General features: G+C 47.6%; 48 protein-coding genes, 3 tRNA genes and 1 pseudogene (2 of these 52 only partly in view). 19 read left to right on the top strand and 33 right to left on the bottom strand.

The window, feature by feature from the left end:
• Both KCG54_RS03355 and pgmB read left to right on the top strand, forming a co-directional pair.
• Positions 1–656: the 3' portion of a glycoside hydrolase family 65 protein gene (locus KCG54_RS03355; RefSeq protein ID WP_254324651.1), read on the top strand. Its footprint begins 1,603 nt before the window's first position; the window shows 656 of its 2,259 coding nt (coding positions 1,604–2,259); its start codon lies off the left edge, out of view; its stop codon occupies positions 654–656.
• Positions 657–668: 12 nt separating this feature from the next.
• Positions 669–1,334: a beta-phosphoglucomutase gene (gene pgmB, locus KCG54_RS03350; protein WP_254324650.1), complete on the top strand. Its 666-nt coding sequence runs from the start codon at positions 669–671 to the stop codon at positions 1,332–1,334.
• A gap of 249 nt (positions 1,335–1,583) precedes the next feature.
• On the opposite strand, the gene KCG54_RS03345 is transcribed toward pgmB, so the two are convergent.
• The 4 genes from KCG54_RS03345 to KCG54_RS03330 all read right to left on the bottom strand — a co-directional run bounded on the left by KCG54_RS03345 (position 1,584) and on the right by KCG54_RS03330 (position 5,888).
• Positions 1,584–2,591 (bottom strand): IS5 family transposase, encoded by a 1,008-nt coding sequence (locus KCG54_RS03345; protein WP_254324649.1) that lies wholly within the window; start codon positions 2,589–2,591, stop codon positions 1,584–1,586.
• 96 nt (positions 2,592–2,687) lie between these two features.
• A complete protein-coding gene (locus KCG54_RS03340; RefSeq protein WP_254324648.1) occupies positions 2,688–3,818 on the bottom strand; it encodes a hypothetical protein in 1,131 nt (376 codons plus the stop codon).
• On the bottom strand, positions 3,815–4,747 hold the full coding sequence (locus tag KCG54_RS03335) for an ABC transporter ATP-binding protein (protein WP_254324647.1): 933 nt from the start codon (positions 4,745–4,747) through the stop codon (positions 3,815–3,817). Before KCG54_RS03335 ends, KCG54_RS03340 begins: the two co-directional genes overlap by 4 nt.
• Before the next feature lie 293 nt (positions 4,748–5,040).
• A protein-coding gene (locus KCG54_RS03330) for an IS630 family transposase (protein ID WP_254324646.1) occupies positions 5,041–5,888 on the bottom strand; the annotation gives its coding sequence in 2 pieces (ribosomal slippage) (positions 5,041–5,573 and positions 5,573–5,888; 849 coding nt in all).
• 384 nt (positions 5,889–6,272) lie between these two features.
• On the opposite strand from KCG54_RS03330, the pseudogene KCG54_RS12050 reads away from it, so the two are divergent.
• Positions 6,273–6,388: pseudogene (locus KCG54_RS12050) on the top strand (IS481 family transposase); the annotation flags it as partial.
• Between the two features lie 53 nt (positions 6,389–6,441).
• Here KCG54_RS12050 and KCG54_RS03325 read toward each other — a convergent pair.
• From KCG54_RS03325 to KCG54_RS03295, 7 genes are all read right to left on the bottom strand, one after another.
• Complete coding sequence (locus tag KCG54_RS03325; RefSeq protein ID WP_254324645.1) at positions 6,442–7,020, bottom strand: hypothetical protein; 579 nt, start codon at positions 7,018–7,020, stop codon at positions 6,442–6,444.
• 690 nt (positions 7,021–7,710) lie between these two features.
• Positions 7,711–8,274 carry a type IV secretion protein Rhs gene (locus tag KCG54_RS03320; protein WP_254324644.1) on the bottom strand — a complete coding sequence of 188 codons (564 nt, stop codon included), beginning with the start codon at positions 8,272–8,274 and terminating at the stop codon, positions 7,711–7,713.
• Entirely contained in the window at positions 8,231–10,390 is a 2,160-nt protein-coding gene (locus tag KCG54_RS03315) for a type VI secretion system Vgr family protein (RefSeq protein WP_254324643.1), read from the bottom strand. The genes KCG54_RS03320 and KCG54_RS03315 overlap by 44 nt, the downstream gene beginning before the upstream one ends.
• Positions 10,391–10,611: 221 nt before the next feature.
• The gene (locus KCG54_RS03310; protein WP_254324642.1) at positions 10,612–11,148 is read right to left on the bottom strand and encodes a hypothetical protein; all 537 of its coding nucleotides are present in this window, start codon (positions 11,146–11,148) and stop codon (positions 10,612–10,614) included.
• Between the two features lie 173 nt (positions 11,149–11,321).
• Positions 11,322–11,600 (bottom strand): hypothetical protein, encoded by a 279-nt coding sequence (locus tag KCG54_RS03305; protein WP_254324641.1) that lies wholly within the window; start codon positions 11,598–11,600, stop codon positions 11,322–11,324.
• 17 nt (positions 11,601–11,617) lie between these two features.
• The gene (locus tag KCG54_RS03300; RefSeq protein WP_254324640.1) at positions 11,618–12,346 is read right to left on the bottom strand and encodes an N-acetylmuramoyl-L-alanine amidase; all 729 of its coding nucleotides are present in this window, start codon (positions 12,344–12,346) and stop codon (positions 11,618–11,620) included.
• Between the two features lies 1 nt (position 12,347).
• Positions 12,348–14,849 (bottom strand): type VI secretion system Vgr family protein, encoded by a 2,502-nt coding sequence (locus tag KCG54_RS03295; RefSeq protein ID WP_254324639.1) that lies wholly within the window; start codon positions 14,847–14,849, stop codon positions 12,348–12,350.
• 300 nt (positions 14,850–15,149) lie between these two features.
• Here KCG54_RS03295 and KCG54_RS03290 point away from each other — a divergent pair, with 300 nt between their 5' ends.
• On the top strand, positions 15,150–15,827 hold the full coding sequence (locus KCG54_RS03290; RefSeq protein ID WP_254324638.1) for a TIGR02117 family protein: 678 nt from the start codon (positions 15,150–15,152) through the stop codon (positions 15,825–15,827).
• Between the two features lie 278 nt (positions 15,828–16,105).
• On the top strand, positions 16,106–17,149 hold the full coding sequence (gene aroG, locus KCG54_RS03285) for a 3-deoxy-7-phosphoheptulonate synthase AroG (protein WP_254324637.1): 1,044 nt from the start codon (positions 16,106–16,108) through the stop codon (positions 17,147–17,149).
• A 152-nt stretch (positions 17,150–17,301) separates the two neighbouring features.
• Here aroG and KCG54_RS03280 read toward each other — a convergent pair whose 3' ends face one another.
• From KCG54_RS03280 to wrbA, 8 genes are all read right to left on the bottom strand, one after another.
• A complete protein-coding gene (locus tag KCG54_RS03280; protein ID WP_250579994.1) occupies positions 17,302–17,919 on the bottom strand; it encodes an NAD(P)H-binding protein in 618 nt (205 codons plus the stop codon).
• 92 nt (positions 17,920–18,011) lie between these two features.
• The gene (gene hutW, locus KCG54_RS03275; protein WP_250579993.1) at positions 18,012–19,832 is read right to left on the bottom strand and encodes a heme anaerobic degradation radical SAM methyltransferase ChuW/HutW; all 1,821 of its coding nucleotides are present in this window, start codon (positions 19,830–19,832) and stop codon (positions 18,012–18,014) included.
• Positions 19,833–20,106: 274 nt separating this feature from the next.
• Positions 20,107–20,832 carry an ABC transporter ATP-binding protein gene (locus KCG54_RS03270; RefSeq protein WP_250579990.1) on the bottom strand — a complete coding sequence of 242 codons (726 nt, stop codon included), beginning with the start codon at positions 20,830–20,832 and terminating at the stop codon, positions 20,107–20,109.
• 46 nt (positions 20,833–20,878) lie between these two features.
• Positions 20,879–21,820 carry a FecCD family ABC transporter permease gene (locus KCG54_RS03265; protein WP_254324636.1) on the bottom strand — a complete coding sequence of 314 codons (942 nt, stop codon included), beginning with the start codon at positions 21,818–21,820 and terminating at the stop codon, positions 20,879–20,881.
• A 143-nt stretch (positions 21,821–21,963) separates the two neighbouring features.
• The gene (locus KCG54_RS03260; protein ID WP_254324635.1) at positions 21,964–22,755 is read right to left on the bottom strand and encodes a heme/hemin ABC transporter substrate-binding protein; all 792 of its coding nucleotides are present in this window, start codon (positions 22,753–22,755) and stop codon (positions 21,964–21,966) included.
• 73 nt (positions 22,756–22,828) lie between these two features.
• Positions 22,829–25,027: a TonB-dependent hemoglobin/transferrin/lactoferrin family receptor gene (locus KCG54_RS03255; protein ID WP_254324634.1), complete on the bottom strand. Its 2,199-nt coding sequence runs from the start codon at positions 25,025–25,027 to the stop codon at positions 22,829–22,831.
• A 144-nt stretch (positions 25,028–25,171) separates the two neighbouring features.
• On the bottom strand, positions 25,172–27,349 hold the full coding sequence (locus KCG54_RS03250; RefSeq protein WP_254324633.1) for a TonB-dependent siderophore receptor: 2,178 nt from the start codon (positions 27,347–27,349) through the stop codon (positions 25,172–25,174).
• A gap of 209 nt (positions 27,350–27,558) precedes the next feature.
• Entirely contained in the window at positions 27,559–28,164 is a 606-nt protein-coding gene (gene wrbA, locus KCG54_RS03245; RefSeq protein ID WP_004520937.1) for an NAD(P)H:quinone oxidoreductase, read from the bottom strand.
• 98 nt (positions 28,165–28,262) lie between these two features.
• On the opposite strand from wrbA, the gene KCG54_RS03240 reads away from it, so the two are divergent.
• From KCG54_RS03240 to KCG54_RS03220, 5 genes are all read left to right on the top strand, one after another.
• Entirely contained in the window at positions 28,263–29,465 is a 1,203-nt protein-coding gene (locus tag KCG54_RS03240) for a YihY family inner membrane protein (RefSeq protein ID WP_254324632.1), read from the top strand.
• 99 nt (positions 29,466–29,564) lie between these two features.
• A complete protein-coding gene (locus KCG54_RS03235; protein WP_049350828.1) occupies positions 29,565–31,346 on the top strand; it encodes an extracellular solute-binding protein in 1,782 nt (593 codons plus the stop codon).
• Positions 31,347–31,760: 414 nt separating this feature from the next.
• Entirely contained in the window at positions 31,761–32,039 is a 279-nt protein-coding gene (locus KCG54_RS03230) for an ArsR/SmtB family transcription factor (protein WP_070584561.1), read from the top strand.
• Positions 32,040–32,206: 167 nt separating this feature from the next.
• Positions 32,207–32,977: an exodeoxyribonuclease III gene (gene xth, locus KCG54_RS03225; protein ID WP_254324631.1), complete on the top strand. Its 771-nt coding sequence runs from the start codon at positions 32,207–32,209 to the stop codon at positions 32,975–32,977.
• Between the two features lie 147 nt (positions 32,978–33,124).
• Positions 33,125–33,664 (top strand): hypothetical protein, encoded by a 540-nt coding sequence (locus KCG54_RS03220; protein WP_254324630.1) that lies wholly within the window; start codon positions 33,125–33,127, stop codon positions 33,662–33,664.
• Positions 33,665–33,735: 71 nt separating this feature from the next.
• Here the strand turns inward: KCG54_RS03220 and murI are convergent, their stop codons facing one another.
• Together murI and KCG54_RS03210 are read right to left on the bottom strand one after the other, a co-directional pair.
• On the bottom strand, positions 33,736–34,545 hold the full coding sequence (gene murI / locus KCG54_RS03215; RefSeq protein ID WP_049331752.1) for a glutamate racemase: 810 nt from the start codon (positions 34,543–34,545) through the stop codon (positions 33,736–33,738).
• Between the two features lie 61 nt (positions 34,546–34,606).
• Positions 34,607–35,836, bottom strand: a complete 1,230-nt coding sequence (locus KCG54_RS03210) for a multidrug effflux MFS transporter (RefSeq protein ID WP_254324629.1) — start codon at positions 35,834–35,836, stop codon at positions 34,607–34,609.
• A 241-nt stretch (positions 35,837–36,077) separates the two neighbouring features.
• On the opposite strand from KCG54_RS03210, the gene KCG54_RS03205 reads away from it, so the two are divergent.
• The gene (locus KCG54_RS03205) at positions 36,078–37,607 is read left to right on the top strand and encodes a helicase HerA-like domain-containing protein (protein ID WP_254324628.1); all 1,530 of its coding nucleotides are present in this window, start codon (positions 36,078–36,080) and stop codon (positions 37,605–37,607) included.
• Between the two features lie 67 nt (positions 37,608–37,674).
• Here KCG54_RS03205 and KCG54_RS03200 read toward each other — a convergent pair whose 3' ends face one another.
• The 3 genes from KCG54_RS03200 to KCG54_RS03190 all read right to left on the bottom strand — a co-directional run bounded on the left by KCG54_RS03200 (position 37,675) and on the right by KCG54_RS03190 (position 40,565).
• Positions 37,675–39,030: a PFL family protein gene (locus KCG54_RS03200; RefSeq protein ID WP_254324627.1), complete on the bottom strand. Its 1,356-nt coding sequence runs from the start codon at positions 39,028–39,030 to the stop codon at positions 37,675–37,677.
• Positions 39,031–39,045: 15 nt separating this feature from the next.
• On the bottom strand, positions 39,046–39,318 hold the full coding sequence (locus KCG54_RS03195) for an ACT domain-containing protein (protein WP_003680574.1): 273 nt from the start codon (positions 39,316–39,318) through the stop codon (positions 39,046–39,048).
• A gap of 101 nt (positions 39,319–39,419) precedes the next feature.
• Positions 39,420–40,565: a polyamine ABC transporter substrate-binding protein gene (locus tag KCG54_RS03190; protein WP_254324626.1), complete on the bottom strand. Its 1,146-nt coding sequence runs from the start codon at positions 40,563–40,565 to the stop codon at positions 39,420–39,422.
• Positions 40,566–40,893: 328 nt separating this feature from the next.
• On the opposite strand from KCG54_RS03190, the gene KCG54_RS03185 reads away from it, so the two are divergent.
• The 4 genes from KCG54_RS03185 to parE all read left to right on the top strand — a co-directional run bounded on the left by KCG54_RS03185 (position 40,894) and on the right by parE (position 45,867).
• Positions 40,894–41,430 (top strand): RNA pyrophosphohydrolase, encoded by a 537-nt coding sequence (locus tag KCG54_RS03185; RefSeq protein WP_004520487.1) that lies wholly within the window; start codon positions 40,894–40,896, stop codon positions 41,428–41,430.
• A 142-nt stretch (positions 41,431–41,572) separates the two neighbouring features.
• Positions 41,573–43,159, top strand: a complete 1,587-nt coding sequence (locus tag KCG54_RS03180; protein WP_254324625.1) for an AAA family ATPase — start codon at positions 41,573–41,575, stop codon at positions 43,157–43,159.
• Complete coding sequence (locus KCG54_RS03175) at positions 43,137–43,757, top strand: retron system putative HNH endonuclease (RefSeq protein ID WP_254324624.1); 621 nt, start codon at positions 43,137–43,139, stop codon at positions 43,755–43,757. Before KCG54_RS03180 ends, KCG54_RS03175 begins: the two co-directional genes overlap by 23 nt.
• A 124-nt stretch (positions 43,758–43,881) precedes the next feature.
• A complete protein-coding gene (gene parE / locus KCG54_RS03170) occupies positions 43,882–45,867 on the top strand; it encodes a DNA topoisomerase IV subunit B (RefSeq protein ID WP_254324623.1) in 1,986 nt (661 codons plus the stop codon).
• Positions 45,868–46,056: 189 nt separating this feature from the next.
• On the opposite strand, the gene KCG54_RS03165 is transcribed toward parE, so the two are convergent.
• The 4 genes from KCG54_RS03165 to KCG54_RS03150 all read right to left on the bottom strand — a co-directional run bounded on the left by KCG54_RS03165 (position 46,057) and on the right by KCG54_RS03150 (position 47,618).
• Positions 46,057–46,133 (bottom strand) — tRNA-Asp (locus KCG54_RS03165).
• A gap of 32 nt (positions 46,134–46,165) precedes the next feature.
• Positions 46,166–46,241: transfer RNA gene (locus KCG54_RS03160), tRNA-Val, on the bottom strand.
• Between the two features lie 125 nt (positions 46,242–46,366).
• The gene (gene ribA, locus KCG54_RS03155; RefSeq protein WP_254324622.1) at positions 46,367–46,960 is read right to left on the bottom strand and encodes a GTP cyclohydrolase II; all 594 of its coding nucleotides are present in this window, start codon (positions 46,958–46,960) and stop codon (positions 46,367–46,369) included.
• Positions 46,953–47,618: a hypothetical protein gene (locus KCG54_RS03150; protein ID WP_254324621.1), complete on the bottom strand. Its 666-nt coding sequence runs from the start codon at positions 47,616–47,618 to the stop codon at positions 46,953–46,955. The genes ribA and KCG54_RS03150 overlap by 8 nt, the downstream gene beginning before the upstream one ends.
• Positions 47,619–47,779: 161 nt before the next feature.
• On the opposite strand from KCG54_RS03150, the gene KCG54_RS03145 reads away from it, so the two are divergent.
• Both KCG54_RS03145 and KCG54_RS03140 read left to right on the top strand, forming a co-directional pair.
• Positions 47,780–47,864, top strand: a tRNA-Leu gene (locus tag KCG54_RS03145).
• Between the two features lie 162 nt (positions 47,865–48,026).
• A complete protein-coding gene (locus KCG54_RS03140; protein WP_254324620.1) occupies positions 48,027–49,367 on the top strand; it encodes a DUF2868 domain-containing protein in 1,341 nt (446 codons plus the stop codon).
• A 73-nt stretch (positions 49,368–49,440) separates the two neighbouring features.
• Here the strand turns inward: KCG54_RS03140 and KCG54_RS03135 are convergent, their stop codons facing one another.
• The 3 genes from KCG54_RS03135 to grpE form a co-directional block, all read right to left on the bottom strand.
• Positions 49,441–49,659 (bottom strand): hypothetical protein, encoded by a 219-nt coding sequence (locus tag KCG54_RS03135; RefSeq protein ID WP_254324619.1) that lies wholly within the window; start codon positions 49,657–49,659, stop codon positions 49,441–49,443.
• A gap of 267 nt (positions 49,660–49,926) precedes the next feature.
• Complete coding sequence (dnaK, locus tag KCG54_RS03130) at positions 49,927–51,855, bottom strand: molecular chaperone DnaK (RefSeq protein ID WP_254324618.1); 1,929 nt, start codon at positions 51,853–51,855, stop codon at positions 49,927–49,929.
• A gap of 304 nt (positions 51,856–52,159) precedes the next feature.
• A complete protein-coding gene (grpE, locus tag KCG54_RS03125) occupies positions 52,160–52,720 on the bottom strand; it encodes a nucleotide exchange factor GrpE (protein ID WP_254324617.1) in 561 nt (186 codons plus the stop codon).
• A 150-nt stretch (positions 52,721–52,870) separates the two neighbouring features.
• Between grpE and cysE the strand changes: the two genes are divergently transcribed.
• The gene (gene cysE, locus KCG54_RS03120) at positions 52,871–53,683 is read left to right on the top strand and encodes a serine O-acetyltransferase (protein ID WP_254324616.1); all 813 of its coding nucleotides are present in this window, start codon (positions 52,871–52,873) and stop codon (positions 53,681–53,683) included.
• Positions 53,684–53,757: 74 nt separating this feature from the next.
• Here the strand turns inward: cysE and KCG54_RS03115 are convergent, their stop codons facing one another.
• Complete coding sequence (locus KCG54_RS03115) at positions 53,758–54,348, bottom strand: tyrosine-protein phosphatase (protein WP_254324615.1); 591 nt, start codon at positions 54,346–54,348, stop codon at positions 53,758–53,760.
• A 124-nt stretch (positions 54,349–54,472) separates the two neighbouring features.
• Here KCG54_RS03115 and mnmC point away from each other — a divergent pair, with 124 nt between their 5' ends.
• On the top strand, positions 54,473–56,098 hold the full coding sequence (gene mnmC, locus KCG54_RS03110) for an FAD-dependent 5-carboxymethylaminomethyl-2-thiouridine(34) oxidoreductase MnmC (RefSeq protein WP_254324614.1): 1,626 nt from the start codon (positions 54,473–54,475) through the stop codon (positions 56,096–56,098).
• Between the two features lie 63 nt (positions 56,099–56,161).
• Here mnmC and KCG54_RS03105 read toward each other — a convergent pair whose 3' ends face one another.
• A protein-coding gene (locus KCG54_RS03105) for a TonB-dependent hemoglobin/transferrin/lactoferrin family receptor (RefSeq protein WP_254324613.1) crosses the window boundary here: on the bottom strand, positions 56,162–57,671 show its 3' portion. It continues 863 nt past the right edge of the window; the window shows 1,510 of its 2,373 coding nt (coding positions 864–2,373); its start codon lies beyond the right edge, outside the window; it ends in the stop codon at positions 56,162–56,164.

Raw genomic sequence — 57,671 nt, 5'->3', positions numbered from 1 at the left:
GTCCGCATGACGAAGAACTCGGCGTATTCGTGCAGCACGATGGCTTCCTCGACAAAGACATCCGCCCCGTGTCCGCGCTTTCGCCGGACGATTTGCCGCTCAACCAGAAATGGTCGTGGGACAAAATCCTGCGTTCGCCATTCATCAAACAGGCGGACGTATTGCAAGGCATCTACTTCTTCGGCGACCGTTTCAGCATGGACGAAAAACGCCGTAACTTCGACTTCTACGAGCCGATGACCGTGCACGAAAGCTCGTTGTCTCCATGTATCCACTCTATTCTCGCCGCCGAATTGGGTAAAGAAGAAAAAGCGGTAGAAATGTACCAGCGCACCGCCCGCCTGGACTTGGACAACTACAACAACGACACCGAAGACGGCCTGCACATCACCTCCATGACCGGCTCGTGGCTCGCCATCGTCCAAGGTTTCGCCCAAATGAAAACTTGGGGCGGCAAACTCAGCTTCGCACCGTTCCTGCCGAGTGCGTGGACAGGCTATGCCTTCCACATCAACTACCGCGGCCGTCTGATTAAAGTCGCCGTCGGCAAAGAAAACGTCGTCTTCACCCTGCTCAAAGGCGAACCGCTCGATTTGCAGGTGTACGGCAAAGACATCACGCTCAACGGCAGCCACACCGTCGCGTTGGAAAAATAAGGAGGGCGCAAAATGACTTTTACCGCAGTCCTGTTTGACCTCGACGGCGTCATCACCGACACCGCCGAATACCACTACCGCGCATGGAAAAAGCTTGCCGAAGAACTGGGCATCAGCATCGACCGCAAGTTTAACGAGCAGCTCAAAGGCGTGTCGCGCGACGATTCGCTCAAATGCATCCTTGCGCACGGCGGCAAAACCGTCAGCGAAGCCGAGTTCGCCGAACTGACTCGCCGCAAAAACGACAACTACGTCGAAATGATTCAGGCAGTCAAACCCGAAGACGTGTACCCTGGCATTTTGCCGCTACTGGAAGCATTGAGGGCAAACGGCAAAAAAATCGCCCTCGCGTCCGCCAGTAAAAACGGCCCATTCCTGCTGGAGCGCATGGGGCTGACTCACTTCTTCGACGCCGTCGCCGACCCTGCCGCCGTCGCGCATTCCAAACCCGCCCCCGACATCTTCCTCGCCGCCGCCGAGGGCGTGGGCGTGGACATCCGCCAATGCATCGGCATTGAAGACGCCGCCGCTGGCGTCACCGCCATCAAAGCCGCCGGCGCCCTGCCCATCGGCGTGGGCAAAGCCGAAGACTTGGGCAGCGACATCGCGCTGGTGTCCGACACCGCCGAGCTGACCTACGCCTACTTGCAAAACGTGTGGGAACAGTCGGGCAGATAAAATATTAGGGAAGTAAAAAGGCCGTCTGAAAACCAAATTTTAGGTTTTCAGATGGCCTAAGATCTTTCTAAAATCCCCTAAACTTCTACCAAGATACTTAGAGAGACCTTTGCAAAATTCCTTTCTTTCCGACAGCCGAAATCCAAACACAGGTTTTCGGCTGTTTTTGTTTCAAATATCCACTGATTCTACTCAAATACCCTCTTAATCCTCCTTGGATACCTGATTAATCAGGCATCCGGCCGCCTTTTAGGCGGCAACAGGCGCACTTAGCCTGTTGGCGGCTTTCAAAAGGTTCAGACACATCGCCTTCAGATGGCTTTGTGCATTCACTTTAATCAAACCAAAATAGGCTGCCCGCGCATAGCGGAATTTACGGTGCAGCGTACCAAAGCTTTGTTCGACCACATAACGGGTCTTCGATAAATATCGGTTACGTTTGGTTTGCGTTTCCGACAGCGGATGGTTACGGTGGGCTTTGCGCATAATGCCGTCCTGCAGCCGATGCTCTTCCAGATGTTGCCGGTTTTCCTCACTGTCATAGCCTTTATCGGCATAGACGGTCGTACCTTTGGGCAGTCCTTCCAACAAAGGCAACAGGTGTTTGCACTCATGGGCATTGGCGGGGGTAATGTGCAGTTTCTCGATATAGCCTTCCTCATCGGTGCGGGTATGTTGTTTGTAACCGATTCTGTATAAACCGTTTTTCTTTGTCCAGTGGGCATCGCTGTCTTTACTCGGTGTGGTTTGTCCGCTGACTTGTCCTTCTTCATCGACTTCTATGGCCTGACGCTGTTTGCTGCCGACGGTCTGAATAATGGTGGCGTCAATGACGGCGGCGGATGCTTTCTCTACTTTTAAGCCTTTTTCGGTCAGTTGGCGGTTAATTAGTTCCAGCAATTCGGACAGGGTGTCGTCTTGCGCCAGCCAGTTACGGTAGCGGCATAAGGTGCTGTAATCGGGGATGCTCAGTTCGTCAAAACGGCAAAACAGGTTGAAATCGATGCGGGTGATGAGGCTGTGTTCGAGTTCGGGATCGGAAAGGCTGTGCCATTGGCCGAGCAGGACGGCTTTGAACATGGACAACAGGGGATAGGCGGGACGGCCGCGGTGGTCTCGAAGGTAACGGGTTTTTTGACGATTCAGGTATTGTTCGATCGGTTGCCAATCAATCACCTGATCCAACTTCAATAGTGGGAAACGGTCGATGTGTTTGGCAATCATGGCTTGGGCGGTTTGCTGGAAGAAGGTGCTCATGGAAAATCCCCTAAATGTCTTAGTGGGAATTTAGGGGATTTTGGGGAATTTTGCAAAGGTCTCTTAGAGAATTTTGCAAAGCTCTTGTCGGTATTTCTAAAATGCAAGTGCCCACAGCGAACGGGCCAACAAATACACAGATAACCCCAGTGTAATACTATTAAAGCGAGTTGCTCTCATATTGCAGCAAATTAATAGTATACAAACCAAACAACCGATTTGTATAAACGGTATCAACAGTACACCACCAGCCAACATAAACGAGGATATGATCGCCAAGGGCAACAATACCCACCAGGCAGGGATATCGTACCATCGTACTTTCTTGCTTAGCGATTGAAACCGAAAATCCTGTACAACCAAAGAAACTAAAGCCAAACCTGAATAATTGACGGATGCCATCCACCAAAATACATTTTTATCTGCTAAAGCCCACCAATATAAAATAGGTGATAAGACTGTCAAAATCAGGAATACACGCCTTGAAGATTGCAAGTAAAGTTTCAATGCCATAGCGGCATATACTGCTATCCCTGAAAAAACTGCACCCATACCCGCTGAAATTAAAAGTTCCAAAGGCATGTTTGTAATATCATAATTCATAAGGACACTGTGAAATTCACCACTATTCTCCTCAGAGTAAAATGCCTCTGATGCTGCGCTTGAAAAATCAGCGAAGAAAACCATGCATACGATATACAGTAGGATTAGCTGCAATATTGAGCCTGTATATTGCCGTGGACCGCGCCCAAACTGTAACGCGTTGACAACGATCAAACAGGCAACCGTCCATGCAGTAAATGGGATAGTTGCAAAGGAATACAGTAATTGAGGAGTTTCTCCATTATCAAGTAGCACTCCCAAACCCAATACCAACCAGCCTATAACAAACCCCACCCATGCCAAAACGGGCGCAGCCAAAACTCGTGAATAAGCCATCTGCCACGCCGATAAAGAAGACATTCGTAACTGGTCAAATGCATTGGAAGATATATCTTGTTTAAAACTCCTTTCTATCAAAATATAACCGGCCAAAGCTGACAGAGCCAAACCAAACCCACCTACCATAATCAAATGGTCTGACCATTCAGAACCTGCCCGTTTAGTGATAGCAAACAGCCCATACAAAATAAATATACCGGCAACCATACCCCAGTTTAAATTCAACCATAGCAATCGCTGAAACTCCGCGTTTACCATAATTTTTGGCGACTTGATACGATTCATGCAGCTTCTCCCTGTTTTTTGACCTGCAAACTGTTTTGATAACTTTGCAGCAAAGTAGTTTTCACAATATCTGCCCCACTCAACGCCAAATCCCTAAACACAACATCACGGATAAGCCGTACACGTGCCTCATCGCCTGAATCAATTAATACCAACAATGCAGAATCATCTACTTTTATATCATAAACGTAATCCAATCCTTGCAATACATCTGCCGCAACACTGATTTCCTCAGTTGCAAAACACAGGCGCACAGTTTGACGATCAGTATTTTCATCCTGCAGTGCCTGGAACGCCTGAATTCTGCCTTGCTTAATAACAAGCATATGGCTGCAATATTCGTCCAATTCAGACAAAATGTGACTGGATACCAATATCGTCATACCTTCCTTCTGCAATTTAAGCAGCAACAACGACAACTCATGCCGTGCTTCAGGATCCAGGCCGCTAGCAGGTTCATCCAACAATAAAAATTTTGGCTTGTGAATAATGACCTGGCCAATACCTACGCGTTGCTTTTGACCTCGCGAAAGCTCACTGATAAAACTACCAAGCTTATCCTCCAAACCCAAAAGTTGAACAGTTTCACTCAGAATTTCAGGCAAATTTTTCTCTGGAACCCCGCGCGAACTGGCAGCATAAGTCAAACATTCCAAAACAGTAAGATTCTGCGGCAATCCAAAAATATCAGGCAAATAGCCTAATTTGGCATAACTCTCTCGAGGATTTTCTAAAACAGGCTGTCCATCTAAAAGAACCTTCCCACTACTCGGATTCTCCAAACCAGCCATACATCGCATCAGTGTCGATTTACCAGCACCATTCGGCCCAATCAGCCCTGTAATGCTTCCTTGAGGAAGCTGTACCGAAATATCATGCAGTACTTGCCGTTCATCGTAATGAAAATGCAGATTTTCAATTTTTATCATCAGTTGTCCTTATATTTCAGACGGCCTTATAGCCGCTGACATATTCAATAATGCATCATCATAACATTGAATGCTACCAAAAATATTTTCTAGATAGCATCAAAATTATAAAAAGGCCGTCTGAAAAACATGGTATTTTTCAGATGATCCCATTAGGTTTATTTATCGATATTGCGGTCGTTGGCAATTTATGCAGTTTTGTTCAGGCTTTTGACCAAAGAGGGTGCGTGTTCAATCTACGCTATGGAACCATCCATATCCAGCACTTTACTGTTGGCATCCTAGTTTTATAGTTAATTAAAATCAAAATAGGATAATAGTGCATCGTCAAATCGAGCGTAATCAGACAAAACGGTTCTCAGATACCGCTTAATATTCGCCCACACCTTCTCAATCGGGTTGAGCTCAGGTGAATAAGGTGCAAGAGGCAATACCTTATGTCCCAATTTTTCCGCCATTTCCCGTAAGACACCCATACGGTGAAATCGTGCATTATCTAAAATAATCACCGATTTTTGAGTCAATGTGGGCTGTAGGCATTGCTGAAACCACGCTTCAAAAAAGACTCCGGTCATCGTATTTTGATAAACCATCGGAGCAATCAGCCGGTTGCCGACTTGTGCGGACACCAGAGATAAGCGTCGGTATCTTTTTCCACTTATCTGCGCTTTCACTATTTGCCCTTTTAGGCTGCGGGCATAGGGACGGAACAGGTAGCGGTCAAATCCTGTTTCATCCAAATAAACACGTTGGTAGTCGGAAAATTCGGCCAGCTGTGTCAAATAATGCGTTACTTTGGCCGGGTCTTGTTCTTTGTAAGTGGTGGTCTTTTTTTGCGCGTCATCCCCATCTGTTTGAGTGCATAGCAAACGGCGGCTGGCGTACAATCAAAATGTTTAGCGATTTCATGCAGATAGGCATCCTGGTGTTGCTCAACATATTGAGCCAGTTTTTGCCTATCCAATTTGACGGCATTTAGACCGGTAACTTGATGTTTTAGGCTGCCTGTTTGTTTTTTAAGGCGAATCCATAAGTAAAGCGTGTTTCTTGACAAGTTAAACGTTGCTGCGGTTTGGCTGATGTTTTTGCATTGTTCGTAATAGTTTAAAGCTTTGTTTCTTAAGTCCGTAGAATATGCCATGGTTAGACCTTCAAAGTTGAGTATTGTACTATTTTGTTTTTAATTGACTATATACGCTGACAAGAATACCTTTGCTAGCCTGTACCACCCCAACCATTGGTTCTAAGTTTGAATCCTTCATCATTTTCTCCGCGTTTTTCTCAATTTAAGTGACACCATAAATTCAGTTATTCCCGGGTGGTCTGTAAAGTGAGTACTTAAAATTATCTGAAAACGATGTATTCAAACCTAAAAAGTAATCCTGATACCCGTTATGGGAAGATAAAGTGGAGTTTGGAAAAAATAAAATGGGATTTGAAACAGAAACAGCCGAAATCCTGTGTTTCGGTTTTGGCTGTCGAGTAGAAAATTTTTTACATAAAGTCTTGGATTACCTGTCCGTAAACCAACTGCAAGGCAGCGTGGATTATTCATACTCTGATGAAATGTGACATGAGAAACAGTCGTTTGATAGTCCAGAGTATCAAAAAAAGGAACTGTACCACTTTGTTAATTTCTATAAATGGTTATATTCTACAATATAAAAGTCCTTTGTATTGGAGCTTTATACGCTTTATGTATTCCATAGTATCTTTTTTATCCATTGAATAAACCACTCAAACCAGCTCATCTTCTCTTCTTTTAAAGAATTTTCATTTATAGATTGTTCGTCCTGTTTAATTTTAATAGACGCTCTATCGACACATTTTCCTCTAGTATAATCTTGTATTATAAATTGATTATTATCATCTTTTTTGAGGCAAATAGTATCACCAAAACCTATAAAGTTTGGCACGATGTTAAATTGTAAATTTTTATTTGGATCAGGGCGCAGACTAATTGCATAAATCTGTCTATCTTTTAATTTTAGGTTTGGGAAGTTTGAAGAATTCAACATAATACATTTTTCTTTAGTTGGATAATTTTCTTCAAATGTATTTTCATAGAATATGCTATACATATTATCTGCATTACCTTGTGATATATCTATAAAATACGCACCAATCAAGTCAACTCTTTCAATATAAAGACACGGAGTATTATTAATAATCCTAAAACTGACTACACCATCTGCATCAGGAGCATTGGAAAAAGCATTACAATTAAATGAAAATAACAAAATTGATAGTGCATAAAATAACTTTATATACATAGAAATTCTCTAGATTAAATTGGTACACAATTAAACATTAATGACCATCATCTCCACATAAACCGTATAGATACAGCTGCTTATACTACAAAAGCACCACTAACCATTTCAGATAGAAAAATATATGACAAACCGTTTGATAAAAGCTCAAAAGTTATCATTATGAAAAATAAAAATACAGCTAAAATACAACAATAAATTTTAATTTTGGGAAATGATGCATTCTGATGCTAAATTAGTATCTTTATTATAAAACCAATTTTAGGGCTTACACGTATACGCAGATATTTTGTCTAGTTGAACAGTAGTTAATGTGGCTAAATGACTACGGATCAGTGACCACATTTCCTTTTTCAGCCAGATCTTTCCAATTCCATTTGAATTTAACCTATTGAGTTTAAAAGAAATTATATTTATACTAATTAAATTACATTTCAAGCAGTAAACTTCCTAGGATATAGCTCGATGGATATAGCTCGATCAGTTTGCTCTTATTGTTATTGCATTTAACAATTTTCTTATAAAGATAATTTATACTGTACTATGGATACCTTTGGTTATTTAAGATACCCATAATATTAAATTTCATCAAATCTTCTATCGATAATTTTTCCCCCAGTGTATAGATTTGAGAATTTTATTTTTAGGATTTATCAAAAAATTCCTCAAAATATACTTTCGATTTTGTTGTTACCTAATTAGAAAATACGACAAATAGCTTTTTGCTGTTGTTGGATAATGTTTTACCCAAAAATAGTGAGCAATTATTTGTGCTTGCTGCTCAATATTAAAATCTTTAAACTCCTTTTTTGCATCTGATCCAAATAAATCATATACATAAGCCTTTGCATCAGAATCATATCCTCCTTTTACTTGAAGAGCAATCCCTCTGCAAGCCACACTTAAATCCATAGCATAATATTGCCAGACATGTGCCATTTCATGTATAAACCATCGTATATTATCTGATTTTGTATTTATCGTGAAGTCTGAAATATTGTCATAATGTTGGTTAGGAAGATAAATATTTCCAAATGGAGTCATCGCATTGTTTGAGATATTCGGCATCTCCAAAAGACCTCCTTGGATTATCCATACCTTGTCGTAAGGAATGGAATCTTGATACACTAACTTTGCTAGATTGACTTCATTCTTCGTCAGTTTTCTTTTTGTCTCAACTGTCAAATCTACTGGAAAAACCGTATTGCCATTAAACATGTATGTCTGACTCGTTTGCTCTTTCACAACACCCATAATTTTCTTCCTTAGCTATAATGCAAATTCTAATATTTTCTGAATTTTCAGTTCCAACAAAGGCAGTTAGCCCTTCATTATCTATTTTCCCTTTAATGAGTAACTCCTCACCTTTATATATTTCATATTTTACCTTAGGTAAAATTTTACCTTGTTCATCTTTCAATAAAAATTGTTGTACGTAACGATGAACAGGAAGAAACACTTTATTTAATATGCTGTTTGGCCCACCCACCACCAACGGTGCCCTCACCCGCACCACCTTCGGACTTCCGATTTCCACTTCCCCGTTGCTCAGTTTGATATACGCCCCCTTGCAGGTAATCAGTATCTCTTCCTTCGCTGCAATGGTAACTTTCCCTGCGCTGCTGGTTAACGTCGCATCCTTCAGTGCATTCAGCTGCAGCTCGTCATTCTGTGCCTGTACTTCCACTTTGCCCTGATTGGCCTGTACCTTGATGCCGCTGCTTTGCGCAAACAGGTTCAGACTCTCTGCCGCATGGGCGGTCAGGCTTTGTCCGGCAGTAATGTCGGTATGGTTGCCGCTGACCAGGTGGATGTTTTCATTGGCGGTATGCAGTTGGCTTTGTTGGGTTGCGGTAGCAATGCCGGCCGGGGCGGTTTGGATCAAACCGGCTTCTTTCAGGTCTTTGAGGGCGTCTTTCAGACGGCCTCTTTGGGTTTCTTCATCGGTGTTATGGTTGTTTGCGGTTTGGGCGGCTTTGTTCAGGCTTTTGGCCAGGGAGAGAGCCTGTTCGATCTGTGCGATGGCATCGTCCATATCCAGTACTTTGCCATTGGCATCCTGGTTTTGTGCGCTGACGAGTATGCCCTTACCTGCCCGTACCGCGCCCCAGCCGTCGGTTCTCAATTCGAAGCCTTCGCCGTTCTCTCCGCGTTTCTCCCTGCTACTGTCGACGATATGGCCGAGGTTGAGTTGGGATTTCTGATAGTCGGTGGCAAGTTTGATGTGTTCCTGACCCTGCAGGTCTTCCATCCTGAGTTTGTTGTTCGCCCAGGTACGGATAACGTTTCTTGTGTTCCAATCGGCAGGGATATGGTCGGTATGGGCACTGTCGTGCATGACACCGGAGATATACGGACGGTCGGGATTACCTTGTACGAAGGACAGCATCACTTCGGTGCCTTCGTGTAAGGGGAAGTGAATGCCGTATTCGGGACCGGCATAGGGTTTAGCCAGTCGGACGGGACGGCTTTCCCCGCCGGGACTCCATTCGTCCAGGTCAAACGGGAGTTTGACGCGGTAGCGGCCCATATCGTCGATATAGGCATAGGTGCAGTTTTCTGCCGCAGTGACCCGTGCCGGTAAGGTACCGTCGATATGCGGACGCGGGGTGATGCGTTCGGGACGGTAGGCGAGTTGGGCGGAGATGGCGGTAAAGGTGTGGCTGTAGGCGGTATCGCAGCTGCCGCTGTGTTCCATGGAAAGTACCAGCCAGCCGTCGGGGGCTTCGGGGAAGGAGACATCGGTTTGGAACACCTTCATCGGTGTCATGGAGACGACGTTGCCGCTGCCGGCTGCAACGGTTTGGCGGCAGAGGTTGGCTTCATTCAACAGGGTCGTCTGAACTTGGGCTTCGTCGGTTGTTTTAGGATGAAGGCCCCAGTGCTGCTGTTTGCCCAATAAGACGGTATTGTCGGCAGATTCTTCGGACTGTTTGTTGTCGGTTTCGGCAAAGAGGTTGGTATCGGCACTGCGATAGTTGTAGTCGGCCGTACGTATGCCTTCGACGATGGGGTTGTGGCGGATGCTTAAGTTAAAGAGTGCTTCGGTACCGACACTCTCCAATCCGGCATGGGGTCGGTAGGAAACGGGTAGGCCTTGGCTGCGCAAATAGTGTTCGGGACTGTCGCCGAAGACGACTACGTCACCATGTTGTTCATGCTGTTCGAAGGCATACCAGATACCCTCTTCTTCACACAGACGGTTGATAAAGTCGAAGTCGCTTTCGAGATATTGGGTGACATACTCGCGTACAGCGTAGTTGCGGCTCTTTTGAAAACGGTAGTCGACGCCGGAGAAACCGTGGTGTTTGAAGACGGCGGCAACGATGTCGGGGACGGTTTGGTTTTGAAACAGGCGGGAATTGCCCAAGGTCTCTTCCTATTGATGATAACCAAACTGCACAATCCAAAGATCCAAGCCTCATGCCCAAGAGTAAAATGCAGATTCAGATTATCGGCATAGTAATACAGGATTCTTCTTTGGCTTTCTGAAACAGTAGGTCATTCGGGTTTAATAGGATGGACTGTATCTATGCTTGTTCGCCTTGTGACGAAATTATCTGTTTCTGCAAAATCAGTCCATTTTTTTCATCATTTCCATAAATTTTTAAACCATTTAATTAATGAATCAAACCAACTTTCTTGTATTCCTATCATTGTATTATTTTCAAGGAAATCAGTTCTATTTCTACATTTTCTAGAGGATGAGTCAATAGAACCTACTTTAACCTTTCCATCTTCCTCTATTATGCAATAATAATTTTTCATACCAATGAAATCAGCATATCCATACGTATTTGGCTGAAGCGTGATATCATAGACTTCATTACTTTTTAATACTATACCATCAAAATTATTATTATCTGTAACAATACAATTTTCTTTATTTGGATAGTTTTTATCAAATGAATTTTCATAATACCAAGATCTATATTCTCCTAAGTCTGAATCAAAAAAACCCACACCTAGCAAATAATTACCTAAAAGATTTTTCTTATCAGTATAAATACACAACATATTGTTTTTTATTATTATATTTATATCATTATTAGAATATGGGGATGGTGAAATTCCATATACCTTAATACTTATCATTAAGATAACAAAATAAAATATGCCTCTACTCATATCTTTATCCTCTTAAAACAATTAAGAAAACTTAAAATGAATAAAAATCTCTTCCTTTCCGATAAAAGCCCTTAGCTATTGCCCTTCTTGAAATATTAAAGAGAAATCTGAATAGGCATCTGAATAGGCAAATGAAAGATACTTTTCTACCAAATGATTTTGGATCTCTAAAATTAGTGTTCACTCAAATATTTTTTAACTTCCTCTTTTGTCTCTACAGTACATGGAAATTGATCAAAAATATTAGCATCACAATATAATAGGAATTGTTTCAATTGCCCTTTAGGTACATCTTGTATATCACGCTCCCCAATAGAATCATAGTATAAGCTCTGAAATGACCACGGTTTTTTTAAAAATAATATATAATTATTATCAAATTCTCCTATCCTATAAACAATACCGATAAACAAATACAATGAAATAAAAATAAAAAATAGCATTTTATTCATAAAATTTCCTTATCTGTTTATTTAACTTTAGTTGGTTTATTTAATCTAAATTCTTTTCTTAACTCAACTATTTTCTCCATAGCAACACTACCTGGACATGTCCGAGTATCGTTAGATAAAGCAAATTCTTTATGCCCTCCTAACTCACTGATTTCGAAAAAATTATTCAGGCATTTGATTAAAACTTTTAGAGCAGCTAATTGTGCATCAGGTATCTTTCTCATATAATCAGAATCAAATTGATCAGTCCATGTACTAAAATCTTTAAAAGAAAGTTTAGCTTCTCCTGGTTTTGAAAAATCTCCTAATAAGAGAATACCTATTTTTTTAGCATTATTTTTATTAACATGAGAACCTTTGAATCTTATATCTCTGCCTTCTGCAATAACTCCTGTACAATCTACTGCGTAGTGATAACCGATATCTGAAAAATCTTTTTTATCCATGTGGTTATTTTGTACTTCACGTAAAGCACCATACGTTGCAGAACATATATGTTGTGGTGAATTCCCTTGGTGGTGGATGACTATTGATGTGTAATCCCACTCATCTTCTAAACCATTATTAGCCGCTCGTGCTCCCCATTCCGAACGCTCCAAAAATTTATTTTTAGAAATTACTGGTAAAAATTTTTCTAAATAATTAATAATAGCTTTCCTTGTGGCAGCCCGATCATTCACAGTTATTTCACTTGTTTTGACATCACGATCATTAGATAAAATTAATTTCGTATTTTTTTCAGCCATTTTATACCTCATTTGGTTTTAAAATTCTTTTGGGAGCTTCAAATAATACATGTACTGAAACTACATCGGATTGTAATGATTTTAAATACAAAAAACCATTATTATCTGTAGATAATATTTTTTTATCACCGGATAAGAATTTGACAATACATTTACGTTGCTTTATGGGCTCTCCTGTTTCGCTATTTTTCACAAGCAATTTTGCTTTGTATAAAGGAAAATCTTTGATAGAGAAGAAATCAAAATCTCGTTTTGCCGATTCACCCACCACCAACGGCGCCCTCACCCGCACCACCTTCGGACTCCCGATCTCAACTTCCCCGTTGCTCAGCTTGATATACGCCCCTTTGCAGGTAATCAGAATCTCTTCCTTCGCTGCAATGGTAACTTTCCCTGCGCTGCTGGTTAACGTCGCATCCTTCAGTGCATTCAGCTGCAGCTCGTCATTCTGTGCCTGTACTTCCACTTTGCCCTGATTGGCCTGTACCTTGATGCCGCTGCTTTGCGCAAACAGGTTCAGACTCTCTGCCGCATGGGCGGTCAGGCTTTGTCCGGCAGTAATGTCGGTATGGTTGCCGCTGACCAGGTGGATGTTTTCATTGGCGGTATGCAGTTGGCTTTGTTGGGTTGCGGTAGCAATGCCGGCCGGGGCGGTTTGGATCAAACCGGCTTCTTTCAGGTCTTTGAGGGCGTCTTTCAGACGGCCTCTTTGGGTTTCTTCATCGGTGTTATGGTTGTTTGCGGTTTGGGCGGCTTTGTTCAGGCTTTTGGCCAGGGAGAGAGCCTGTTCGATCTGTGCGATGGCATCGTCCATATCCAGTACTTTGCCATTGGCATCCTGGTTTTGTGCGCTGACGAGTATGCCCTTACCTGCCCGTACCGCGCCCCAGCCGTCGGTTCTCAATTCGAAGCCTTCGCCGTTCTCTCCGCGTTTCTCCCTGCTACTGTCGACGATATGGCCGAGGTTGAGTTGGGATTTCTGATAGTCGGTGGCAAGTTTGATGTGTTCCTGACCCTGCAGGTCTTCCATCCTGAGTTTGTTGTTCGCCCAGGTACGGATAACGTTTCTTGTGTTCCAATCGGCAGGGATATGGTCGGTATGGGCACTGTCGTGCATGACACCGGAGATATACGGACGGTCGGGATTACCTTGTACGAAGGACAGCATCACTTCGGTGCCTTCGTGTAAGGGGAAGTGAATGCCGTATTCGGGACCGGCATAGGGTTTAGCCAGTCGGACGGGACGGCTTTCCCCGCCGGGACTCCATTCGTCCAGGTCAAACGGGAGTTTGACGCGGTAGCGGCCCATATCGTCGATATAGGCATAGGTGCAGTTTTCTGCCGCAGTGACCCGTGCCGGTAAGGTACCGTCGATATGCGGACGCGGGGTGATGCGTTCAGGACGGTAGGCGAGTTGGGCGGGGATGGCGGTAAAGGTATGGCTGTAGGCGGTATCGCGGCTGCCGCTGTGCTCCATGGAAAGTACCAGCCAGCCGTCGGGGGCTTCGGGGAAGGAGACATCGGTTTGGAACACCTTCATCGGCGTCATGGAGACGACGTTGCCGCTGCCGGCTGCAACGGTTTGGCGGCAGAGGTTGGCTTCGTTCAACAGGGTCGTCTGAACTTGGGCTTCGTCGGTTGTTTTGGGATGAAGGCCCCAATGCTGTTGTTTGCCCAATAAAACGGTATTGTCGGCTGATTCTTCCGACTGTTTGTTGTCGGTTTCGGCAAATAGGTCGGTATCGGCACTGCGGTAGTTGTAGTCGGCCGTGCGTATGCCTTCGACAATGGGGTTGTGGCGGATGCTTAAGTTAAAGAGTGCTTCGGTACCGACACTCTCCAATCCGGCATGGGGTCGGTAGGAAACGGGTAGGCCTTGGCTGCGCAAATAGTGTTCGGGACTGTCGCCGAAGACGACTACGTCACCATGTTGTTCATGCTGTTCGAAGGCATACCAGATACCCTCTTCTTCACACAGACGGTTGATAAAGTCGAAGTCGCTTTCGAGATATTGGGTGACATACTCGCGTACAGCGTAGTTGCGGCTCTTTTGAAAACGGTAGTCGACGCCGGAGAAACCGTGGTGTTTGAAGACGGCGGCAACGATGTCGGGGACGGTTTGGTGTTGGAACAGCCGGGAAGTTTGGAAATGTTTTAAAGCCGCGAAGCGCGGCTCTAAAACAAAGCGGTAAACGGTTTCATCCTTGGAAACCGACAACTTCTCGCATGAGGTGATAATGCCCTGCCATTGCTTTGCCGGGGGATCGTCTGAAGCAGACCCGAATACTTCGGCCACTTCCGACAGTAAACCTTCTTGCGGACGAATCTCAAACGCTGCGCGCTGGTTGAGGTAGGAAGACAGCGGCAGCGAGGAATCGGTCGAGGTAGCGGTGATTTCAACACGGTAAGCGGTATTGACCGCTTCGGATGCGCTGGAGGAGCGGACTGAAAGTGAGGGGGAGAAACGGGCGAAGGTGAGGTGGTAGGATTGGCGGGCGGTCATGACAGAAAAATTTTAAAATGACAATGAATTTGATATATTAACTGGGATTATGCTGATGGTAAAGCGAATGGGATAAATGGAAAAAGGCCGTCTGAAAGGTAATAAATCCAGTTGATTTTAATCCCCTTATCAACAAACTTTAAAACTCTCTCCAATTAAATTTTTAAGAAATTTGCGTGAATCAACTTCTAAATCTAACTATTTTTTTAATAACTATATCGCCCACTCATTTCTAATGAAAAAAGTACAAATTTAATGGAAAATACACACCTTCAAACTTAATTGCCTTTAAAAAAACGAATGCGCTCCTTCCTTCACATCCTTAAGAAAATCGGCAAAATAGCGCTGATTATCCCTATTTTTGCCCTATTGTATTTTTTATCTGCTTGGATGATGGCTTCATTGCCGCTTAATGAAGAGCAACCCAAGGGGGAAATTACTTTATTTTTAGTCAGTAACGGCGTACATACTGATGTAGTCATGCCGCTAAAGAATGATATTTTTGATTGGTCGGATATCGTCAATCCAAAAGACACGCTCACTGCTGATCCTCAGATAACGCATATCGGTTTAGGCTGGGGGGAGCGCAATTTTTATTTATACACGCCTGAGTGGAAAGATTTGACGTTCTCCAATGCCTTAGGTGCATTAAGCGGGCTGAACCGTACGCTGATTCATGTTACTTATTATTCTTTTGAACCACGAGAAAATAGCCACGTCGTCAAATTTTTGGTCACGCCTGAGCAATACAGGAATTTAACAAAATCGCTCTTGGCCGGTTTTCAACAAAAAAATGGGCACCCCATCTTGCTAAAAGGAATCCATCATCAATCTAACGATGCTTTTTACGAAGCCAAAGGGCGCTATCATTTATTCAATACTTGTAACACTTGGTTGAATGACAAATTGGTGGAAAGCGGCCTGAAAGGAGTTTATTGGACTCCTTTTTCTTCACCCTTGCTGGAACAATACCGATAGCCTTCACGCTTCTCAATTTTTGGTCTATGTAAGACTTCAGGCCGTCTGAACATTTTCAGACGGCCTGTATTTTGATAAAAACCCAAAGCCCTTTATTATATAAATGAAATTTCTAAATAGCATTAAATATTAATTCTAACAGATAAACTGATTTTAAATTCCATAAAATAATTAAAATAAAGAAATTTTAGAATAAAATTGCTAAAATAAAAAATCAAGCCTTGTTTAATTCTGCTAAAACCTGTAACCTGTATCAAAAATAAACAAGAGAGTCCATCATGTCCCAACACTACCCTACTGACGATATTAAGATCAAAGAAGTCAAAGAGTTACTCCCTCCAATCGCACATTTGTATGAGCTGCCTGTTACGCCTCAGGTTGCCAATTTGGTTTATAAAACACGTCATGAGATTTCGGATTTGGTTCACGGCCGCGACAACCGTTTGCTGGTCATCATCGGCCCATGTTCGATTCACGATACTAAGGCGGCGGTTGAATATGCGCAAAAATTGCTGCCCTTGCGCAAAAAATATGAGAAAGAGCTGCTGATTGTAATGCGCGTGTATTTTGAAAAACCGCGTACAACCGTTGGCTGGAAAGGTCTGATTAACGATCCGCACTTGGACGGTACGTTTGACATCAATTACGGCCTGCGCCAAGCGCGTCAGTTGTTGCTTACTTTGAACGAAATGGGCATGCCTGCTTCGACTGAATTCTTGGACATGATTACGCCGCAATACTACGCCGACCTGATTTCTTGGGGCGCGATTGGGGCGCGTACGACTGAAAGCCAGGTACACCGCGAATTGGCCAGCGGCCTTTCCTGCCCTGTCGGTTTTAAAAACGGTACGGACGGCAATCTGAAAATCGCCATCGACGCCATCGGCGCCGCCAATCATCCGCACCACTTCCTGTCTGTAACCAAAGCCGGTCATTCTGCGATTGTCCACACCAGCGGCAACCCTGACTGCCATACGATTTTGCGTGGCGGTAAAGAGCCTAATTACAGCGCGGAACACGTTAAAGACGCGGTTGCGCAGCTTCAAAAAGCCGGCGTGAGCAGCAAACTGATGGTGGACTGCAGCCATGCCAACAGCCGTAAAGACTTCCGCAAACAAATGGATGTAGCGCACGATGTTGCGGCGCAACTGAAAGCTGGTGAAGAAAACATTATGGGCGTGATGGTGGAAAGCCACTTGGTTGAAGGCCGTCAGGACAAGCCAGAAGTTTACGGTCAAAGTATTACGGATGCCTGCATCGGTTGGGATACGACTGAAGAATTGCTGGCCCTGCTTGCCGAAGCGAAAGGTTACCAAGCGTAAGTGCGAAATCATTAAAAAGACCGGATATGTTCCGGTCTTTTTTGTGTCTGTTATTTTAATTTCTTTGATTCATAATAAAAACAGTATGTTAATAAAAAATCAGGCCGTCTGAAACAATTAAAAGACAGTTTCAGACGGCCTACTCAATCCGTTTATGCCGCACCAACGCTATACGTTTCGCCCTTGCTGTCCGCTTGGCCGACAATGGCAGCAACGGCAGCGGCCAAGCCGTTGCGCGTCATGTATTTTTGCGGAATTTCTTGGGCATTTTGTGTCAAGGTATAGGCATTATCTTCGCCATCGGCAAGGCCGCAGGGGCGCAAGATGGTCCAATTCAAACCGCTTTGTTTGAGATAGATTTCGGCTTCTGTTTTGGCACGGACGGCTTCGCCGAGTGCCTGTTTGAACGGCTCGCTCATCATGTCCCATTGTTCACCGCAACCCATGCTGGTAATCAGTACAAAGCGGGCTTGCGGATTGGCGGCTTTCGTAGCGGCAATGATGTTGATATTGCCCAGCGCATCGCTGCGGATGCCCTCTTCGTTTTTGCCGCCGACAAAACTGATCACGGTATCAGGACGATATTGTGCCAACGCTTTATCGAGCGCGTCGGCATCAAGCGCATCGGCGACGACGGTTTGAATATTGTGTTCGGCAAAAAAGCTGTCTTCAGACGGCCTTCTCAATACGGCGACGGTATCGGCTGAGTCAGTCAATGTGCGTATATAGGCGCGGCCGGACGGGCCGTTGGCTCCGAAGATGAGTTGCATGTTTGGGGTTCCTTTGTATGGTAAATGTTTGTTGTTAGAAAATCCGCTCCTCTATGCAACAAGGAACGGATTATCAGGCCGTCTGAAACCGTTTAAGCGGCATCAAACAATTTGCGCATGGCTTCGATTTGGTGTTGTTTCAACTCGCCTGCCTCATCGCGGCCGACGAAAATTTTAAACATGGCGCCGCCGTTGCGGTTGATAAAGTTGAGCGAGCAAGTGGCTTTACCCATAAACGGGCGTTCCAAAAGGTAGATGGAGGCGCAGTTTTCATAGTAGATGTGGCCGTGTACACCGCCCTCGGTTTCGGGATGGTCAAAGTTGTAGAAACCGCGGCCGACTTTGCCGTTAGGCAGTTTGCCGCTGACTTCGACGATGGCATCGGGGGTGTGGGCGATGAAGGTAACGGATTCATCCCATGCGGCAACGGCTTGGAGGATTTCGACTATGCGGCTGCCTTCGGTTTGGCGCACGTTCTCTTCAGGCAGGCAGCGGATAACGTCTTCAAAACTGCATTGGTTTTGCGCTGCCAGCATTTCCAGTACTTGGCCGGGATTTTTTTCTAATGATTGGCGCAACATGGTTTGTTGTTCGGCTGAAAGTTTTTGCATGGTTTGATCCTTTTCTTGAGTCGGAAGAGTGAGCATGAGTTTGCGGATAAGGGTGGGCGACCAATAACGGCCGCTGGTATTCAAACGGATAATGCCGTCTGAATCAGGTTCTTTAAAAAGCTGCATTTCCTGCCATTGGGCAATCAGCTTTTGCGCTGCTTTGTTGCCGTCAAACAATAATGGATTCAGACGGCCTGTTTCAATATCGTGCTGGACTTTGCTGAGCAGTGCTTTATTTGGACTATGGCCGCTCATAAATGCGATGTTTTTCTCGCCTTTCGGCGTGGCGAGATAACTCTCCAAATCGCCCTGCACCTGATAGCTGAAACCTCCAAAGTTACCGCCTGCTCCGGAGCCGAATGCTAAACAGGAAATATCGGATTTGATCAGGGTATTGTAGCGGTTGCGCTCTCCGCGGCCGGGATAGGCAAAGTGGCTGTTGCTGACCTGTTCCCAGCCTTTTTCCAGCAGTGTTTCAACCGTGTAGGCATATTGGTCTGCCTGAATATCAAAGCCCGGCGGTGTCGGAAATGCGCCTTTTTCAATCATGCGGTTGATGGGCAGCATGGGATAAAGGTTGAACGCGTACGTATCCAGACCGGACAGAGGCAGCTCGGCGGCGCGGGCGATATCGTTTTGCCAAACTTCATCGGTTTGATTGGGCAGGCCGAACATCAAATCGGCCACAATCACGGTATCGAGTTCGCACAATTTTGCCAAATATTCAAACGCCTCGTCTCCGCTGTGTTTGCGGCCGAGACGGCGGCGGATGGCGGTATTGAAAGTTTGTACGCCGATGGAAATTCGGTTGGCCCCTGCTTCGATGCAGGCCTGTGCTTTTTCCAAATCGAAATGGCTCATGCGCCCTTCGATGGTGAACTCGCAATCTTCGGCAAGCGGCAGATATTGGTAGCAGGCACGAATCAGGCGGACGAGGTCTTCCGTAAGCAACGCGGTCGGCGTACCGCCCCCGAAATAAACGGCTCGGATTTTGCCCTTGCCTGTACGGACTTCGGCTTCAGCGGCCATTTCTTCGATAATTTTGTCGGTGTACACGCTGCTTTGGCTATCCTTCCACGCATTACGGTAGAAGCCGCAAAAAACGCAATGGTTGGCGCAAAATGGAATATGCAGATAAGCAAGCGCGTCCACATCAGTTGCATGGGGAAGCTTTTTCTTCCAAATGTTCTGCCACTGGGGACGCGGCATTGGAATACCGCCCCAAACGGGCATTAATGCCTGACGTTCGGGAAATGCCTTGGGCGCGGATTGTTTCGGAGTCCAAACAAGCTGCTGTACCATGATAATGATTAATAAAAATTATTAATAAGATTTATATATTAAATAACCATCATCATTTTCTTGTCAATATTTTTGTGTAATTAAAAATCAGTATTATTTTAAAATATTGTATTCTATAAATAATAAAATATATTTCTATTTGATGGAAATCGGCATTTTACTTGTGAAATGCGCAAAATTTGGTTCTTCAAGTCGGGAACATTCTCCCATCTCGTTTTATTTTTGAACGATAAAATAAATTTTCTTTATCATTTTTCAGACGGCCTGTTGGCGCTCAGCTTCTGAAATAAAACCCTGCCTCATCTTCGCAACGGCGTATCTGCCAACCGTAAACCGATTCAAGCAAATCAGGGCGCATCACTTCGCCCACCTTGCCTGATGCAACGACTTTTCCCTTATTCATCAAAATAATATGTTCCGCATAACGCGCGGCGAGGTTTAAATCGTGCAATACCATCATTGATGAAGCACGGTTTGAATGCCCGACCAAATACTGCATCAGGCGGTGTTGGTGGCGGATATCGAGATGGTTGCACGGTTCGTCCAAAAGCAAGACCGGCGCGTTTTGCAACAGGGCGCGGATGATGTTGGCGCGTTGTTGCTCGCCACCTGAAAGCTTACCGATGCGCTTATCCGCCAATGCCGTCAAATCAAAATAATCGAGCAACTCGTCCGCCCATTCATGGTTCAGACGGCCTTTTTGTACGAATGACGCCAACGCAATGTATTCGCGTACGGTCATTGGCATATTGTAACGGCCATGCTGCCCGACCCATGCCACCCTGCCCGCGCGGATTTGCGGCGCAACGGCCTCACCGAAAAGCGTGATTCCTCCCTGCCCTGTTTGCCCGATTAAGGCCCGCAGCAAAGTAGATTTGCCTGCGCCATTCGGGCCGATAATGACGGTCATGCCCGAAGGTATATCCAGTTGATCGATTTCAAGCAGGGTTTTGTCTTGGACGCGGACGGAAAGATTACAGATTTGAAATAAGGTGTGCATGGCAAAAGATATGGGGCAATGAAGTTTCAGACGGCCTGTTTAGGCATCAACGGCTTTTCAAAGGCTTGATAAACAAATACATAAAAAACGGTCCGCCCAATAAGGCAATCACGATACCGACCGGCAGATCGACAGGGTATGTCAGCCAGCGCGCCGCGCCGTCCACCACCATTAAAAACACTGCGCCCAACCAAGCCGACAGCGCAATCAGTTTACGGCGGCTGCCACCGACGGCTTGCGCCAGCACATTGGGGATCATCATGCCGAGAAAACCGATGATGCCAGAAAGCGATACCGCCGCCCCTGTCATCAATGCCGCGCCAATTACGGTTTGCACACGCAATGCCGCAACTGATACACCCATACTGGCAGCCGTGTCTTCGCCCGTCATCAAAACGTCCAGCCGCCTGCCTGCCGACAGCAAAATCAGAAAACCGGGCAACATGACCGCGATTGCCGCGACAGGCGATGAGAAACCGGCTTCGGCAAGGCTGCCCGACAGCCATGTGGTCGCGCTGCGCAATACCAAATCGTCAGATAAAAACAAAATCATGCTGACCACCGCGCCCGAAAACGCGCTCAATACAAACCCCAACACCAGCAATCCCAAAGTACCGCCACCAAGCAGTTTGTGTACCGCCAAAATCAGCAGGCACACACCCAATGCACCGAGAAAAGCCGCCGCTGGTACACCCATCGCGCCGCCACCCAGAGCCAATAACACAATCACGCCCAAGGCCGCCCCGCCCGATGTCCCGATCAAACTCGGATCGGCCAACGGATTCTCAAATAAAGCCTGCAATGCTGCCCCCGAAGCGGACAAACCGGCTCCGACCAAAAGCGCGGTATAGATGCGCGGTAAACGGATTTGGCGGACGGTTTCATCCATCGCCAGCGGCGACTCCCACGTACCAAAGCCGATGCCGCAGCACAAATAAACAGCGGCGGCAGTAAGCAGCAGGCAAAGGGTAAGGGTATGCGGTTTCATGACATCATGCGGTTTAAACGGATTGAGGAACGGTTTCAGACGGCATTTTTAAGACAACCGTTTTGCTTCCTCCTCAATAAGAAGGAACAAATCAAGGCCGTCTGAAAACAAAAATCGGGCAAGGGTTTTCAAAACAGGCGCGTTTATTTCGCCAAACCGTGCAAACGCTGAATCACTTGCGGCGTATCCAGCCCGTAACGGAACATATCGTTGGCCTTCCACAAATAAATCTTGCCGTTTTTCGCGGCAGGCGAGCCGGCGATTTCGGGGCGTGCGGCAAAGGTTTTGACGTTGCCTATCATGGCGGTGTTGTGGTCGGCAATAATGATGATGTCGGGTTTGGCCGCAATCCATGCCTCACGCGTCATCGGTTTGAGGCCGTCAATGGCGGCTGCGGCATTGATACCGCCGGCGCGGCGGATGATTTCGTCGGCAGCGGTATTCTTGCCCGATACGATGCGCCCGTCGTAACTGAAGAGGTAGCGTTTGCCGCTGGAAGGCTGCTGTTTCATATCCGCCTGCCACTTACCGGCCAACTTGTCCGCCTGCGCGCTTTTGCCGATAAGCTGACCGATGTTGCGGATACTTTGCGGATAGGCGGCGATGCTGTCGTCTGGCGCAACATTGACGGCTTTAATGCCTGCTTTTTGCAGGTGGGCAAAAATATCGGCAGGCTGTGCCATCCATGAACCGATGGCGATGTCGGGTTTGGCGGCCACAATCGGTTCAACCGTCAGGCGGCGATGAATGCCGATACTGGGCTTGTTTTTCAACGCCGGATTTTGAACGGTCTGATCGCGGCCGACGATTTCGTCCAATGCGCCGAGCGCGGCAACGATGTCTGCCGTATCGGGGGTCAACACGACGATGCGTTGTGCGTGTGCAGTGCCGGCCAACGAAATAAGCGCAGAAAGCAGGAGGAGTTTGAGTTTCATTGTTTTTTCCTTGTCGCATGCTTTCAGACGGCCTGCTCGTTTTCTCAGGCCGTCTGAAAACGGTTGAATCACATTAGAACTTCAGTTGTACGGTTGCAGCGAAATTGCGACCGGTTTCGGTGTACAAGTCCATCACACTGGTACGGCTCATGCCGGCAACGTCTGCGTGCTGCCAGTATTTTTTGTTGCCGACGTTGTAGATGTTTGCGCCGATTTCGAGGTTTTTAAACGGCTTGTACCACGCGCCGACATCCCATACGCCATAACCTGGCGCTTGAAAAACAGTCTCGCTGCTGACGCGGCTGTGTTTTTTCGACCAGCGCAGCTTGGTGCCGACACCCCATTTTTCCTGCGTGTAATCCAAACCCAAAACGCCGTTGAGCGGATAAGCGGAATCCAACGGTTTGCCGTCCTGCTGCTCACCGCGCATCCAAGCGATGCTGCCGGAGACTTGCCAGCCCGGCAGGAATTTGTAGGCGGCAGAAGCTTCAGCACCGTAGGTTTTGACGTGATCAAGGTTTTGATATTGGTACTGGATAATCGGGCGTCTGCCAACGGTGGAGGTACCGATTTCAGTGCGGTTGATGAAGTTGCGGTAACGGTTGTAGAACGCGGTAACTTGCGCACGGGTACGTTCGTTTTTAAATTTCATCCCCAATTCAAAGCTGTTGGAGCGTTCGGATTTGAGATTCGCATTCGGGATGACAGCATAGCCGTAGGTCGTGTTGGCAAACGCCATGGTCGCACTGTCAAACGGCGGCGTGCGGAAGCCTTGGGAATAAGTAGCGAAACCGGTGAACTGCTCACCCATCGGCACACTCAGGCGCAGGCTGGGCGTAAACGCAGAATCGTTGAAGCGCGTCGCTGTTCCGCTGGGATTGGCGTTGAGATAGGCTTGGTCGGTCGACGTGTTCAGCTTGTCTTTTTCATAACGCAAGGCTGGAGTCAGGACGATGCCGTTGCCGAAGGTCAGGCTGTCTTGCGCGTAAACGCTAAACGTTTTGCGCTTGCTGTCGGGGAAAGTTTTATTCGGATAGGTGCTGCCTGCATAAACTTTGCTGACAGCGCCGGTCAGATTGTCCACCGTCAGGCTGTCGCGCGGACGGGCAGTCTCGGTGTGTTTGTATTCTGCGCCGGCAACGACGGTTTGTTTGACTGCGCCGTCAAACTCCCACACGCCGCGCCCGTTTAGCCCGCGTATGGTCTGATTGAAACCGTAGTCGGAATAACGGGTCGAGTTACCTAATTGGCGCGCGCCCATACGCGTAATGCTCGCATCGACAGCATCGTCTTCCGTACGCAGTTTTTGCTGATAGGCAGTCAGGTTGGCTTCTTTCAGACGGCCTTCACCAGTGTAGCGGTAGCCTGCTTCGATACGTTGACGGCGGATACGGTCGCGTGCATTGCTCTCAGATGTTGCGATGGTTACCGGCCCGCGCGATTGCGAACCCAAGCCGTTTGCCAATACTGTATCGTTGGCGTGGTAATACTGTTCGTACAAAGTTTCAAAGCGGTGGCGTTCGTTGCCGATATTGCCTTTCGCCAAGATGTTGTAGGCATTGTTTTTCTGAGGGTTGGTAGCAGTACGCGCAGTCGAGTAGCTGGTATCGCTGCCCATGTTTTCGGTTTCATGACCTTGACGGCGCGTCAGCATCAGCAGGCCTTCGGCGTTTTCATGGAAACCGGCCACAGTCGCAGTAACTCCATGGCTGCGGTCGCGGCTGCGGTAACCGTGTTTCAAACCGAAATAACCGCGTTTGCCTTCATCGACGAAATCACTCGGAGAAAGCGTCACCATATTCACCACGCCGCCGAGCGCATCGCTACCGTACAGCGCGGAATAAGGACCTTTGACAATATCGACCTGCTTGAGTGTGTCGCTTTCGACCATATCGCGTCCCGAAATCGCGCCGTTGGAGCCGCCACCTGCATAAGATTCGGGAATGCGCACGCCGTCCACCATCATCAGAATGCGGTTGCCGTCTATGCCTCGGATATTGATACCGGCATGACCGCGGCGATTGTTGTCTGACGGCACGCTGACGCCGGATTCATACATCACAATATCGTCCAAATTCTGCGCCGAGGCTTGATTCAAAGTTTTGCGTCCGATAACCGACACATTCGGCGCGGCTTTATCCAAGGTTTGCGCATTGCGGTCTGCCGTAACCACCACAGGCTCTATTTCTTCCTGAGCCACCGGCATCTGAGCAGCATATAACTGTCCGGAAAAAACCGCCCCTATTACACAGGCAATCGCTTTCTTTTTCATTACACAACCCTATCATTTGAATAATAATGGTTTGCATTTATAAAACAAACAGACGGTTTTTGCAAGTTTAAGATATGAACAAAAGGCCGTCTGAAAACCCGATCATTCAGGTTTTCAGACGGCCTCTCCTACTTTTCTTTTCAATTAAAACGTGTGTTTAACCGTTGCAGTCACACTACGCGGCGTGCCGTAAACGTGAATATCCGGCATGGTGCGATAACGTTTGTTAAACACGTTTTCAAAGTCCAAACTGATGCGGGTGGATTTGCCGATTTTGTAATGACCGGTCAAATCGAGCGTTGCGTATGGACGTTGGGTCAACGCGGCCGCGGCGGCTGGATTGATGTCTGCAGGGTATTCGTCCAGCGTGTGGCTGCGGCTTTGCCAGTTGACGTTGGCACCCAGGTTCAAACGGTCGGTCACGTCATACGCGGTAAAGAGTTTGAACAAATGAACCGGATAAGACGGATGCAGTTGCTTGCCTTCGCTGTCTTTGATTTTGGAACGTGCATAAGATGCATTCAGCAGCCATCTGTCGCTCAAGCGTCCGCCGACGGCGAGTTCCCAGCCCTTGGTCGTCGTTTTATCAGCAGAGCGGTAGTATTCTTCGCCGTTTGGCAATCTACCCGCATAAACGCCCAAATGGTCGCGTTTGTTCATAAAGACGGATGCAGAAGCATTTAGACGACCGTCAAACCATGAGCCTTTCAAACCGGTCTCGTAGGTTTTGCCACGTTGCGGTTCGAGCGCCGCGCCGTCTTTGGTCAGGTAACGCACTTGCGGACGGAAGATGGTGGTGTAAGACGCGTAGGCAGTTAAGTTTTCACCAATATCGAGGGTCGTACCCAGATAAGGAATGAAAACGTTTTGTTTGTGGCTGCTGTAACCGAATTTGTTGCGGTTGGTGCTGTAACGGTACCGCCAATCCACAAAACGTGCACCACCGATCAGGGCAAATCGGTCAGTCAGTTTGAAACGGGTTGAGCCGTAAACCGACAGGTTTTTCATATTGGTAAAACCGTCGCGCAAATACGGCATATCGGGCTGCGCAACATTGCCGTTAAATTGGCGCAAATCAGGAATAATCGATTCGCCTTCCTTATAGAAAGACAGGTTTTCTCGGTTGCCTTGGTAGCTGATGCCTGCATTGAATTCATGCGAACGGCCGAAAGCGGGATAGTCGCCATCCAAAGTCAGCGAGAAATCTTGATCGCGGTATTTGCTGCGGTCGCGGTCTGAAGTGAAAAGTGCAGAGTAATCGGGATTGATTTCAAATGTACCGGCAATGCCTGAAACGATGTCGCTTTTACCTGTCAGATAGCTGTAATCGCCCGTCAACCTCCAGCCGTTGGCAAACTCATGACTGAGGGAAGTGAATACTTCGGCGCTGTTGTCTTTGCCGTATGCCCAGCGTGCAGACGAATTGTTGCGCGGTGAAGATTCAAACGGCTTGAAGCCGTCGTCGCGGTTTCCTGCCACAGTCAGATAGCTGAAACGCGAGCTACCGGTATTGCGGAAACGGTGTATTTCCGTACCGAGGCGCCATTGGGTTTGCGGCGTGATATCGTAAGACAAAGTGCCGTAGAAAGTGTGATTATGGCGCGATGTGTTCGGCAGGTAATCGCCTCCATGGTCGCTAACCAAAATAGCGCGCCCACGCAAGGTATTGTCTGCATTCAGAGGATGATTGGCATCAAGGACGAAGCGGTAGTGGTTCCACAAACCGACACCGGCTTCCACGCTGACGGCAGGTTTGGCAGTCGGTTTTTTGCGTTCCAAAGCAACCGTACCGCCCGGCTCGCCCATACCGCCGTTGGACAAACCGCTTGCGCCGCGCACGACGACGACTTGTTCGTACAATGTGCTGTCCAGATTGTTGGTGCCGCGGCGGATGGCTTTGCTGTCGTAAAGGAATTTGGGCGCGCCGTCCACGGAAATGCTGTCAATCGCCTGACTGCGCGAAATAAATTGGCTGTGGCCGGAGACGTTGTTGCCCATTTTGCTGTGGAACACGCCCGGCGTTTGTTTCAACACGTCCTGCAAGGTATCCAAACCTTGGTCGTCCATTTGTTTTTCGGTAACGACGGACAAAGACTGCGGCGTTTCGCGTTGGGTCAGGCGGATGCCTGTTGCGGCGGAAGATGCGGGAATGGTGTAGTTGGAAGTAGTCTGTTTTCCGACACCTTGGACGGTAACTGTCGGTAAATCGACACGCTCTTGCGGCTGGGTATTTTCTACTTCGGTCGCGAAAGAATACGCCGAACACAGCGCCAGACTGACGGCAAAGCTTAATTTGCCATAGGGAAATACAGGTAGTGACATAGCCTCTCCAATTAGCTTATCTTTCAATTTGGTCGCAGATTCTATCAAAAAGATGTAGCCCGATGAAACTATGTTTTAATCATTATTTTCTAAGTATTTCGTTTAATTCAAAATATTTATTTTCAATCTAGTCCCAATTAACTAAAAGGCCGTCTGAAACCGATATCATCAGGTTTTCAGACGGCCTTAATCTTTTTATTACAAGGTAATCAGTCTGCCAATTTTCGTGCCAATTCTGCCAAACGTTTACCTTGAGCAAAGGCAATATCGTTTTCTTCGGCAGTCAATGCCGGCTTGCTATCGTGTCCGGAAACATGGCTTGCGCCGTAAGGCGTGCCGCCGCTTTGGGTATTGCTGAGCGCGGACTCGGTATATGGAATGCCGCTGATGACCATGCCGTGGTGCAACAGGGGCAGCATCATGGTCAGCAAGGTGCTTTCTTGGCCTCCGTGCAGCGAAGATGTGCTGGTGAATACGGTGGCAGGCTTGCCGACGAGTTCTGCGCCGAGCCAAAGGGGAATGGTGCCGTCGATAAAGTATTTCATCGCTGCGGCCATATTGCCGAAACGTGTCGGGCTGCCGAGCGCAAGGCCGGCGCAATTTTTGAGGTCATCGGCAGTCGCATATGGCGCGCCTTCGTCGGGAATGGCTTTTTCAACGGCTTCGCAAACGGTGGAAACTTTGGGAACAGTACGCAACACGGCTTCGCAACCATCCACGCTTTCGATACCGCGTGCGATTTGGCGGGCAAGGTTGCGTGTGCTGCCGTTTTGGGAATAAAAGAGAACGAGGATTTTCAGAGGATTTGGGTTCATTTGGGGTTTCCGTTACAATGCTGTCAGGTTTCAGACGGCCTTTTAAATACTCGGGCCGTCTGAAAAGAAAAATTTCTATTCAAAAGTGGGAAAAGGTTATGCCGTTTTCGCAATGGTGGCAAGGTTTTTTAAAGAGTAAAGGCATGGCGTTCGCTTGGTTTGTCGTGCGCCGTTTTGATGAGGAGCGTGTGCCGCAGGTGGCGGCAAGCATGACGTTTACGACGCTTTTGGCTTTAGTACCCGTGTTGACGGTGATGGTCGTCATCGCTTCGGCCTTCCCCGTTTTCGACCAATGGTCGGGGGAATTTGTCTCTTTTATCAACCGCACCATTGTGCCGCAGGGCGCGGATATGGTGTTTGACTACATCAATGCGTTCCGCGATAAGGCCACCAAGCTGACGGCGATCGGCAGTGTGATGTTGGTCGTAACCTCGCTGATGCTGATTCGGACGATAGACAATGCGTTCAACCGGATTTGGCGCGTCAATTCGCAACGGCCTTGGATGATGCAGTTTTTGGTGTATTGGGCGTTGCTGACGTTTGGGCCTTTGTCTTTGGGTGTGGGCTTGTCGGTCGTAATCGGTCAGGTGCAAGTAGTGGGCGGCTCGGAATGGCTGAGGGTTATCACTACGGTTTCATTTATTACGGTGCTGCTGTGGGGTTTATACCGCTTTGTGCCCAACCGTTTTGTGCCTGCCAGCCATGCTTTGGTCGGCGCGGCTGTAACGGCGTTTTGCTTGGAAACGGCACGCTTTTTATTCGCTTGGTACATGGGCAACTTTGACGGCTACAAATCGATTTACGGCGCATTTGCCGCAGTACCGTTTTTCCTGTTGTGGCTCAATCTATTGTGGACGCTGGTATTGGGCGGCGCGGTTTTGACCTCGTCCCTGTCCTACTGGCGCGGCGAAGCGTTCCGCCGCAGTCTGGATGCGCGCGGCCGCTTTGACGATGTATTGAAAATCCTGTTGCTGCTCGATTCTGCCCAACAAAACGGCAAGGCGTTGCCGGTGCAAGAGTTCAGACGGCATATCAATATGGGCTTTGACGAATTGGGCGAGCTTTTGGAAAAACTGGCGCGGCACGGATATGTCTATTCCGGCCGTCAGGGCTGGGTCTTGAAAATGGGAGCAGAGTCCATCGACTTGGCGGAGCTGTTCAAACTCTTCGTCTACCGTCCGCAAACGCTTAATAAAGACAAGGTCAATCAAACGGTTGACCACATCATGCAGCCCTGCTTGGAAACCTTGAACATGACGCTTGCCGAGTTCGGCGCCCATACGAAAAAACAATCCTCTTAAACCTGACGCCGTCTGAAACCAAAAATATCAAGTTTCAGACGGCCTTTGCTATAATCGGCACACTACTGAATACTACATTCTACCTATAAGGAAAAATAGATGAAAACACCAGCCCTACTCTCTCTGCTCGGTTTGATTCCATCTGCCGCCTTCGCCGCCCACGGCGTAGGCCTTGGCCAACCGCCCAAATATCCGGCTAACTTCACCGCTTTCGAATACGTCAATCCCAACGCCCCTAAAGGCGGCACATTTACCACGCCTTTCCTCGGTGCTTTTGACACACTCAACCCCTTTACCCTCAAAGGCAACCACGAATACGGCATCAGCATGCTGACACTCGACACCCTGACCGAGCAAAGCATGGACGAACCTTACGCCGTTTACGGCCTGATTGCCGAAGACATCGCTCTGGCGCCGGACGGTCTTTCCGTTACCTTCAAAATCAACCCTAAAGCCAAATTCCACAACGGCGACCCCGTTTTGGCCAAAGACGTTGCCGCTTCATTTAACATCCTGACCAAAGACAAAGCCGCCGCCCCCATGTACCACTTCTACTGGAGCGACGTGGCCAAAGTGGAAACGCCCAACGACCGCACCGTCGTGTTCCGCTTCAAGCAGCGCAACTCAGAATTACACATGATTCTCGGCAGCCTGCCCGTCTTCTCGCATAAAAGCTATCCCAAAGGCCTGGCCGCCGCACCCAACAGCCTGCCGATCGGCTCCGGCCCCTACCGTTTTGCCAAAGCCGAAAACGGCCGCATCAGCGAGTTTGTCCGCGACAAAAACTACTGGGCTCAAAACCTGCCCGTGCGCAAAGGCCGCTACAACTACGACCACATCCGCATCAAATACGTCAAAGACGAAGTTGTCCGCATCGAAGGACTGAAAGGCGGCCAATATGACTTCGTACAAGAAAACGTCGCCCGCAACTGGGCGCGCGCCTACTCCGACGAAGTCCTCAAAAAACGTAATCTGTCCAAACACGAATGGGTACAAAACAGCACAGCCGGCATGCAAGGCTTCGTCATCAATATGCGCCACAAGCCCTTGGACAATATTTACGTCCGCCGCGCCTTGATTGAAAGCTTCGACTACGAAAGCGTCAACAGCCGCATCTTCTACGGCGCATACCGCCGCACCGACAGCTTCTTCACCAACAGCACCATGGCCGCAACCGGCAAGCCTGACAGCGCGGAAACCGCCTTGCTCAAATCATTGGGCACCAAGCTGCCCGACGGCGTATTGGATCAAGACGTCCCTATGCCGCCGGTTACCGACCCCAAACTAGGCGTGCGCCCAAACCTGCTCAAAGCACGCGCCCTGCTTGAAAAAGGCGGCTATCAATACAAAAACGGCAAAGCAGTCGACAAACAAGGCAAACCGCTGACCTTTGAATTCCTTGCACCAAGCAAAAACTACGAACGCATTACCGCCAAATGGCAGCGCGACCTCGCCAAAATCGGCATTACCATGAACGTGCGTACCGCCGATTCCGCCGTGTACCAAAAACGCATGAACGACTTCGATTTTGACGTAACCACCGGCTACTACGGCAACAGCGAAAGTCCCGGCAACGAGCAATACGACTACTTCAGCTGCGCCGCCGCCAAAACCGAAGGCAGCCGCAACCTATCCGGTGTCTGTCATCCTGCGGTTGAAAAACTGTTGACCCATTTCAACAGCTTTACCAACCGCCAAGAGCTGCAAACCACCTCGCGCGCGCTCGACCGACTGATCCGCCACCAATACACCATCGTTCCAAACTGGTTCGCCGACCGCTACCGCGTCGTGTACCGTAACGATGTGGGCATTCCGTCCAAGCTGCCGAAATACTACGACCCCATCACCTTCGCCATGACCGCAGGCTGGAAGAAAAAGTAGTCGCATTTCGACAACACGTCCAAGCGGCTGACAAGCCTTTGGCGTGTAGTCCTAAGCATAGAATCATAAAACCTAGTTGTTTGTTTAAAAACAATCAATCGGCTGATTCCAAACAAACATAAAAGAAAAAACAACTTAAAGCCAAATCAAAGGCCGTCTGAAACATCCGTCAGCAAAATCATCTGCAACGGAACATTTCAGACGGCCTTTTCGTCTTTTTTCAATCCAGTTTCACAACCGAAGCAAAATCTCGAAAATGAACAAAAAATTGCAAAACAATGCCCTCAAATTTTACAAAACCGTGTACACTGCAAGGTAAGAGTTTGAATTATAAGGTTAATCTTAATAAAAACTACAATCATCCAAATTTAACCCAAATCAAGCATTCATATAACAGACAAAAGGAACAATAATATGGAAATCAAGCGTCTCTCTACCATTCTCAAACTGATTGCCAACCCCGAACGCATGGCCATCCTTTTTCTGCTGCTTAACGGCGACCGCAGCATTACCGAACTGGCACAGGCACTCGACTCCTCCCCGACCGGCATCGCCAACCACCTCGCACGCCTGCGCACCGAAGGCATCATCGATTTCACGCGCTACCACCGCATCATCGAATACCGCCTCATCTCCGAAGAAGCCACCACCATCCTCAATACCCTGCGCACGCTCAAAGACCAAGCCGAATAAACAAATTATTCCACATCACAACAACAAGGCCGTCTGAAACATCAGCTTTCAGACGGCCTGCCACTATCAGCCCATATCGAAAAATAAACCAATCCGCTATACAATACCGCCCATGCCCACAGGCGCAATCCGCCGCCCTCCCACCCAACAGCACACACGGAAACATCATGAAAATCGCCACTTGGAACGTCAATTCCCTCAACGTCCGCCTGCCCCAAGTACAAAACTGGCTGGCCGACCACCAAGCCGACATACTCGCCTTACAAGAACTCAAACTCGACCAAGACAAATTCCCGGCCGCCGCCCTACAAATGATGGGCTGGCACTGCGTCTGGAGCGGCCAAAAAACCTACAACGGCGTCGCCATCATCAGCCGCCACGAGCTGCAAGACGTACATTGCGGCCTGCCCACCCTTCCCGACGACCCACAACGCCGCGTCATCGCCGCCACTATCAACGGCGTGCGTGTCATCAACGTCTATTGCGTCAACGGCGAAGCCCTAGACAGCCCAAAATTCCAATACAAAGAACAATGGTTTGCCGCATTGACTGAGTTCGTCCGCGCCGAAATGGCCGCACATCCTAAACTCGTCCTGCTCGGCGACTTCAACATCGCCCCGGCCGATGCCGACTGCTACGACCCCGAAAAATGGCACGAAAAAATCCATTGCTCCTCCATCGAAAGACAATGGTTTAAAAACCTGCTAGACCTCGGCCTGACCGACAGCCTGCGCAAAGTCCACCCCGAAGGTGCGTTCTACACCTGGTTCGACTACCGCGGCGCCATGTTCCAACGCAAACTCGGCCTGCGCATCGACCACATCCTCAGCAGCCCCGAACTCGCCGCCACCCTTACCGACGTCACCGTCGACCTAGAAACCCGCGCCCAAGAACGCCCCAGCGACCATGCGCCGGTTATTGCCGAGTTTGACTGTTAGATTTTGAGTGAATAAACAATAAGGCCGCCTGAAAACTGAATTTCAGACGGCCTTGGTATTGTGCACAATAAAATATAGATTGAATTCTCAAATCTATTTGTTTTTGAGATTACAATAAGAACAAAGTTTGAAAATTTAGGAGTACATATGTTACTAGATATTAATGAGGATTTTAAATTAGTCTATGATCTTTCTATTGAAATAGAAAGAGATCCAAGCTTTATGCATCTGGTTCAACAAGTAACCCTAGACCCCAATAAGCCGCATGTTGGTTTAAAAGGGAATTTAGGGTTATATGGATCTGAACTCTGGTGGGAAAATATAAAAAACAAAGTGATGAAAACAAATATTATTAGAGGAGTAATAAAAAGATGCTATAACGCAGGCCAAGATAGCCAAGACTCAGTTAATTCATTCGAACTGATATTGCCTGATGGCCGAACATGGAATGAAAGTATCTATACAAATAACAGAAAAGATATTACCCTTTTTAAAATTGGTCATGAAGTTATTATATTTTATGCACATGATGAAATAAAACCATCTAATGGTATTAATGAACAAATAAGATATGCTGATACAGTTATTGAAATGGCTATATCAAAAAATGTTGTTATGGGCTACGCTGATAAATCTAGGTTTGTAAGATTTTTAATGTCTTTACGTCTATTGAAAACCAAAATATGAAAAAAGGTCGTCTGTTAATATTCAGACGACCTTCTTATTTTTACCTTTCAGACGGCCTTTAATATCACCCATCAACCCAACGTTACCATCTCAATCTGCTCCATACTTCTACCCAAGAAGCGTTCGCCGATGGTGCGGAAGCGCAGTGGAATATCGCTGACGTAGAAGCGGTAATCCGGGTTGTCGTTTTCTGTATTCAGCAAACCTGCTTGCGCCAAGGCTTTGGCGGTGGCTTCGGCGGTGGTGATGGCGGAATCGACCAAGGTGACGTTTTGTGCTTCGCGGCCGATAAGCGGTTTGAGCAGTGGGAAGTGGGTACAACCCAACACCAGCGTGTCGATGTCGTCGGCCAAGAGCGGCTTCAGGTATTCGCGCACGGTCAGGCGGGTGACTTCGTGATCGAGCCAGCCTTCTTCCACCAATGGCACAAGCAGGGGCGCTGCTTGTGTGCGTACTAGCGTGTCGTTGTTTTTTGAATGGATGGCGCGCGCGTAGGCATTGCTGTTGACAGTGGTATTGGTCGCGATAATGCCGATTCGGTTGTTTTTGGTGGTTTGCAGAGCGGCTTCCGCACCTGCGGAGATGACGTCCAATACGGGCATATTGCCCGCTTTTTGACGGATTTTCTGTCCGGCAACGGCGGCGATGGTGTTGCACGCGATAACCAGTGCTTTGACATCGTTTTCCAGCAGGAAATCGACAATCTGCATGGCAAAGGTTTCAATGGTGGCGCGGGATTTGGTGCCATAGGGAACGCGTGCGGTATCGCCGAAATAGATGATGTTTTCCATCGGCAGGCGTTCCATCAGGGCGCGGACGTTGGTCAAGCCGCCGACGCCGGAATCGAATACGCCGATGGGGCGTTGTTTGCTGGTACTCATGGTTAATTTCTTCAATATAGTGTTGAGGCCGTCTGAAACCGTTTTTCAGACGGCCTGAAGGTTAAACATATTCTTTTTTATCGTTTTCCATCCAAGCCTGATGCGAGCAAATCCACAACAGCACGATACCGCACACGGTCGAGCTCAACATCATACCGGCCATTACCAAGGCAGAACCATTATGCAACCAAGTCGTTGCCATGCCGACCGATGCGCCGATAAGGGATTGGAACACGCCCAAGACGGCATTTGCACTACCGCCCTCTGCGCTGAAATAGCTCATAAAGCAGGCCTGAGTGTTCGCACCGACCAAGCCTTGCGTACCGACTGAAAACATCACACATGGCACTAAAGCCCACAAAGGCGGCAGAGACAGTGACAACACCAAAACCGTCATCAACAGATTGGCGGCGAATTGGACGATAATGCCCCATTTGAGGATATTTTGCGGATGCGTACCGGTTTTCAAACGCCATGCGGTAACGCGGTTAAACGACATCATGGTAATGATATTAAGCGCAAATATCCAAGCATATTGGTTTGGTGAAACATGATACAGGTGTTGGTACACGAACGACGATTCGGTCAAAAAGGCAAACATCGAACCGAAACTGAAAGCTTGGAAAAACAGATAGCCCATTGCGGCGCGCGTTCTCAAAACACGTTTAAACCTGCCTGCCACCACGCCGAACACGTCCATGCTGATTTTGCCTTTTTGGTGCGGCTTGGGCAGGAAATACCACATCAAACCCCAAAGCAGCAGCGAATAACAGGCCAGAAAGCCGAAAATCATGCGCCAGCCGCCCAAATTCTGCAAGCCTGCACCAATCATCGGCGCCATCAGCGGCACAATCATCAGAATGATGCCGATTAAGGCAAACATCTGCGCGGCTTTGCGTCCGGAATAATAATCGCGCACCATCGCACCGGAAATCACCACGGTCATCCCCGCGCCAAACGCCTGCACGGCACGCAAGTTCAACAGCTGCTCGACATTATTCACCATCGTCAAACCGACAACGGCGGCAAAGTAAATGCTCAAGCCCACCAAGGCGACAGGTTTGCGGCCTTTAATATCCGAAATCGAACCGCCAACCACCTGACCAAACGCCACGCCAAACATAAAAAAGCTCAGGCTTTGCTCAATACGGTGGATGTCTGAACCCAGCGACTTCGCCATTTCGGGAATCGCAGGCAGATAAGCATCGACAGAAAACGGCATCAGCGCGACTAACATCGCCATCAGCACGGCCATGGTTTTTTCACCCAAAGGGGCTTGTTGTGCAGTCATTCCGACTTTCGCTTTCGTAAAAAATATTCAAAAAACAAAGAAAACAACCGCCTTGTCAGACGGTTGCAGATTGGATGAAATTATAGCAGATTTCAACCTTGTCCAATCACTGCAAAAAAACCTTTGCAAAACTTAAGGCCGTCTGAAACTTTGCTTGGTTGAACCCCCTCGCCGCAAACGTTAAAATGCTTGTTTTTTAAGACAACAAATTGTTTCACATCACGGATTCTAAGGAATAATCATGACTACATTTCAAATCGCGCGTGCCGACGGGAAAACGCTCGAAATCCAAGGCAAAATGGCCAACCGCCACGGCTTGATCGCCGGTGCGACCGGTACGGGTAAAACCGTTACCCTGCGCCGTATGGCGGAAGCCTTCAGTAGCGAAGGCGTCCCTGTATTCTTGGTCGATGTCAAAGGCGATTTGTCGGGCATCGCACAAGCTGGTGCCAATAGCGGCAAAGTGGGCGAACGCATCGCCGAGTTTGATTTGGGCGAGCAATGGCTGCAAAATTTCCCCGTGCGCTTTTGGGATGTTTACGGCGAAACCGGTATTCCCGTACGCGTAACCGTTTCAGAAATGGGCCCTATGCTTTTGGCCCGCCTGATGAATCTGAACGACACGCAAGAAGGCTTGCTGAACCTTGTGTTCAAAGTTGCCGACGACAGAGGCTGGCACATTTTGGACTTGAAAGATCTGCGCAGCATGTTGAAACACGTTTCCGACCACGCTTCGGAATACCGCACGCAATACGGCAACGTTTCTGCCGCCAGTATCGGCGCGATTCAACGCCAACTGCTGACTTTAGAAAACGAAGGCGCAGAAAAATTCTTCGGCGAACCTTCCCTCAACCTGCAAGACTGGATGCAAACCGACAACGGCAAAGGCATCATCAACATTCTTAATTCCGAAAAACTGATGCGCTCTCCGCGTATGTACAGCGCGTTTTTGCTGTGGATGCTGGCGGAGTTGTTTGAAACCCTGCCCGAAGTCGGCGATTTGGACAAACCGAAATTCGTGATGTTCTTCGACGAAGCGCATTTAATGTTCGACAATGCCGCCAATGCACTGATCGAACAAATCGAACAAGTCGTGCGCCTGATTCGTTCCAAAGGCGTAGGCGTATATTTCGTCACCCAAAACCCGCTCGACTTGCCCGATACCATTCTCGGCCAACTGGGTAACCGTGTACAACATGCCCTGCGCGCCTTCACACCGCGTGACCAAAAAGCAGTCAAAGCCGCTGCCGAAACCTTCCGCAGCAACCCAAACATTAAAGTTGCCGAAGCGATTGCCGAACTCGGCGTCGGCGAAGCCCTCGTTTCCTTCCTTGATGAAAAAGGTATGCCCGAGCCGGTAGAACGCGCTCTCATCCTGCCGCCGCAATCTTCCTTAACCCCGCTTGCCGCAGAGGAACGCAACCGCTTGTTCCAAAACGACGATTTGTATCCAACCTACAAAGACATGGTGGACAACTACTCCGCTTTTGAAGCATTGGCCGAAGCAGACAGCCAGGTTGCCGCTGAAAAAGAAGCCACAAATGCCGCCAAAGAGCAGGAAAAAGCGCAAAAAGCTGCAGAAAAAGAAGCTGCCAATGCCGATCCCGGCATCCTCGGCGGACTGATCGGCGGCTTGAGCGGCGGACGCAAAAAATCCGGCCAAGGTTTGGGCTACAACGTTGCCGACGCCATCGGCAGCCAAATCAACCGCCAAGTAACCAACGCCATTTCCCGCAGCGTGATGGGCATTATTAAAAATATGTTCAAATAATCAGCCTGAAAATATAAAAGGCCGTCCGAAAATCAATTTCAGACGGCCTTTTTATTCATCAATCCAATCAGTTTTTCATCGATTGAACCGGAGCCGGGATTCTACCGCCTCGGTTGACGAACACTTCGCATGAGCCTTCTTTAACCGGCATCACGGGCGCGTAGCCCAACAGGCCACCGAACTCAACGCTGTCGCCGACGGTTTTGCCGGTTACCGGAATAATGCGCACGGCAGTGGTTTTGCTGTTGATCATGCCGATGGCGGCTTCGTCGGCGATGATGCCGGAAATGGTATGAGCAGGCGTATCGCCGGGAACGGCAATCATGTCCAAACCAACGGAGCAGACAGCGGTCATGGCTTCGAGTTTGTCCAGCGTCAGCACACCAGCTTCGGCGGCGGCAATCATGCCTTCATCTTCGGAAACGGGGATAAACGCGCCGCTCAAACCGCCGACCGCGCTGGAAGCCATCATGCCGCCTTTTTTCACGGCATCATTCAGCAAGGCCAAAGCTGCTGTCGTGCCGTGCGTACCGCAGATGCTCAAACCCATTTCTTCAAGGATGCGCGCCACCGAGTCGCCGACGGCAGGAGTTGGTGCCAATGACAAGTCGAGAATACCAAACGGGATATTCAGCATTTTTGAGGCTTCGCGGCCGATAAGTTCGCCCACGCGGGTAATTTTGAAAGCAGTTTTCTTCACGACTTCCGCAACTTCGGTCAATGTCGTTGCATCTGAATTTTCCAACGCGGCTTTTACGACACCCGGGCCGGATACGCCGACATTGATAACAGCATCCGCTTCGCCCGAACCGTGAAACGCGCCCGCCATAAACGGATTGTCTTCCACCGCGTTGCAGAACACGACAATTTTAGCGCAGCCGAAACCTTCAGGCGTGATTTCAGCCGTACGTTTGATGGTTTCACCTGCCAGCTTGACTGCATCCATATTGATACCGGCACGCGTGCTGCCGATATTGATGGAGCTGCACACGATATCGGTAGTCTTCATGGCTTCGGGAATGGAACGGATCAGCACCTCATCCGAAAGCGACATACCTTTTTGCACCAACGCGGAAAAGCCGCCGATAAAAGACACGCCTATCGCTTTGGCAGCTTTATCCAAAGTTTGCGCCACGCTGACGTAAGAATCAGCATGGGTGGCCGCGGCGATTTGGGCAATCGGCGTAACGGAAATGCGCTGATTCACAATCGGCACGCCGTATTTGGCAGACAGATATTTTGCCGTTGCTACCAAGTCTTTGCCGACTGTAGTGATTTTGTTGTAAATATTTTGGTTCAACACATTGATATCGCTGCTGATGCAGTCGTGCAAATCAATGCCGATGGTAATAGTGCGCACGTCAAAATTCTGGTCGGCCACCATTTTGACAGTTTCTAAAATCTCGCCGGATTGAATACTCATGGCTCTTCCTCCGACTTAAATACGGTGCATGGCTTGGAAAATTTCTTCGTTTTGCATACGGATATCAAGCGCAAGTTTTTTGCTCTCTTCCGCAAACAAATCCAAAACCTCTTGACGCGATTTGGTGCATTTTGAAGTATCCACCAAAATAATCATGGTAAAAAAATCATCCATCAGCTGTTGGCTGATGTTGAGAATATTGATTTGGTTTTCCGCTAAAATTTTGGAAACGTCGTACACAATGCCCACACGGTCTTTACCGATGACGGTGATGACTGAATTGTTCATAACGCTGTTTCTCCTCATAGGATATTTGAAAAGTGTTGACAATTATAACACTCAGGCCGTCTGAAAAACTGTTTCAGACGGCCTGAGTATTCAAATTTTAATTATCGCCCTGCTTTCAAAGCCTGCCACAGGCGAACGCTGAGTTTGCTCGCATCGGTTGACTTGGGAGAGACGATGAAGCTTTTTTCCATCAATTCTTTACTTGGGAAAATCGATTCGTCAGAGGTATATTTTTCATCCATCAAATCACGCGCCGGACGGCTGGCCGGAGCATAAGTCACATAGTTGCCGTTTTTAGCCGCTGTTTCCGGATTGAGCGTGTGATTGATGTATTTGTGTGCATTGGTCACATTTTGCGCATCACGCGGAATCATCAGCGAATCCACCCAAATACCGACGCCGCTTTTCGGCGCCAATACTTCAACTTCGACGCCGTTTCCGGCTTCTTTGGCACGGGTTTTGGCAATATTGAGGTCGCCGCCGTAGCCTACCGATACGCAAAGATTACCGGCAGCCATATCGTCGATATAGCCGGACGAGGTAAAGCGTTTGATGTCGGGACGCACTTTTTTCATCATATCGACAGCAGCTTTGATGTCATCAGGGTTTTCGCTGTTCGGGTCTTTGCCCAAATAATGCAAAGCCAAAGGAATCTGCTCGATCGCGCTGTCAAAATAGCTGATGCCGCAGGATTTCAGTTTTTGGGTGTATTCAGGGTTAAACACCAACTCCCATTCGTTTTCAGGCAGTTTGTCCGCACCCAAAGCCTTTTGAACCTGCTGCTTGTTAATCGCCAGCGTATTGATGCCCCAGAAATAAGGGACTGCATATTCGTTGCCCGGATCGACGGTTTCCATCATTTTCAGCAAATCAGGATCGATGTTGGCGTAATCGGGAATTTGCGATTTGTCGATTTTTTGATACGCGCCGGCTTTAATCTGGCGGCCGACATTGGCAATAGACGGAGCAACCAGATCATAACCCGACTTGCCGGTCAGCAGCTTGGCTTCCAGCGCTTCGTTGCTGTCGTAGTAATCGTAGCGGACGTTGATATTCGTATTTTTTTCAAACGCAGACAGCGTGGCCGGATCGACATAATCCGACCAGTTGTAGATATTGAGTTTATCCGTTTGAGAGGAAGAAGTTTGAGTTTGAGATGCGGAAGATTCTGCGGCGGTTCCTTGTCCGCCGCTACACGCAGTCAAGACGAGGCTCAAGATTGCCGCCGCCATCAAAGATTTTTTCATGGTTTCAGACCTTTTGTTCGGGGGGTAAAAATATTGCAGCGGTGGCGGATGCCACTTACAAAAGGGAAACTGTGGGGGCGGCCGGCATGTGTCCTTTGCCCTTGATTCAGCAAGGTTTGCATTAAACGGCAAAAAGCTTTTGAATGCAAGACCTTAAAGCAGAAAAAAATTTCATTTTTCAGACGGCCTGAAGCTATGGTTTTATTCATAAACAACATTTTTTCAGAAACGGTTTCATGCCGTCTGGAAAAAACTGTGGGCTTATTCAGACGGCCTCAAGATTTGTCAAAACCGCCCAATTTGTGGGAAAATTGCACGATTGAATTTAATGAAGGGCGACACCGTGTTAGACAGAGAAGGCTATCGCCCCAATGTCGGTATTATCCTGATTAACGAACGTAACGAAGTCTTTTGGGGCAAACGCGTACGCGAACATTCATGGCAGTTTCCGCAAGGCGGCATCAAGCCAGGCGAAAGTCCTGAGACCGCCATGTACCGCGAATTGTACGAAGAAGTCGGCCTGTTGCCGCAACACATCAAAATCGTTGGCCGTACGCGCGACTGGTTGCGTTATGACGTTCCTAGTCATTGGGTGCGCCGCGAATGGCGCGGTTCGTATCGCGGACAAAAACAGATTTGGTATCTTTTGCGTTTGGTCGGCCGCGACAGCGACGTCAACCTCCGCGCCTGCCATCATCCTGAATTCGACGGCTGGCGCTGGCACCAATACTGGGCGCCGGTTGACGAAGTCATCGATTTCAAGCGCGGCGTGTATTTGGACGCATTGACCGAACTCTCCCGTTTCTTGCGCGGCATAGAAAGCTATGAAGACTTTATCCGGCGCAATCCAATAGAAAACCTATAACCCAAACGCTTTCAGGCCGTCTGAAAGCGTTGTTTTTCATCTTTTCAGACGGCAAAACATTCAAATTATACAGAATGTGAAATCACATTTTTCAGATTCTGAAGTGATATCGGCAAAGTCTTCGGAGGCAAAAAGCAATAAAATGCAAGTAAAATCAATAACTCTACATAATATTGGACAATTCAAAGAATTAACCATTCCACTCACGCCTTTAACTGACAAAGCACCTAAGGTTACTGTTTTTATTGGGAATAATGGTTCAGGAAAAACAACAATTCTGAAATCGTTGGTTACGGCATTGAGTTGGCTGCCTGCACGTATTCGTAGCGAACGTGGGCGAGGTTTGGATATTCCTGAAGAAGTGATTATGAATAGACAGTCTTCAGGAATGGTGGTGCTGAGTATTGGAAATACCGAACAATCATTTACATGGCAGCTTAGCAAAGCTCAAAAAGGCAGAAAAAATCAGTTTTCTACTGATTTGAAAGCTATTAATGAATTGGCAGATATTCATCGCACTAATTTAACCGAAAATGAACAAGCTGATTTGCCAATATTGGCTTTTTATCCTGTTGAACGCAGTGTATTAGATATTCCATTAAAAATTAGAGAAAAACATTCTTTTGCACAGCTTAATGGTTATGATAATGCGTTGGAAATGGGCGTTGATTTTCGACGATTTTTTGAGTGGTTTCGTGAAAGAGAAGATATTGAAAATGAAGAAGATATATTTTCAGACATAGAACAAATAAGCTTAGAAATAGAACAAATAAACAATGAAATAGATGAAATGAATTTATTCATAGACAGCTCGCTTAATGCTTTCGATAAGATGGTTTCTTTACAAGAAGATATTAAAGAAAAAGAGAGAGAGCTTACTTACGCTACAAAGAATAATGAACTAGAAAAGATAGCTTATTTTTCTAGGCAGTTAACTGAATTAACAAAAGAATTTTTTAAAGCCCAATCTGATACTGATTCATTCTTGACAAAAGCTGATTCATTCTTGAAAAAAGCTGAGCCATTTAGAAAAAAAGATACTTTGAGAAAAAAAATAAATTATTTAGATATTCAATTAAAATCAGTTAAAGATGCGGTACAAAATTTTACCAATTTTAGAAATATTAGAATCCGAAGAAAACCTAAATTACGCATGATCGTAGAAAAAGATAATCTAGAATTTGAAGTTTCCCAACTCTCCCAAGGCGAAAAATCCCTAATGGCATTGGTAGGTGACATTGCTCGCCGTTTGGCAATGCTTAACCCAAGTTTGGAAAATCCTTTGAATGGACAAGGTATTGTGATTATTGACGAAGCCGATTTACACCTACATCCACAATGGCAACGCCAACTAATTGAACGATTAACCAAAACCTTTCCAAATTGTCAATTTGTATTAAGCACGCATTCGCCGCTTGTGATTAGCGATAGTAAGGATATTATTGTTTACTCATTAGAAAATGGCGAAATACGACAAGTATCATCACAATATGGGCAAGATGCAAACACAGTTTTATTGAATGTAATGGAAACAGCTATTCGCAATGAAGAAGTTACCCAAAAATTGAATCATTTATTGGAGTTAATTCAGGATAATCAATTAGACGAAGCAAAAATGAAGTTAACTGCATTACGCCAAGACCTGCCTGAAAATAATTTAGAATTAGCCAAAGCTCAACTTTTACTCAAAAAACAGGAAATCCGTCATGAGAAAAATTCGAAAAGCTAATGAGCCTGCTAGTTTTGCCGAATACAAACAACACAACCCTACTCATCAATACAAAGATTTAAATGATGAGATTGTCCGCCAAGATATTCGGCAAAAATGTACAGAAGAACAATATTATTTATGTGCTTATTGCTGCAAAGAAATTTCAGGAACAAATGTGGATACCATGAATGAGCATATTCAGCCACGCCATCATTACCCCAATTTGTCTATGGATTTCAATAATATTGTAGCAAGTTGCAATCAAAAAGGGCATTGTGATAATTCAAAAGGTTCGAAAATTCTTTCACTTACGCCTTTGATGGACGAATGTGAAACTGAATTTGAATTTAGAATAAATGGTACTGTAATTGGCAAAACAGAAAGAGCAAAAGAAGCAATTGATATTTTGCAATTAAATCATAACAAATTATGCGAATCAAGAAAGCAAGTTATTAATTCTATGCTTATAATTCACGGACTTGGAAACCCAATTGAGGTGGAAGATGAGGAGTTATTACAATCTGTTTGTGATGATATTATGCAACCTGAAAACGGAAAACTTATTGCTTTTACACCAGCCATTGTCAATGCAATTAAAATTTGGACTAATTCATAAGAAAATAGCCAAAACTCAATTTTCATTATATTAAAAATTTTTACCATAAGAAATATATTATGTCACAAGGAATATTTTACTAATTAATCGAATCTTCAAATTTCATTTTGCAAATAACATATTTATGACAAAAAAAACACAATACAGCGAATCCAGCATTACCGTCCTCAAAGGCTTGGAGCCGGTCAAAGAACGTCCCGGCATGTACACCCGTACCGACAGCCCGACCCATATCTGTCAGGAAGTGATTGATAATGCGGCGGACGAGGCGTTGGGTGGTTTCGCGACTGCAATCGACGTGCAAATTCATGAAGACGGTTCGCTTTCCGTCCGTGATAACGGCCGCGGTATTCCCGTCGGCCTGCACCCTGAAGAAGGCGTACCCGTAGTCGAACTCGTGTTCACCCGTCTGCACGCAGGCGGCAAGTTCAATAAAAAAGACGGCGGCAGCGCGTATGCCTTTTCAGGCGGTCTGCACGGCGTCGGCGTATCTGTTACCAACGCCCTTTCCACCCGCCTTGAAGTAACGGTCAAACGCGAAGGCAAAATCCACCGCATCGTCTTTTCCGGTGGCGACGTCATTGAGCCATTGACTGAAGTGGGCAAATGCGCCGTCAAAGACAGCGGCACCGAAGTGCGCGTGTGGCCGGACGGTAAATATTTTGAAAGCCCAAATTACAGCATTCCAGAACTCGAACGCCTGCTGCGCGCCAAAGCTGTATTACTGCCGGGCGTACGCGTTTCCCTGACCCGTCCGGTCAAAGGTGAAGACGAAGCATACACCCAAACCTGGCACTATCCAGACGGCCTGAAAAGCTATTTGACCGATCTGATTGCCGACGCTCAGGAAGCCGTACCTATCTTCTCTTGTGAAAACTACATTTCAGACGGCCACAACGGCGATTTCAGCATTGGCGAAGGTGCCGCGTTTGCCCTGACTTGGCTGGAGGAAGGCTCGTGTGCCAACGAAAGCTATGTCAATCTGATTCCCACCCCATTGGGCGGTACGCACGAAGCAGGCTTGAAACAAGCCGTGTTCAACGCCGTCAACAACTTCATCAATCTGCATAACCTCTTGCCGCGCGGCGTAAAAGTACAAAGCGACGACGTGTTCAGCAAAACTGCCTTCGTCCTCTCCGCCCGTGTCCTCGACCCGCAGTTCCAAGGTCAAACCAAAGACAAACTGACCAACCGCGACGCATTGAAACTTGTTGCCACCGTATCGGGTGACCCTTTGGAATTGTGGCTGAACCAAAACGTGGACTACGGCAAAAAAATCGCCGAACTCGCTATCCGTCAGGCACAAGCACGGATGCGTTCGGTTAAAAAGATTGAAAAGAAAAAAGGCAGCGGCGTCGCCGTCCTGCCCGGCAAGCTAACCGACTGCGAAAGCGAAGACATCCGCGAAAACGAACTCTTCCTTGTCGAAGGCGATTCCGCCGGCGGCTCAGCCAAACTTGCCCGCGACAAAGCCACGCAGGCCATCCTGCCCTTGCGCGGTAAAGTGCTTAACAGCTTTGAAGTCCACCCCGACCAACTCTTCGGTAACGCCGAAATCCATGATATTTCCGTCGCCATCGGTGTCGATCCGCACGGCATCAACGACAATCCCGATTTAAGCGGCCTGCGCTACGGCAAAATCGCCATCCTGTCCGATGCCGACGTGGACGGCTCGCATATTCAGGTCTTGCTGTTGACTCTGTTCTACCGCCACTTCCCCAAACTGGTTGCCGACGGACATATCTACGTCGCCCAGCCGCCGCTGTTCCGCGTTGATGTCAACGCACAAGGCAAAAGCAAGCCCGCCCGCAAATTCTACGCCCTCGACCAAAACGAACTCGACAGCATTTTGGAGCGACTGCAAAAAGAAGGCGTTAAAGAAACTGCTTATTCCATCAGCCGTTTCAAAGGCTTGGGCGAGATGAACCCCGACCAGCTCAAAGACACCACCATGCACCCCGACACCCGCCGTCTGTTGCAGGTACAAATCCCCAAAGGCGCAGATGACGAAACACACGACATCTTCGTCAAACTGATGGGCAAAGGCGAAGCCGCTGCCCGCCGAGCATGGATGGAACGCGAAGGCGATACGGCAGAATTGGATATCTAATCTATTGTTTCAATAGACTAAAGGCCGTCTGAAACTTTAAAAGTTTCAGACGGCCTTTTTTCAATCATCAGAAATTAAGATTAAACAGTATTTCAATATCCTGTTACTTACCTGTTTCTATTTTCGCAGTTTAATAGTGTCTTTAAGAAAAATAAAAAAGCACTGATATTATCAGTGCTTTTTAAATAATGGCGCGGCGGACGGGGCTCGAACCCGCGACCCCCGGCGTGACAGGCCGGTACTCTAACCAACTGAGCTACCACCGCGCATCCACTGTCAAAGACAATGAAAGGAAACTTGGTGGGTGATGACGGAGTCGAACCGCCGACATTCTGCTTGTAAGGCAGACGCTCTACCAACTGAGCTAATCACCCGATAAGCTGCCATTAAATCAAAAAATCAGGCTACGTGCAAGGTTTTTATTTAAATAAAAATATATCCCATTGAAAGAATATAGAATATTTTATTTAACCGCAAAAATTACCGTTATACCGTTCTATCAATCGAAAATCAAATGTCCTAATTTATCCGCTTTAGTATGCAGATAACGCTCATTTTCCATATTTTCGCCGACATGTAATGCAATCCGTTCGACCACATTGATGCCGGAATCTTTCAACGTTTGGATTTTTTCAGGATTATTGGTCAACAATCTGACCTCACGAATATGCAGATAATCATAAATCTGCTTAGCCAAAGTGAAGTCGCGTGCATCAACAGGAAGGCCGAGCGCTACATTGGCCTCGACCGTATCCAAGCCCTGATCTTGCAGACGATAAGCACGGATTTTGTTTATCAAACCAATGCCCCTGCCTTCTTGGCGCAAATATACGATAACACCACGCCCTTCTTTCTGAACGGCTTGCATCGCCGCTTGAAGCTGAGGGCCACAATCACATTTCACTGAAAATAAAGCATCGCCGGTCAAGCACTCAGAATGAATACGCGACAACACAGGCAGGCCGTCTGAAACATCGCCCATCGTCAATGCGACATGTTCCTGACCGCTCTCTTCTTCAAAGCCGTGCATGGTAAATTCGCCCCATTCCGTAGGCAAACGGCATGACGCGACAAACTTCAAGGCGTTACTCATTTTCCGCTTCCTCGTTTTCAGCCATGCCCAAGAGGTTTTTCAAAGGTTCCGCCAAGGCTAATGCAAGGGCAATCCAAGCCACCAATACTTCGTCAGGCGCACCGTCTTTGACATCAAACTCGGCATGTACCACACCCAAAACCGCACCGCTGGGCATACAGACAGGAACAGAAATCTGACTCAAGCCGGGATGATTGCGTTCGGCCGACAATTCACCAATTTCCTGCCAATACGCCACATTCTGACAAATATTCATCCAACCGCTTTGCGCCGTACGCACAGCCAAAAAAGCCTGTCCGGCCTGCTCGTCGATTGGAATCACATTTTCCAACGGCACGCCCCAACGGCTCAGTCGAACCAGCGACAACGCGCCATCTTTCGGAAACGCTGTATAAACCGCTGCGCTTTTCAAATGCTCGGTGCGCTCGGCAACCGAATCCAAAGCCATAAAAATCTGTTTCAGCAACCATTCATGTTCGGCATCAACATAATCCGCCAACTGCCAACCGTCTTCAGACGGCCACAAAATCGAACGCTCAACCGAAGCATTGCCCATTTTAATCACAGCCTGGGCAGTCAAATAAGCAACATGTATCTCATCCGCAGGCAACTTCAAACCTTGCGTCTGCAAAAAATCTTTAATCAATAAAGCAGGCATCTGCCCTTCCTCACCAATAGTAAAGTTGAGGCCGTCTGAAAACAAACCCTGCTTTCAGACGGCCGGAATAAATCATTATATAAGGGATAAGCCGAAAAATTCAAGCAAACAAGACTTTGCACCCCCATTAATCTTGTGTATAATCCACGGTTCAAATTAGTGCGGACGTGGCGAAATTGGTAGACGCACCAGATTTAGGTTCTGGCGCCGAGAGGTGTGAGAGTTCGAGTCTCTCCGTCCGCACCACACTCAAAATGAGCAGCTTTCGGGCTGCTTTTTTTACATCTATTCCACTATATACCCTATTCAAAATCAAAACTGCTTTTAATTTTTTGACCTTTGCAAAAAAGGGGTTTATTTGGGGTATAACAGACGTTTCCATTTTATCTTTCAGACGGCCTATCATTTATGTTGAATCCATCGCAAAAACTTGTCGAATTGGTCCGTATCCTTGAAGAACGTGCCTATATTTTTCCGGGAGATCCTGTGCAGGCGACGGAAGCGTTGCGACATATTGATGGCGGCAATGAGGAAAAACTGATACGCCGTGCTCAAATTATTGACCGCGACCAGCATTTGAAATATGTGTTGCAACAGGTGGAGACAGGCTCGTTTTGGCTTTGGATTGTTGCGGCGACGTTGTTGTTTACGGTCGGTTTTTCCAGCACTTATCTGTTGATGGACAATCAGGGGCTGAACTTTTTTCTGGTATTGGCCGGGATTTTGGGCATGAATACGGTCATGCTGCTGGTGTGGTTGGCGACTTTATTCCTGCGTTTGAAAAATGTGCACTTTATCAGCAGTCCGGCAACTTGGTTCCGAGGTAAAGACCCGGTCAATCAGGCAATTTTGCGGCTTTATGTGGATGAATGGCGCAAACCGCAAACGCGTTGGCTGATTGGTGTAACTTCACACGGCCTGTGGCTTTGTACGCTGTCGGGAATGTTGGTTTCTGTTTTGCTGCTGCTTTTGGTGCGTCAATATACGTTCAACTGGGAAAGTACGCTTTTAAGCAATACGGCATTGGTGAAAACGGTTGAGGCTTCGTCATGGCTGCCGGAATGTTTGGGCTTTCCTGTTCCCGACAGTCAGGCTGTGATTGCAGGCCGTCTGAACAATCATATCGAAGATGCTCGCGCTTGGGCGGGTTTACTCATCGGCAGCATTATCTGCTATGGCATTCTGCCGCGCTTGCTTGCTTGGCTGACTTGCAAGATTACTTTAAAAACCCTTCGCGAACGTTTGGATTTGAATCAGCCCTACTATCAAAACATCCTCCGCACATGGCAAACGAAGATTGTCGATGCCGATGATTTTCAGGAAAACATCGTTCCTGTTTCATCCAAAATTACGCTGAATAATGCGCCTAAATGGGCTGTTACACTGGAAACGGAATGGTCTGAGCCGCTTTGGTTTTCCGGCGTTTTGGCTCAAGAATGGATAGACAAAGGCGTGGCTGCCGGCAGAAAAGATTTGGAACAATTAGAAGCCGAATTGAAACAAACTCCGGCGCAACTTCTCATCGGCGTACGCACGCAAACTGTTCCCGACCGCGGCATTTTACGTCAAATCAGCCGTTTGGCCGAAGCTACGGACGGCGGCGTTATCATTCAGCTTTTGAATCAAGACAGTTTCTCTGAAGATTTGGATACCAAACTGGATTATTGGCGCGATGCGCTGGCAGAAAGAAACATTGCCTGGCTGGAGCCAACCCGTTTGGCACAAGAAAAACGGCAAAGCGCTATTTGACAGATAAACCAAAGGCCGTCTGAAAACTGATGTTTGGGTTTCAGACGGCCTTATTTATTGTTAAGGATTCATCTTAATGATGTTCGTGGCGATGCTCTTGATGATGTTTGGGCTTAGCTGCGTGGTGTTTGGCTTTAGGTGCAGTTTTTTTCATTTTTTGCGGTTTGGCTTTTTTGTACATACGCTCTTGTTTCGGATGCATTTCGTGTTTGCCGTGTGCAGAAGCGACAGGAGCCAATACCAAGCCGGCAGCCGCAACCATCAAAGAGGTCATTTGAATCAGTTTTTTCATATTTATCTTCTTTCAAGGGGTTGATTTGAGGTAAAAATAAGAATTTATTCGCACTCAAGCGATGGACAAATATTAATGGCTGTAACTGTCAGCTGCTGTCAGCATTCGGCGAAATCTGTTCAAAATTCGGCAATAGAAGTATGGCGACACAATGATGTAGCAAGGTTTTGAAAGTTTACCGTCAATTTTGACAAAACGTCTTTACACATTTCCCAAACGACAAAAAGCGCGAACCTTTCGATTCGCGCTTTTTTCAGACGGCATCAATTATTTTTTGTCGTCTTTTACTTCTTCAAAGTCGGCATCTACAACGTCGTCGTCTTTCTTAGCGGAAGACTCGGCTTGTGCGCCCTCGCCTGCTTGTGCTTCGGCTTGCGCTTGAGCGTAAACCATTTCGCCCAATTTTTGGCTGGCTGCACCCAAAGCTTCGGCTTTGGCATCGATAGCGGCTTTGTCGTCGCCTTTAACCGCTTCTTCAGCTTCTTTCAACGCAGCTTCAATTTTTTCTTTCTCGGCAGCGTCGAGTTTGTCGCCGTAGTCAGTCAGAGATTTTTTCACAGAGTGAATCAGGGCTTCGGCTTGGTTGCGGGAAGCGACCAATTCAGTCAGTTTTTTATCTTCTTCAGCGTTGGCTTCGGCATCTTTCACCATGCGTTCGATTTCCTCTTCGCTCAAACCTGAAGAACCTTGGATGGTAATGTTGGCAGCTTTACCGGTGCCTTTGTCTTTGGCAGAAACGTGCAAGATACCGTTGGCGTCGATGTCGAAAGTAACTTCAATTTGCGGCATACCGCGTGGTGCAGGTGCGATGTCGGTCAAGTTGAACTGACCCAAAGATTTGTTGGCAGAAGCGCGTTCGCGTTCGCCTTGCAGTACGTGGATGGTTACTGCGCTTTGGTTGTCTTCGGCAGTAGAGAACACTTGAGACGCTTTAGTCGGAATAGTAGTGTTCTTTTGAATCAGCTTGGTCATCACACCGCCCATGGTTTCGATACCCAAAGACAGAGGAGTTACGTCCAACAGCAATACGTCACTACGGCCGCCGCTCAATACTTCGCCTTGAATCGCTGCACCTACGGCAACAGCTTCATCAGGGTTCACGTCTTTACGAGGCTCTTTACCGAAGAAGGCTTTAACGGCTTCTTGTACTTTCGGCATACGGCTTTGACCACCGACCAAAATCACGTCGTCGATGTCGCTGGTGCTCAAGCCGGCATCTTTCAATGCGATTTTGCAAGGCTCGATAGAACGTTGGATCAAATCTTCAACCAGGCTTTCAAATTTGGCACGGGTAATTTTCATGGCCAAGTGTTTAGGACCGGTTGCGTCCATAGTGATGTATGGCAGGTTGATTTCAGTTTGCTGACCGCTGGACAATTCGATTTTGGCTTTTTCAGCAGCTTCTTTCAGACGTTGCAGAGCCATTACGTCTTGTTTCAAATCAATGCCTTGTTCTTTTTTGAACTCGTCAATGATGTAGTCGATCAAGCGTTGGTCAAAGTCTTCACCGCCCAAGAAAGTATCGCCGTTGGTAGCCAATACTTCAAATTGTTTGTCGCCGTCGAGGTTGGCGATTTCGATGATGGAGATATCGAAAGTACCACCACCCAAGTCATATACGGCTACTTTGCGGTCTTTGTTGTCGCCTTTGTCCATACCGAATGCCAAAGCGGCAGCGGTTGGTTCGTTGATGATACGTTTTACTTCCAAACCTGCGATGCGACCCGCGTCTTTAGTTGCTTGACGTTGACTGTCATTGAAGTATGCAGGAACGGTAATCACGGCTTCGGTGACTTTCTCGCCCAAGTAAGCTTCAGCGGCTTCTTTCATTTTACGCAAAACTTCTGCGGAAATTTGAGGAGGAGACAGCTCTTTACCTTGCGCTTTCACCCATGCGTCGCCGTTGCTAGCTTTGATGATTTCGAAAGGCATAGATTCGATGTCGCGTTGAACTTCTTTGTCTTCAAATTTGTGGCCGATCAAACGTTTGGCGGCGTAAATAGTGTTTTTAGCGTTGGTTACCGCTTGGCGTTTTGCAGGCGCGCCGACGAGGATTTCGCCGCCGTCCAAATAAGCGATAACGGAAGGAGTGGTGCGTGCACCTTCTGCATTTTCGATCACTTTGGTTTGACCGTTTTCAGAAATAGCCAAACAAGAGTTGGTTGTACCTAAGTCAATACCGATTACTTTTGCCATATTATGTTGCTCCTAATAAATAAACTTTTCTAAATTAATAATCCTGTGGAACATTTCGTTCCGATGGCTTGTAAATAAGGTTGCTTCATTTTTTTTCAAGGCTTAATTTGAATTTTTTTTTAAATTAAATTCAAATACTTGATTTATTTATCCACAAGCCGTTTATTCTTTTTTCAGATGACCGGCTTTAATTTTCTGATTCCGGTTTATCGGAATGATTTTCCAATAGCGGAACATCGGGATTTGAAACCGGATAAGACCGTCTGAAGATTTTATGCTTGATAAACTTTATCAAGCGGTGCCTTCAATCTTCTTTTTTCGCCACAACAACCATCGCAGGACGCAGTACGCGGTCGGCCAATGTATAGCCTTTTTTCATCACGCTGACGATGGTATTCGGCTCTTGCTCGCTGACGACTGCCTGCATCGCTTGATGTTGGTGCGGATCGAGTTTGTCACCCGGCTGTGGGTTGATTTCTTTAATGTGTGTGGCATCAAATGCTTTTTGCAGCTCGTTCAAAGTCATTTGCACGCCCATTTTCAGGGCATCGAAATTACCGCTTTGGTCGAGCAGCGCCATTTCGAGATAATCTTTAACCGGCAACATTTCTGTTGCAAATTTTTGTCCGGCGAATTTATGGGTGTCGGCGATTTCCTGCTGATGGCGGCGGCGCAGGTTTTGCTCGTTTGCCAAACCGCGCAGCTCGCTGTCTTTGAGCTGGCCTTCCAACTCGGCGACACGCGCCTGAAGTTCTTCGTAAGTCGGTTCGGCCTGTTCGGTTTCAACGGTTTCGGCAGTTTCTACGGCTGCCGCTTCTTCTGCTTCGTGTTGATGTTGTTCGTTATGCTCCGTCATTTCTGACATCCTTTTAGCGTGTTGATATTCGATGTTTCATATATAAGGCCGTCTGAAAAAACTTCAAGCATTTGAATACCGATTATCAAATGCCTTGTTAAAAGACGTTGGAAAACGGTAAGATAACCATCTGATTTTATTCTTCAGACGGCTTCAAACATGAAAAAAGACCATTTGAATTCAACCGATTTTAATCTGTGGCACACCATCCGCGAAGAAACCGAAGCTGCAGCCGCGGCCGAACCGATGCTGGCGAGCTTCCTGCATCAAACCGTGTTGCGCCACGATTCGCTCGATTCGGTACTTGCCTACCATCTTTCCAGCAAGCTCGGCAGTATGGACGTGCGCGCGCTGTTTGAAATTTATCAGCAGGCTTTGAGCGTGGACACCCGTATCAGCAAATGTGTCGAGGCCGACTTGAAAGCTATTTACGAGCGCGACCCTGCTTGTGATGAATATTCACTTCCGCTGTTGTATTTCAAAGGCTTCCACGCCGTACAGGCACACCGTATCAACCACTGGCTCTATCAAAACGGCCGTAAAACGCTGGCGTACTTCCTGCAAAACCGCATGTCGGAAGTCTTCGGTGTCGATATCCACCCTGCCGCCCGTTTCGGTCACGGTTTGATGCTCGACCATGCCACCGGTTTTGTGGCCGGTGAAACGGCTGTCTTGGGCAACAATATTTCCATCCTCCACGGCGTAACGCTGGGCGGTTCGGGTAAAGAAAGCGGCGACCGCCACCCGAAAATCGGCAATGGCGTGATGATTGGTGCGAATGCTTCGATTTTGGGCAACATCCGCATCGGCGAAAATGCCAAAATCGGCGCAGGCAGCGTGGTGGTTGCCGACGTACCGTCTTCGATTACCGTTGTCGGCGTACCGGCCAAACCGGTCGGCCGCTCTTCCAAAACTCCGTCTGCCGATATGGATCAAAGCATTCAATTATCGACTACGGATTTTGTGATTTAAGTTATCTGCCATTAAAAATGGCCGTCTGAAAAAACAAATCTTTCAGACGGCCTTTTATGATTTAAATCTTAGTATTAACCGCGTTTGCGTAAGACTTCCAAATGCGTTTTAACCTGTTTGACTTTCTCTTCGGTAAACAGGTTGGCAATGTTTTTCCAAATGCTGTGATAACCGTAAGGACCATGTTGCATTTCGGCTTTTGCTTCCTCCACCGACCAGCCTTGATAAATAATGCGGTACATTCCGGCAATCAAACCGGTACGGTCCGCGCCGTGATAACAATGGATAAGTACCGCGCCGTTTTGCTGTTGTTTTTCAATCAGGTATAAGATTTCCGCAATCTCTTTCGGCTTAATGCTCCATGACAGCAACGGACGGTTTAGCAAGGTCAAACCATGCTCTTTCAAATGGTCGTCATCATTGCGGTCGAAAAAGCGCAGGTTGATCACGCTTTGAATGCCCAGCTTGACAATGGCTTCGCCATCTTCGGCAACAGGCTGCTCGCTGCGGTAAAGCTTGTCGTCGATGCGATAAAGGTTGGCATCGTGTTTGACGGGCGTTGCCCAACGCTCGGACTGAACGGCTTTGTTGCCGTTATCCGTCGGCGCGGACGAACAAGCGATGGGCAAGCCGGAAGCGAGAAGGCACAATAAAAGACGGCGCATAAAATTCCTGTATGAAAATCAATGGGAAAACAAATATCGAAAGATTTTATCAAAACCCGTCCGGATATTCTATCCGCGCAAACCGCGTTACAATAAAGCCTCTTTTTTCAGACGGCCTTTCATCATGACCTGCCTTGCTTGGAACACCACACCAGCCCTTGCCGACCTTTGCCACGCCATCGAACAACATACCGCGCCGCTTTATTTGATTGTCTGCCTGCCTGAAAACCATATTCCCGATTTTCTATTATCGAATCATCCCTCCGAGCTTGAAGGTCGTCTGAACAACCGTCTCGTTCAAGCCGTGAAATGCCTTCAGTTCAACAGTGTTAATGTTTTGGAAAACCTATTGCCCAACGTGCATCTCTGGCTGGTTCCGCCACACTGCGCCGACCGCTTACACGAACATTTCCATCATATCGAATGGCAAACCGAAGCCATACCCCAATCCACCCCAACTCCCCTAAAACCTTGGTTCAGACGGCCTGAACATCAAGCCGCGCCCGAACACGTCCTGATTATCGGCGCAGGCATTGCCGGCGCAGCGACCGCGCGCAAACTGGCGGAGCACGGCGTACGCGTTACGGTTTTGGAGGCCGTAAAAGCGGCGCAGGCAGGCAGCGGCAACCGCCAAGGCTTGCTCTACGCCAAAATCTCGCCACACGATACCGAACAAACCGAGCTGCTGCTGACAGGCTACGGCTACACGCGCCGATTGTTGGAAGACTTGCTGCCTGATTCCGACGTATGGGGCGGCGACGGCGTATTGCATTTGAATTTTGACGACAGCGAACGCAAACGCAATCAGGCCTTGGGTTTGCAACACCAGCATAAACACCTCTACCGCAGCGTATCCGCCGAAGAGGCTGCGTCCATCGCAGGCATAAACGTATTTTCAGACGGCCTTTACTGGCCGCAAGGCGTATGGCTGAATCCGCCTGCCGTCGTGCATACCTTATTGAATCATCCTCTGATTGAGTTGCACGAACACTCGCCGCTGACCGCCGTATCGCATGACGGCACACACTGGACGGCTCACACGCCGGACGCGCATTTCAATGCCAGCCATATCGTTTACTGTATGGGCGCGCACAGCCCGACTGCCACCGACACCAACATCTCAGCGCTGCCTTTCCGCCAAATCCGCGGACAAACCGGCGTTGTGTCCGCCAGCCCGTTTTCACAAAAGCTGAATTGCGCCATTTCCGGCGAAAGCTACATCAGCCCGAGCTGGCAAGGCCGCCACTGCTACGGCGCGACATTTATCCTCAACAGCAACGATGAAACTTGGTATCCAAACGAAGAAATCGACAACCGCGCCGCCCTTCAACAACTCAATCCGCCATTGGCACAATCCCTGTTTGAGCAAGATTCGTTTTCAGACGGCCTTCAAGACACACAAGGCCATTCCGCCCTTCGTTGCGACAGCCTAGACCATTTGCCCGTTGTCGGCGCACTCGGCGACATCGCCGCCATGCAGTCCGCCTACGCCAAGCTGGCATTGGACAAAAACTACCGCCTCGACAATATTCCCTGCCCTTACCTGCCCAATGCCTACATCAATACGGCACACGGTACGCGAGGCCTGGCGACAGCCCCCATCTGCGCCGCCGCCATTGCGGCCGAAATACTCGGTTTGCCGCATCCGCTATCGCAAAGACTGAGAACCGCGCTACACCCCAACCGCACCATCATCCGCGCGATTGTTCGACAGCAGCCGTTGTTATCCGATTTAAGGATTTCGCTATAAATAAAAAAGGCCGTCTGAAAGTCATCAAAACTTTCAGACGGCCTTTAGCTATCCGTTAACTGCTTAGAATTTCCATTCCAGCGATACAGCGTAATTGCGGCCTGGGGCGCGGTAGCGGTCTAAGCCTTTGCCATCGCGGTCAACCCCGTTGGTGGTGCTGTAGCTGTACAGGCCGCGCAGGGAGTCCCAAGTGGTGTATTTGCGGTTGAACATATTGTACACACCGGCACGCAAAGTCAGGTTTTTAGCCGGTTTGTAGAAGCCGTACATATCAAACACATAAGCCGATTTGTTCAGCCATGGATAATCTACTACTTTTTCTTGCAAAGGCGTACCCCAACCGGTGTTTTCAAACACGGTGTACTGCGCATCTTTAGCTTTTTTCGCACCCAAATAAGTCAGGCGAGAGAATACACCCCATTTTTCGCTTGGGCTTTCATAGTCGACACCGGCAATCACTTTCAGAGGCTGAGTGGACAGCAGGCTGTTGTTGCCTGACAGTTTGCTCTTCGCGTAACCAACAGAACCAAACAATTTCCAGCCTTCAGGTACAAAAGAAACCACTTGACCTAAATTCAGACGACCTGTCAGCTCAAGACCACGGATTCGGGCCTTGTCGATATTTTGCATCTGCCATTCCAGTTTTTCGGAATAAGGATTGCTACAAATACCATAGTAGTAATTCATCTGAGTACAGCCGACATCGCCGCTGGTGGTCAGCTTCTGCTCTTCAGACAAGAAGTTGCGGTAATTGCTTTGATACAGGTTGGCATCCAAAGTACCTTTTTCGCTGCGGCCTTGCAGAGAAAGGGTATGGGTGGTGCTGCGCTCGGCTTTCAGGTTCGGATTAGGCAACCAGGTACCTGAGCCGTGGTTGTAAGTGAAATACACTTCAGACGCATTCGGCACGCGGAAACCGGAAGTTACATCGTAACCCAAACGCCATGTCTGACTCAGCTGTGCAGCCAAGCCGACAAAACCGCTCCAGCCTTTATAAGTGTTGGCTGCAGGTGGTGTTTTGTCACAAGCATGACACTCGGCATTCAGTTGCTGCGGCGTCATTTTGGTGTAGTCGTAACGGATACCTGCGCGGCTGCTAAACACGTCGTTCCATTGGATTTGATCAGACAGCGAGAAACCGTAGTTGTTGGTTTTCACTGGATGCTGAATCGTGCTGGACGTGCGTAAAATACGGCCGCTGAAGTAGTAGTCGTCGCGGTTTAAGTTTTCAAACTCACGCTGGCTGGCGAAAGTTTTAAACGACAAGCGATGTTGGCCGCCCATTTGCAATGGTTGGCTGTCCATACGCAATGTAATGCGTTTGAAGGTTGTATCCATGCTGCGGTTGTAGATTTCGTCCAAATCCTTCTGATTGTAGTTGCGCGTCCAGGTAGAATAATCCATCGGGAACGAGCCTTTGTTGTTAACCGCCGCTACTTTGGTTTTCTGATAATCGAAGTCCGCTTTCAACAACGACAACCAATTCGAATCGGGCGTCCACTCGTAAAACAGGTTGGCATTGCGCCGTCTGTTTACGTCATCGGCTTCGCGCCAAGAAGAAGCGGTCAAGTTA

The organism is Neisseria subflava (assembly GCF_024205705.1).
GTDB lineage: Bacteria > Pseudomonadota > Gammaproteobacteria > Burkholderiales > Neisseriaceae > Neisseria > Neisseria subflava_D.
The sequence above is the reverse complement of the archived record's forward strand: the minus strand, read 5'-3'. Positions and strand labels throughout refer to the sequence as shown.

Coding starts and splice junctions, on each gene's coding strand:
- pgmB (WP_254324650.1), top strand. CDS start 669: ATGACTTTTACCGCAGTCCTGTTTGACCTCGACGGCGTCATCACCGAC.
- KCG54_RS03345 (WP_254324649.1), bottom strand. CDS start 2,591: ATGAGCACCTTCTTCCAGCAAACCGCCCAAGCCATGATTGCCAAACAC.
- KCG54_RS03340 (WP_254324648.1), bottom strand. CDS start 3,818: ATGAATCGTATCAAGTCGCCAAAAATTATGGTAAACGCGGAGTTTCAG.
- KCG54_RS03335 (WP_254324647.1), bottom strand. CDS start 4,747: ATGATAAAAATTGAAAATCTGCATTTTCATTACGATGAACGGCAAGTA.
- KCG54_RS03325 (WP_254324645.1), bottom strand. CDS start 7,020: ATGTATATAAAGTTATTTTATGCACTATCAATTTTGTTATTTTCATTT.
- KCG54_RS03320 (WP_254324644.1), bottom strand. CDS start 8,274: ATGGGTGTTGTGAAAGAGCAAACGAGTCAGACATACATGTTTAATGGC.
- KCG54_RS03310 (WP_254324642.1), bottom strand. CDS start 11,148: ATGAGTAGAGGCATATTTTATTTTGTTATCTTAATGATAAGTATTAAG.
- KCG54_RS03305 (WP_254324641.1), bottom strand. CDS start 11,600: ATGAATAAAATGCTATTTTTTATTTTTATTTCATTGTATTTGTTTATC.
- KCG54_RS03300 (WP_254324640.1), bottom strand. CDS start 12,346: ATGGCTGAAAAAAATACGAAATTAATTTTATCTAATGATCGTGATGTC.
- KCG54_RS03295 (WP_254324639.1), bottom strand. CDS start 14,849: ATGACCGCCCGCCAATCCTACCACCTCACCTTCGCCCGTTTCTCCCCC.
- KCG54_RS03290 (WP_254324638.1), top strand. CDS start 15,150: ATGCGCTCCTTCCTTCACATCCTTAAGAAAATCGGCAAAATAGCGCTG.
- aroG (WP_254324637.1), top strand. CDS start 16,106: ATGTCCCAACACTACCCTACTGACGATATTAAGATCAAAGAAGTCAAA.
- KCG54_RS03280 (WP_250579994.1), bottom strand. CDS start 17,919: ATGCAACTCATCTTCGGAGCCAACGGCCCGTCCGGCCGCGCCTATATA.
- hutW (WP_250579993.1), bottom strand. CDS start 19,832: ATGGTACAGCAGCTTGTTTGGACTCCGAAACAATCCGCGCCCAAGGCA.
- KCG54_RS03270 (WP_250579990.1), bottom strand. CDS start 20,832: ATGCACACCTTATTTCAAATCTGTAATCTTTCCGTCCGCGTCCAAGAC.
- KCG54_RS03265 (WP_254324636.1), bottom strand. CDS start 21,820: ATGAAACCGCATACCCTTACCCTTTGCCTGCTGCTTACTGCCGCCGCT.
- KCG54_RS03260 (WP_254324635.1), bottom strand. CDS start 22,755: ATGAAACTCAAACTCCTCCTGCTTTCTGCGCTTATTTCGTTGGCCGGC.
- KCG54_RS03255 (WP_254324634.1), bottom strand. CDS start 25,027: ATGAAAAAGAAAGCGATTGCCTGTGTAATAGGGGCGGTTTTTTCCGGA.
- KCG54_RS03250 (WP_254324633.1), bottom strand. CDS start 27,349: ATGTCACTACCTGTATTTCCCTATGGCAAATTAAGCTTTGCCGTCAGT.
- wrbA (WP_004520937.1), bottom strand. CDS start 28,164: ATGAACCCAAATCCTCTGAAAATCCTCGTTCTCTTTTATTCCCAAAAC.
- KCG54_RS03240 (WP_254324632.1), top strand. CDS start 28,263: ATGCCGTTTTCGCAATGGTGGCAAGGTTTTTTAAAGAGTAAAGGCATG.
- KCG54_RS03235 (WP_049350828.1), top strand. CDS start 29,565: ATGAAAACACCAGCCCTACTCTCTCTGCTCGGTTTGATTCCATCTGCC.
- KCG54_RS03230 (WP_070584561.1), top strand. CDS start 31,761: ATGGAAATCAAGCGTCTCTCTACCATTCTCAAACTGATTGCCAACCCC.
- xth (WP_254324631.1), top strand. CDS start 32,207: ATGAAAATCGCCACTTGGAACGTCAATTCCCTCAACGTCCGCCTGCCC.
- KCG54_RS03220 (WP_254324630.1), top strand. CDS start 33,125: ATGTTACTAGATATTAATGAGGATTTTAAATTAGTCTATGATCTTTCT.
- murI (WP_049331752.1), bottom strand. CDS start 34,545: ATGAGTACCAGCAAACAACGCCCCATCGGCGTATTCGATTCCGGCGTC.
- KCG54_RS03210 (WP_254324629.1), bottom strand. CDS start 35,836: ATGACTGCACAACAAGCCCCTTTGGGTGAAAAAACCATGGCCGTGCTG.
- KCG54_RS03205 (WP_254324628.1), top strand. CDS start 36,078: ATGACTACATTTCAAATCGCGCGTGCCGACGGGAAAACGCTCGAAATC.
- KCG54_RS03200 (WP_254324627.1), bottom strand. CDS start 39,030: ATGAGTATTCAATCCGGCGAGATTTTAGAAACTGTCAAAATGGTGGCC.
- KCG54_RS03195 (WP_003680574.1), bottom strand. CDS start 39,318: ATGAACAATTCAGTCATCACCGTCATCGGTAAAGACCGTGTGGGCATT.
- KCG54_RS03190 (WP_254324626.1), bottom strand. CDS start 40,565: ATGAAAAAATCTTTGATGGCGGCGGCAATCTTGAGCCTCGTCTTGACT.
- KCG54_RS03185 (WP_004520487.1), top strand. CDS start 40,894: ATGAAGGGCGACACCGTGTTAGACAGAGAAGGCTATCGCCCCAATGTC.
- KCG54_RS03180 (WP_254324625.1), top strand. CDS start 41,573: ATGCAAGTAAAATCAATAACTCTACATAATATTGGACAATTCAAAGAA.
- KCG54_RS03175 (WP_254324624.1), top strand. CDS start 43,137: ATGAGAAAAATTCGAAAAGCTAATGAGCCTGCTAGTTTTGCCGAATAC.
- parE (WP_254324623.1), top strand. CDS start 43,882: ATGACAAAAAAAACACAATACAGCGAATCCAGCATTACCGTCCTCAAA.
- ribA (WP_254324622.1), bottom strand. CDS start 46,960: ATGAGTAACGCCTTGAAGTTTGTCGCGTCATGCCGTTTGCCTACGGAA.
- KCG54_RS03150 (WP_254324621.1), bottom strand. CDS start 47,618: ATGCCTGCTTTATTGATTAAAGATTTTTTGCAGACGCAAGGTTTGAAG.
- KCG54_RS03140 (WP_254324620.1), top strand. CDS start 48,027: ATGTTGAATCCATCGCAAAAACTTGTCGAATTGGTCCGTATCCTTGAA.
- KCG54_RS03135 (WP_254324619.1), bottom strand. CDS start 49,659: ATGAAAAAACTGATTCAAATGACCTCTTTGATGGTTGCGGCTGCCGGC.
- dnaK (WP_254324618.1), bottom strand. CDS start 51,855: ATGGCAAAAGTAATCGGTATTGACTTAGGTACAACCAACTCTTGTTTG.
- grpE (WP_254324617.1), bottom strand. CDS start 52,720: ATGTCAGAAATGACGGAGCATAACGAACAACATCAACACGAAGCAGAA.
- cysE (WP_254324616.1), top strand. CDS start 52,871: ATGAAAAAAGACCATTTGAATTCAACCGATTTTAATCTGTGGCACACC.
- KCG54_RS03115 (WP_254324615.1), bottom strand. CDS start 54,348: ATGCGCCGTCTTTTATTGTGCCTTCTCGCTTCCGGCTTGCCCATCGCT.
- mnmC (WP_254324614.1), top strand. CDS start 54,473: ATGACCTGCCTTGCTTGGAACACCACACCAGCCCTTGCCGACCTTTGC.